Source organism: Xenorhabdus griffiniae (assembly GCF_037265215.1).
In the GTDB taxonomy this organism is placed as follows: domain Bacteria; phylum Pseudomonadota; class Gammaproteobacteria; order Enterobacterales; family Enterobacteriaceae; genus Xenorhabdus; species Xenorhabdus griffiniae.
Genome location: NZ_CP147737.1, coordinates 4326407 through 4384077 on the forward strand (window position 1 = coordinate 4326407; position 57671 = coordinate 4384077).

The window sequence follows — 57671 nt, forward strand, 5'->3', positions numbered from 1 at the left end:
GAAAGAATTAAGGAGGATATCGCCCAAGTTTCACCTCAGACAAAAGTGGTACTGAACGAAATCCACATTGGTGATCCGTGGGATTTTGAAGAAGTGTATACCGCGTTACTGGATTTTGCTGTCCGTTATCCTTTCGATATTGAAAACGAAGAGTATTTAGTACATATCACAACCGGCACTCACGTTGCACAGATCTGCTGGTTCCTGCTGACTGAAGCCCGTTATCTGCCCGCTCAACTGCTCCAAACCTCACCTAAAAATGGGAAAGATGAAAACCATCCCGAAGGCGTTTATACGATTATCGATTTAGATCTTAGTCGGTACACTGCCCTAACCAACCGTTTCCAACGTGAACAACAGGAGCAAGTCGCATTCTTGAAGTCAGGTATTGCTACACTCAACGCCAATTTCAACCACCTGATCGACCAAGTGGAACGCGTCGCCCTGCGCTCCACTGCACCGATTTTGCTGACTGGGCCAACGGGTGCCGGTAAATCCTTTCTCGCCCGCCGGATCTATCAGTTACGGCAAGCACGCCATTTAATCAAGGGGCGATTTGTGGAAGTAAATTGTGCCACCTTGCGCGGTGATAATGCGATGTCTACGCTGTTTGGTCACATCAAGGGCGCATTTACAGGAGCGATTCAGCCACGCACCGGACTTCTTCGTGAAGCCAATGGCGGCATTCTGTTTCTTGACGAAGTGGCAGAATTGGGGTTGGATGAGCAAGCAATGCTGTTAAAAGCGATTGAAGAAAAGAGCTTTCTGCCTTATGGATCGGATAAGGAAATACACAGCGATTTTCAATTAATTGCCGGTACACACCGTGATCTGCGAGATTGGGTGATTCAGGGAAAATTCCGCGAAGATCTCTATGCCCGTATCAATATGTGGACTTATCAACTGCCCGGTCTGGCACAACGTCACGAAGATATCGAGCCAAATATCGATTATGAGCTTGCCCGTTATGCTCAAATGCAACAAACGCAAGTTCGCTTTGATAAAGAAGCACGGCAAATTTACCTGCATTTCGCCTGTTCCGAGCAAGCACCGTGGCGGGGAAATTTTCGCGAACTCAGCGCTTCTGTCGCACGAATGGCGACCTTCGCTGAAAATGGCCGTATCAACCAACAGTTGGTTGAAGAGGAAATTACGCGGCTCAAGCAAAACTGGCGTACTGAAGTGCAATCTTCTTTGCTGCCAAATAACCTGCCGGAAATTGACCTGTTTGACCGCCAACAGTTGGAAACGGTGATCAAAGTCTGCCATGAATCCAGCAGCTTATCGGAAGCAGGTCGCAAACTATTTGCCGTTTCTCGCCAACAGAAAAAACAGCCTAATGATGCCGACAGGTTACGCAAATACCTTGCCCGCTTCGGTCTTGATTGGGAAAGCATTCGACATTAACAGGAAAGCAATAGATAGGAGAACAACAACATGGAACTGAAATTTCTAGGCACCAGCGCTGGCATACCTACAAAAGAGCGCAATGTCACCAGCCTGATCCTCGATTTACAGGGCACTCGCAACGCGCTGTGGATGTTTGATTGTGGTGAGGGAACCCAACACCAGATCCTTCATTCTTCCATCAAGGTATCTAAACTGGAGAAAATTTTTATCACTCATCTGCATGGTGATCATATTTTCGGCTTACCCGGATTATTGTGCAGCCGTTCAATGGGCGGTTCTAGCGCTCCCCTTACCTTATATGGGCCAACGGGGATACGTCAGTTTGTAGAAACCACATTGCAATTGAGCAGTTCTTTCTTGACCTATCCGTTGGAAATTATTGAAGTCCAGCCCGGACAGTTGTTTGATGATGGCGAACTGAAGGTCACGGCTTATGCCTTGAACCACCGCGTAGAATGCTATGGCTACCGTATTGAAGAACACGATAAACCCGGCGCACTTGATACGGAAAAATTAAATCAGGATAACATTCCCCGTGGCCCGTGGATGCAGGCTTTAAAGCAGGGCGGCACAATAACCCTGGAAGATGGCCGTACAATTTGCGGCAAAGATTATCTAGGTACACCGATTCGTGGCAAATCATTGGCTATTTTTGGGGATACTGAACCGACACCCGAAGCACTAAAACTGGCAGCCAATGTTGATGTGATGGTACATGAAATCACGCTGGAAGATGCATTTACCGCGAAAGCCAACGAGAGAGGACATTCCACCACCAAACAAGCTGCAACATTGGCGCGTGATGCCAAAGTCAAACACTTTATCGCTACGCATATTAGCGGACGTTATGGACTTGAGGATTGCCCTCGATTATTGGCGGAATGCCGGGAAATATTTCCAAATACTGATTTGGCCGCAGATTTCGCCGCATTTATTGTTAAATGAAAATGTTGCAAGGAAAATGTAATACCTATAGACCTATCGCCTTTCAAGATGCGTCTTATATCTCCCCACGTAGAGGGAGATATAAACAATCACATTGATTTGCAAGCTGCAACTTGGGATTGATCTATATCAGTCTGGCAGAAAATAGATTTATATACCAATCTAACTTCAAGATGCGTGTGATTTCTCCCCGCGAAGCGGGGGAGAAATCAGGTTTCATATCGTGTTGTAAATTGCAACTTGAAGCTTAATGCGTATATATCTGATTAATTCCCTGCAACACAAAAATAAAATATCTGAGAGATAAAAATGAATTACGCAAAAGTCTCACCCAAGATTATTAGTCCATTATATAAAAGCTATGAAGAAATCCATGCCTCTGAACTGGATCAAGCACTTATTCTGCTGGTGGAAACACGGGTATCTCAAATTAATGGTTGTGCCTATTGCTGCCATCTTCATGCCGAAGCAATCCGCAAAGATCATGGTATAGAACAAGTAAAATTGGATAAGTTACCTGCATGGTTCAATTCCAATATCTACAGCCCCAAAGAAAAACTGGCATTGGAGTGGTGCGAAGCCTTAACGACAAATCCCAAACAAAGTACCTTAGATAAGATTAAAGAGCGGCTGGATGCTGTTTTTACAGAAAAAGAGATTGTTGACCTGACAGCAACGATCTCCTTAATGAATGCCCTGAATAGAATGGCTATCAGTTTAGGTGATCGAAACGAATAATCAGATTATTATGCAGGCTATTTAACCTGGCCATGAATTGACACAAAAATTTCTTCCGGCAATCCTTGCGATGAATGCTATCGTGAGTATAATGCGCGACGATTTGCTGGGAGAAAACATGAAAAATTGCGCTGTAACACAACACCAAGCTAACGAAACACTGTCTGCTGGCAGCGTCATTGCGTTGTTTTTCCCATTGCTTAACCGAACATTTAAAAAGCCCCTCAATTGAGGGGCTTTTTTTTGCCTGACCAGTCCAAGGCTAGAAGTCATAAAAGAGGAACGTAAACATGGCTAATCCGTTATATCGCAAGCATATCATTTCAATTAATGATCTGAGCCGCGCAGATCTGGAACTGGTATTGCAGACGGCCGCTGCATTAAAAGCCAATCCACAGACTGATTTACTGAAACACAAGGTGATAGCGAGTTGCTTCTTTGAAGCCTCCACACGTACCCGTCTCTCTTTTGAGACCGCCATTCAGCGGCTCGGCGCTTCCGTTGTGGGCTTCGCTGACAGTAGTAATACTTCACTGGGTAAAAAGGGTGAAACGCTGGCTGATACCATTTCCATTATCAGCCAATACGCCGATGCAATCGTTATGCGTCACCCACAGGAAGGTGCGGCACGACTGGCTTCTGAGTTTTCCGGCCACATCCCTGTTATCAACGCCGGCGATGGCGCAAACCAGCATCCAACCCAAACGTTGCTCGACCTGTTCACCATCCAAGAAACGCAGGGCAGGCTGGAAAACCTGAAAATTGCGATGGTCGGTGATTTGAAATATGGTCGTACTGTTCATTCACTGACACAAGCATTGGCGAAGTTTAACGGCAACCATTTCTGTTTTATCGCTCCAGATGCACTTGCCATGCCAAGCTATATTCTGCATATGCTGGAAGAAAAACAGGTGAGTTACAGCCTCCACAATAACTTTGAAGATGTGTTGCCCGAACTGGATATTCTGTATATGACCCGTGTCCAGAAAGAGCGTCTTGACCCTTCAGAATATGCCAACATCAAGGCTCAGTTTGTCCTGCGCGCGGCGGATCTGATGAATGTTAAAGAGAACCTGAAAGTCCTACACCCGCTGCCACGTATTGATGAAATTACGGTAGATGTCGATAAAACACCATACGCTTACTACTTCCAGCAAGCAGGAAATGGCATTTTTGCCCGTCAGGCATTATTATCGCTGGTATTGAATGAAGATGTTGTTATAGACCGCTAAGAAAAATATATACGCATTAAACTTCAAGTCGCCATTTACAACACGATATGAAACCTGATTTCTCCCCCGCTTCGCGGGGAGAAATCACACGCATCTTGAAGTTAGATTGGTATATAGCCATTAATATTATGATTAAGGATATTACACCTTAGTCATAATATTGTTTTTTTAGAACACCTTTTATACCCAATAAATTTCAAGTTGCAGCTTACAAATCAATGTAATTGTTTATACCTCCCATTATTACCTAACGCAATTTTCTGTCACACCAATAAATATAACAAATAGTGACAATTTAAACTCCAATAATTAACTTCAAATACGAACATGTTTTAAAGCCCTTTTCTTATTTTAACCTGTTATGAAATTAGGTTATTATCGTACGTTTCGATAAATTCGTTTTGTATTTTCTCCGCCAGTTGCAAATATTAAAGGGATGTCCATTATTATGTGTCTATTACGACGAATCACTAACACGATGTATGAACTTAGAAACAATCACAGGTGCAAGGAAGTATGGGCTATAGCTGGTTATGAATATTGTTTTAAAAACGGGATATTAAGTTAAATAGCGTTTCAAAATGATAGGAGTATTCCTTATCCCGCGCGCTGCGCGGGATAAGGAACTCCAACATCTGATACTCTCAGTATTATTAAAACCTCTTTAACACAAAGAAATAAGATAAATGGAAAAATCGATATTAACGAACGCAAATGATGCGCTTGAGATTGCCGCGAAAAAAGTGGAAAAAACATTTGAAGAACTTGTCGATATGGCGAGGGAATATATACCCCATGATTTGGATATGGATACCGTTGTCAGGCCCTGTGACGTCAATATCCGGCCTGTTTATCCTGTCAGATATGCTTATATGAATTTTTTTGGCGACAAACAGATAAATGCACAATTACCGCCACCCATCAGCACCTTTCTTGATCCTTATGATAATTCATTAAATGCAAGCGTCTTGGGGGGTTATAGCATTCGCATGCCAAGAGCGGGTTGGATCTATGTCAAAGAAGAAGGACCGATTAAAACCAGAGGCTCCCAACACGAGGGAAAGTTATTAATTTTCAAATTCAGCCCTGAAATTGTCACATTAGAGGGCAAAAGAGGGATGGTCACAAAATACACCAAGTATGAGCAAAGAGCCGGAAGCTCATCATGGGAAGAAATCCAGCCTGCCAGTGGTACAGCGGGATTAGGCTATCCTTTTCTGGCTCTTAATAAAGACGTATCCAAAATAAGTATTGTTTATAGTGAGGTTCCTTTTTCCGAACGAATCCTAGACAAGATAGATAAGGATGAATCTTTTCGCAGAAATGCAATGCAATTTGTGGAGTTAGATCGTGAGGACTCAGAGTATACCATAGAAGCCAAACAAGAACATTTCGATGGCTTAGTGGAAGATTTCAAAGATCCTGAAAAACGATTTCAGGCATACAAAAATCAATTATCTGATCCACTTTTACAATCTGCTGATTTGGGAGATATTTCAACAGAAGGCAGTTTTTTCATGGATGCCGATATGGAAATGCGTTACATAGACAGTTTGCTATGCCCTTATTACAAAGATAAAGCGAATATTGTGGTATTGCATGATCCAGTGGGATATCAGCGTGATATTTTAATGGCTTATATGTTACTTAATCTTTGGGAGTTAAGCTATAGTGCGACCAATATGTATCCTCTTACTATAGGAAATTTTGTTGAAATATTAGCTGCATCAAAAAATGAAGAAGTCAAAAAATGTGTTAAGGAGTGTATTCACCAAGAAAATTGGAAAACCTGGTGGCCTAAATTAACTACGCCGATTAAGCGTGTAAAAGAAAAAAAGAAAGAGATTCTTGAATTATATAAAGCATTTTTTGAAAGTGAAATGATTGCAGGGAAATTAGGTGGACTTACACATTATTTTAAAAACTTTTTCTCTGTCTCTGATAAAAAGGATTTTTATACCGAAGATGATGCAAAAGAATTCGAAAGATTCTGTATTTTATACGCTGAATTAATGGAGCCGCTCAAACATTCAGAAGAAGGATTGTTGGCGATGGAAAGTATTATTGCTGGTCCATTGGCTATAGAAGGAAATAGCGCATGGGATGTTGCTCTTAATGGAATAGTGAATTCATTAGGTCATGATGGTGTTGATAAGGTTTCCATTGCAAGGATCCTCAATCGGGGAGTAGATATAATACTCAGTGTCGTTGGCAATTTACTGGCGAGACTTTATGTATTTACAACAGAATTATCATATAAAGGAATATTACACTTGCACGTGTTGAGTGTAAAACAGGTAACACATAAACTGATTCCTAAAATATTAGATTATTTAGGGCTTGAAATCAAACAAGGACAATATCTCGAATTAACCGAGAAAGAATATTATAAATTTCTAAAAAAAATTGAAGAATATGAAAATCAAGGTGTATCAGGAAAAATTAAGAAGGGCCTAGCTCAAGCTGAATCTGGTTTGAACAAATTTATAGGTAAAAAAGTATTTGATTGGTCCAACAGATTGGATAATTACAATAATAATATAAAGATAAAAATACCGTTGGTTAAATTAAAAAGACCTGAATTAAATCTTCAGTTTAAATTTTTCTATAATACAAATAAGTCTGCCGGCTACTTATTAAGTTCTGGCTTAAGTGGCTTGGATTTATTTATGAAGAGTTATGTATTATATAAATTGACATCAATGTCTCGTTTCGACAAAAGTGCCCCATTTAACGCAAATAGACTTCCTTATTATTATGTTTCAAGCTATGCGAATACTATATTAGGTGGGTTAATTTCTGCAAAAGGTGTTTCCGCTATTGGTGGAGATACTCTTAAATTTGCAGCGAGATTAGCAAATAAACTAAATAGCCCCGCAGCAAAAGCGTTATTGGATTCTGCATCACGCAGGCTTCTGTTAGAAAGTGCTGCCATAACAAAATGGGTAAATGGTGGACTCATTGCCACAGGTTTTGTGAGTGGCGCACTTTCTTATTATGATGCCTATAACTCTTTTAGTTTTGGAAATAATAAAGAAGCTTATTCTCATATTGCAATAGGTACAGGCTCAATAATAATGGCTGTAGGATGGTCTATCGCGGTAGCAACAGCGGAAGTGACTTTTGGCGTCAGTCTTCTGGTTGCACTAGGCGCTTCACTCATGCTTGGTGGAACATTCGCAGCGATATATTTTAATTGGGTAGATTTGGAAACATTGTTAAAGAACTGCTTTTGGGGCAATGGAGAGAAATATGCTTTTTGGAGTACGAGTGAAGATCGCCCGAGATTAAGCTCTCAATTTAAGACAATAATGCTCAATGAGAAAAACACCAGAGATGCATATTTGGTTGAGTTTCAAGAATTTTTAAATACTTTTATTAAACCAACTGTAAAAATTGGAAATAATAAACAAGGAAAGATAATCTATAAATTTATATTACCTAACTTCAAATGGGGAGAATCAGAGATATATCATGAAGTTATTCCATCTGGGTTATCAGATGGCTATAGCGATCCTGATTCATCAATAACTGAGCGTAGTTATGGTAGATATCTTTATTCTGTAGCAAAAGATAAGTTTGATAAAGCGATAAATATTACTCGTAAAAATCGTGCAAATCTCATTTTTGATGAAGAGAGCGGTTTAACTACACTAACCGTAGAAGTAGATGAGCAATATGCTGCGTATATGAAAGTATTTTGGTATTACAAACCAACAAGAGATACTATTTCTCCACTTCACTATAAATGGGGAAAAGAACCCACGTTAGAAAACGCAGTTTATGGATATGAAGATGAGGTACTACGTTAAATGAATAACTTAATAAAAAAATTGCTCAAAAAAGTTTTTCGAGTGAAAACGCCGCCAACAGAGCCATTATCGACATTTGGCGATCCTGTTCTGGCGGAAAAGTTAATTCTGCTAGATAATAAGACTGTAAAACGTGCAGGATTTTTGGATACCATCAATAGCAAAGAATGTCATTTTCGGCATAATCTTATCAGAGCAAGAAAAGAAGCTATAATCCCTGTGATGATAGGGTTTATGCTAGGTTTTGGTCTTTTTATTAACGATTTTGTTAAGGGATGGAAAGCAAACGAAAGAGCTCTTCTTAGATATGTTAATGATGCTAAAATACTTTATGGAGAACAAATTTTTTTAAGTCATGAGTTATCGGAAGATCTTGAATCATTAAAAATGATATCTGATGAAAAAAAAGTATCATTACCAAAATATCTATATATGCGCTATTCTAAAGATGGCTATTATGGTGAAGAAAGAGCCAGGCGATATCTGATTATAGATGCAAGTTTCGGATTGTTTTTCCTGAGCGCCAATATTCTTGCTATTACCATATTTTTAAGATTACGTAAGCCTGCTAATTTCATCATTGATCATGAAAGGCAACTTTTTTACACTTGGAAAAAAGGGAAAGTGTATGTAGCTCGCTATAAAGAGTTAAGTGTAGCATTTACTAATAATATTCTGCATTTTAAATGTTATGGCTTAAACGAAAATCATGAACTGACATACCAATTTTTTACCCCTTATCTTAGTCTTTTCAATTCAGAAGAGGATAAAGCTTATATCTTAGCCTTTATGTCAAAATATTTATTACAGGGAAAAGATGCTGTCAGCTCAGTGGATTTTAAACGTCGAGATCGATTACCGTGGCTTCGAAAGCAAGTAAAACCAACAGATTGGGAACAACAAATTTCAGCCATTTTAGCTGAATTAGATCGCTCAGGAGTACCTGATATTGCGTTATCTGAAAAAATAACCAAAAATATGCCATCATAAAAATGGCAGTAATAATGTCTTATTATTTACAACCAGAGCGTTTATTTCCGCTCTGGTAGAATAAATTAAACTTCAAGTTGCAATTTACAACACTCTATGAAACCTGATTTCTCCCTGCTTCGCGGGGAAAAATCACACGCATCTTGAAGTTAGATTGGTATATAACAATGAGTGACAATTGAAATTACAATAATTAATTTAAAATATGATAACGCCTCCTGGTTGGGGGGCGTCTTTCTTAAGATGATGGATACAAGTCCCAATGAATTTAAAAACCGAACCTGAATCGACATATTTGTAACAAAAGAACTATAAATGCCTTATACAATGCGCTGAGGTTCAAATTCATTCTGTTCAGTAAGAGATAATGTCACCGGTACAGATTTTGAAGTTGGCGTACCTGTGCCATCACCAACACTTTCCATTGGAACTAATGGGTTAGTTTCAGGGTAATAAGCAGCAAGATTCCCGCGCGGAATGGCATAAGGCACTAACTTAAAGCCGGAAACTTTACGCTCAATACCGTCATTCCATACTGTTTCAATATCGACCAAATCACCAGCCTGATATCCCAATTGCGCAATATCTTCTGGATTCATAAACAACACTTCCCGCTGACCATAAACTCCACGATAACGATCATCCAACCCATAAATCGTGGTGTTATATTGATCGTGTGAACGCAAGGTTTGCAAAGTGAAAGGAACATCAGCACCTTCAATTTGTGGGAACAGCGTTTTCGGCAGTGGTGCATGACTGAATTCGGCTTTTTTGCTCGGCGTCGCAAAACGTAATTCAGCCGCCGCATTGCCAAGATAGAAACCACCAGCGTGTTCACATTTTTTATTAAAATTATCAAACCCAGGAATGGTCGCTGCAATATGATCGCGGATTTTATTGTAATCTCCCGCTAATTCCAGCCAGTTAATAGTTGTGGTATTACCGACTGTCGCATTAGCAATACCGGCAATAATCGCTGTTTCAGAACGCTGGCTATCAAATAATGGCTTATTTACGCCCTCTGAGGCATGGACCATGCTGAAAGAGTCTTCTACGGTCACAAACTGTGCACCTGTGGCCTGAATATCTCGCTCGGTGCGTCCTAATGTCGGCAGAATCAATGCGCCTTTTTTACCGGTAATAAGATGACTCCGGTTTAATTTTGTGCTGATGTGTACCGTCAAATCACAGTGCCTAAGCGCTTCTTCTGTTCGCGGACTATCTGGTGCCGCTGCCGCAAGGTTTCCACCCAGCGCGATCAAAACCTTAACTTCATCACGCAACATGGCACTCAACGCTTCCACGACATGATGACCATGAGCACGAGGTGGTTCGAAACCAAAATGAGCAGCCATGCTATCCAAAAAAAGTTTGGCCGGTTTTTCATTAATTCCCATCGTCCGGTTACCCTGTACATTACTGTGTCCACGTACCGGACAAAGTCCTGCCCCCGATTTACCCAATTGTCCAAAAAGCAATTGAAGGTTAACGATTTCACGCACCGTAACCAAAGAGTGTTTGTGTTGAGTTATCCCCATTGCCCAAGTACAAATGACGCGTTCGGCATTCTGATAAATAGCAGCCGCTTCACGCAATTGTGCTTCAGTCAATCCCGATTGATCTTCAATCAATGACCACTCAGTTGCTGCAACACGTTGCAAATAAGCATCCACTCCGTTGGTGTAAGTTGCGATAAATGCCAGATCAAAAATACCTGATTTGCCTTCACTCAACAGGGCATTATGGGTCTCTAAAAGTGCTTTGACTATCCCTCGCACCGCAGCCATATCGCCACCCAATTTGGGCTGATAGTAACGGTGGCTAATTTCCCCAGCCATTGGGGTAATCACTTCAAGCGGTTTTTGTGGATCAGCGAAACGTTCCAATCCGCGCTCACACAAGGTATTAAAAGTGACGATGCGTGCTCCACGTTCAGCAGCCTGTCGTAAGCTATGCAGCATTCGTGGGTGATTTGTTCCTGGGTTTTGACCAAATATAAAAATGGCATCGGCGTGATCAAAATCTTGCAGCCGGATGGTGCCTTTCCCAACACCTAAGCTTGCCAACATACCGGAACCGCTGGCTTCATGGCACATATTAGAGCAATCCGGGAAGTTGTTGGTTCCCACTACACGACCAAACAACTGGTACAACCATGAAGCCTCATTACTGGCGCGCCCTGAAGTGTATAGCTCAAGCTGATTAGGGTTATCCATCGCCTTAATGTGGTTGGCAATCAGGGTAAAAGCATCATCCCAACTGATCGGCTCATAATGATCCGTCTGCGGGTTATAGCTCATCGGTTCAATCACTCTTCCCTGGTATTCAAGGAAATAATCACTTTGTTGGTAAAGTTGACTAACGCTATGGGTTGCGAAGAATTTTCGATCAACATACCGACGAGTTGCTTCCCAAGTAACTGCCTTGGCACCGTTTTCACAAAAACTAAACAAGCTTTTGTTGTCATCTCCCCATGCGCATCCGGGGCAATCAAACCCCTTGGGTTTATTCATGCGCATCAGGTTAACCATATTTTTCAGTGCTTGTTTACTATCAAAGACAAAACGGGTTGTTGCCTCCAGTGAACCCCAACCACCAGCTGCCGCATGGTAAGGTTTTATTTTTGACTTGAATTTCATAAAAATCTCTATTTTTTATGTCGTGACCAACACGATCAGGCCACATATTTACAGGTGAACCAATAACATCGATTTCATTCATTGGCGGCTTACCACCGATGTGATCATACTCCTATCTGCCCATTGTGATAATTATTTCCGTGGTTATATCACGAAAAAACCGAACTATTTGCCAAGTATACAGGCACTATTGCTAGTGCCCTTGATGCCATTAAGATCAAAAATTAGTGCTGAACGTATCAAAGTTATCGGCTTTAACAAATTTGGCAGCGTTAAGCATCTCTTTACCATCTTTGTCTTCACTTAGTTCATTGTTATTGAAAGTAATTTTCATCACATCCTGAATCTTACCTTTACCATCAATATAACCTTGAGACAGAAGATACTGGAAAATCTCTTCTGATTTATTCGCTCCACTGATGCCGTGAATCCTCCTACATAATAGATTCACTAAAACAGGGCAATAGCTTGATAAACAAGGGATTAGGAAAGTATCGAGTGGAATGAAGATTGCACACTATCTCACTTTTTAAGCTGGGTATTTGGTGAGAATCAGGCACAAAAAAATAGTAATGAAATTGGCTTAACAATTACCACCAACTATTGAAATGTCATATGCATCACAACACATAACAAAAATAAATGAAATACTCTATTATGTGATATTTATTTAACGTGTAGAATTAATATAAAATCCATTTACGACAAACAACTAAACATTAACATGAAAATTGCCATTATTAAATTAAACAAATAAATTACTATATTCACTCCCATTCTCCCTACAATGAACATTTAAAAACAACCAACAATGCATCCAATAGATAAGAATAAATCGCTATACAAAACTTGTAACACAGGTATTATTATTATTTATATAGAAGTTCACAGTTATAGCTAATGATATTTTTTCCAGCTTTAACATGAATAAACTACAAATTAGGAGAAAATAAAATGCCATTCCATGAGCCTTTTACAAAAAAATAAAAATTGGAGATCTAATTTACGGATTGCATCCAGAAAGAATAAAATATTTAAAACACTACGAACCATTTAAAAGTATCATCCCAGCTAAAAGCACTAATGGCTTTGAATGTGTTGATAAAGTTAATTACTTTCACTTTCGACCAATATTCATAGATAATTACGTTCTCCCACAGGAAAAACCTCGACGAAAGGGAGAATCACCAAAGGAGATAGAAGAATATGAAGACCGCTATTCCATCTGGAAACGCGATTCGGACAACATGAAATCGTCGAAACACTACCCCTACCAAAAAAGCTTTACCTCATATGGTAATAACCATAAAAAATATAATACTGCATTTAGCGAAACACTAACAAAAGAAGGGATTGGTAAATTATTTTCACGAAAATGTAAGGCAGGATTATCTTGGATAACCATGAGCAATAGTAATAATGATATAGTTAAAAATAATACGATACATTTTATTCTTGATAATATAGATATGTGGTATGTAACAACGAAATCAAACTATCGTCAAGATAGACCTGATGTAACTGCAACAGAATTGAGGTGGATCTATAGAAACAGGGAAAATCCTAACGTGCAAGAAAAAATACAGTTTTGGCTGAATGGTCACCCCACTCTACCACCTTGGGAAAATGAAAAAGGAAAAGAAATATGGAAACTATATACACCAAAGTCTGAAATTGAAGAGGCTTTTAACGCTAACTTACAGCTATAGATTGATATTTCTAATGCATATAGAAAAAATTTATTTGGGTGAATAATTTTGTTAACCTCAGCTTCGTTTAAAAATAGCGATATCATTATCCCGTAGATTCAAGCTCGGTTTTTTAGGCTGGAAGGTATAGGCAATAAGGCCTGCGGCGATTTCCATTTCCAGCAGAAAACCGAGCTGACTACGACGTCTGATCATGTATTCAAATCGTTGATCGTCCTCAAACATAATATTCACGTTCAATGAAAGTGCCGATGATTTTGTCATGCATTTCAGGTGATTTTGAATAACCGAGTGTTTTACGGTTCAGGCGCTTTATTCGGTTACGTAAAGCTAAGTTTTCGCGTTCGATACGTTGAGTAAAATATTGTCCAACCAGATGGTTGGCGGAAGGCAGTCAATTATAGGCTCGGTAATTATCAGTACACCAAAAGGCTATCTTGAATTTAGACAGTTTTTTCAATAACTTTTTCAACGTTTTCTTGTTTCGTCTACCAAAAGCATGCGCGAGTTAAATCGTCTTTTATATTCAAAAAGTAATCAGGTGAAATGCCAAATCGTCTATGACAAAATAAGCCGACCCTAATATCTGGAGGAGGAATACCGAGACGGTATTCATGACACAACATGACGCAAGACCATCAACTACAAGTAGAAGCCATTAAATGTGGCACAGTTATCGATCACATCCCAGCTCATGTCGGCTTTAAGTTATTGTCACTGTTCAAACTCACCGAAACAGACCAGCGCATTACGATTGGCCTGAATCTACCTTCCAACCATTTGGGTAAAAAGGATCTGATCAAGATTGAAAACACCTTTCTGACAGAACAACAGGCAAACCAACTCGCCATGTATGCACCCAATGCCACAATCAATAACATTGAAAATTACGTTGTCGTCAAAAAAATGCCAATCAACTTGCCAGACCAGATCGACAGTGTTCTTGTCTGCCCAAACAGTAATTGCATCAGCCATAACGAACCTGTCGACAGCAGCTTCTATGTTATGTCAGAAAAAGACGATGTGGTGTTACGCTGTAAGTACTGTGAGAAAGAATTTGATCGTCAAGCCGTTATCGATAACGATTAACCGCCGATTCAAATAATCTATCTGCTGCCAGTTCAGGTAATCTGTAAGAATGTCCTGTATCAATTGATGCGGGACAAAGGATCACTATAATGGCAATCCAGAAAATTTTTCCATTTAGATGTCAAACAGGAGTTTCTAATGTCACGTTCTATCCATACCGAAAATGCTCCAGCAGCCATCGGCCCTTATGTTCAAGGCGTTGATCTGGGCAGCATGGTTATCACTTCCGGCCAGATCCCTGTTGATCCAAAAACCGGTGCTATCCCTGAAGAAGTCACTGCTCAAGCCCGCCAATCTTTGGAAAACGTTAAAGCGATTATTGAACAATCTGGCTTAAAAGTGGCTGATATCGTAAAAACCACGGTGTTTGTTAAAGATCTGAATGACTTTGCTGCCGTGAACGCAACTTACGAAGCGTTCTTCGCTGAACACAATGCGCCATTCCCTGCCCGTTCATGTGTTGAAGTTGCCCGTCTGCCAAAAGACGTGAAAATCGAAATCGAAGCTATCGCTGTTCGTCGCTAATTTGCCGTTTTTCCAGCCCTGATCACTTCGGTATCAGGGTTGATATTCCCATCTGGTTTTCCTCTTTTTCTTTGTCTTAGATCAACTTCTTCGGTTGTATATTGACGCATAAAATCTACATATTGTGCTTTAATATAATAAACACACTATATATAGTATTTATACACAAAATTATCCACATCAATAACAGAAAGTGAGACGTCCTCTCATTTTTGCTGTGGATAACATATTGAGGTGCCATATTGTGAAAATGGTTGTGACGCAACAGGGTGACATGAGTAAGGGCAATACCTGTGAACAGGCATCCCATACATGGCATGATCGGTTAGATCAAGAAATTCGGGGCCTGATCGAGCAAAGCAATTTCTCTCTTCTCAATGAAAATGCCAATAAAGACAGTAAGGTTATTCCAACCCAGCGTGACTTATTGGCGGGAATTGTCGCCCGACAATATGCGAAGCAGCATATGCTACCGCATGATGTTGTACAGGCACACGATAGAGGAGAAATTCACTATCATGATCTGGATTACGCCCCGTTTTTTCCTATGTTCAACTGTATGCTGATCGATTTGCAGGGTATGTTGACTAACGGTTTTAAAATGGGCAATGCGGAAATTGAACCGCCCAAATCCATATCTACCGCCACTGCGGTCACTGCCCAGATTATCGCGCAAGTTGCCAGCCACATTTATGGCGGTACAACCATTAATCGCATCGATGAAGTCCTCGCCCCTTTTGTGAAAGCCAGTTATGACAAGCATCTGGCGATTGCCAAAGAGTGGAATATTGCCGATCAAGTTGCCTATGCAGAAGCCCGCACAGAAAAAGAGTGTTATGACGCTTTCCAGTCCCTGGAATATGAAGTCAATACACTGCATACCGCCAATGGACAAACGCCGTTTGTTACTTTCGGCTTCGGCTTGGGAACAACCAAAGAAGCCCGTTTGATCCAAATCTCAATTTTGCGCAACCGCATTGCGGGTTTGGGAAAAAACCGCAAGACCGCCGTTTTCCCCAAGCTGGTTTTTGCCATTCGTGATGGATTGAATCACCGGTTTGGTGATCCCCACTATGACATTAAATTGCTGGCCCTGGAATGTGCCAGTAAACGCATGTATCCCGATATTCTCAATTATGATCAAGTGATTAAAGTAACGGGATCATTTAAAACCCCAATGGGTTGCCGCAGTTTTCTCAGCGTTTATGAGGAAAACGGTCAGCAAATTCATGAAGGGCGTAATAATTTGGGTGTCATCAGCCTGAACCTTCCCCGCATTGCGCTCGAAGCCAAGGGTAATGAAGCTGATTTTTGGCAAATTTTAGATCAACGCTTGTTACTCGCTAAAAAAGCACTGATGACCCGAATTGCTCGCCTCGAAAAGACCAAGGCTCGCGTTGCCCCGATCCTCTATATGGAAGGGGCTTGTGGTGTACGCCTGAAAGCAGATGACAATATTGCCGATATTTTCAAGCAAGGCCGTGCTTCTATCTCATTGGGCTATATCGGTATTCATGAAACGATAAATGCGTTATATGGCAATCACATTCATCTGTTTGATGATAAGCAGCGCCAGCAGAAAGCCATTGCGATGGTTAAACACTTACGTAAGGCCGTCGATCTGTGGAGGCAGCAGACGGGTTATGGGTTTAGTTTGTACAGTACACCAAGCGAGAATTTATGTGACCGCTTTTGCCGTTTGGATACCACTGAGTTTGGCGTAATCCAAGGTGTCACCGATAAGGGCTATTACACCAACAGCTTCCATCTGGATGTGGAAAAGAAGGTCAATCCCTACGATAAGCTGGACTTTGAAGCACCCTATCCACCATTGGCAAACGGTGGTTTTATTTGCTATGGCGAGTATCCCAACCTGCAACATAATTTGAAAGCATTAGAAGATGTCTGGGATTACAGTTATTCACGTGTGCCTTACTATGGCACCAATACGCCCATTGATGAGTGTTACCGATGCGGCTTTACCGGAGAATTTTCCTGTACCAGCAAAGGATTCACCTGCCCCCAATGCAAAAACCATGATCCAGCTCAGGTTTCAGTTACTCGCCGTGTTTGTGGCTACCTTGGCAGCCCGGATGCTCGTCCATTCAATGCAGGTAAACAGGAAGAAGTGAAACGCCGTGTGAAACATCTCAGCAATGGACAGATAGGTTGATAGCATGAATTATCATCAATATTATCCAGTTGATGTGGTAAATGGTCCCGGAACCCGCTGTACGCTGTTCGTGTCAGGTTGTTTGCATCAATGCCGTGGCTGCTACAATCAAAATACATGGCGAGTCGATTCAGGGCTGCCTTTTACGCAAGCAACCGAAGATCAGATCATCGCCGACCTAAAAGATCACCGCATTAAACGGCAAGGTCTGTCACTGTCTGGCGGCGATCCGCTGCATCCTCATAATGTTCGCCGCATACTGCAACTGGTTAAACGTGTACGGGAAGAATGCCCAGATAAGGATATCTGGCTATGGACAGGTTATGTCCTCAATGAATTAAGTGGAATTCAACAAGAAGTGATCAGTTACGTTCATGCGGTTGTGGATGGGAAGTTTGAACAAGCGCTGTATGATCCCACGTTAATTTGGCGAGGCAGCCATAACCAGGTCATCCACTATTTTTAACGCTGCCAATGCAATTTTTTGCCAAACCCGAGGGTGTTATTCACCATTTTGATTTCATTGATATTGAGCTGCCAAATTGGGGATTTGGCCGTCAAAGCGATAGGAAAACGGCGGCAATAACGTGCTCTGGCGATGGTTTCTGCTTCACCTGTCAATGAAATCACTTCACCCCGAAATTGAACACCTTTAATTTGGGCGATATTGCGGGTTTGGCCGGCAACAGTGCCTGCAACGATGGGATTATTTTGCATCATCTGACCGTGGCGTGTATCGGATTCCGTCATAAACCAGAATGCCATGCTAGCCGCATCAAAGACATAAAAGCAGCTCGCACACCATAAATCCTGAGCTGAATACGTGCAAAGAGTGAATACATGTTGTTTGGCAAGATATTGACGAATTATTAAAATTTCTTTATTTAAATCCATATATTTCCACGCCGTTATTTTATTCAAGTCATAACAGAACACGACTGGCACCTTATCCAGTGACGTGTTCTGAATTTGACTCAATAAACCCTGAGATTTGTATAGGAACTCTATAAATTATTTATAAATTTCGGCAATTCCAGTGAGTTGATTCTGGCCATTTGCAGACACAATACGGAAATAGGTTGCGCCAGATTCATCAGCTTTTTTGGATAACTCTGCGGTCAGGCTATCTAGTGTCGCTGCACCACTCGCAGAAACAACGCCAATTTTTTCTCCCTTAGCAACCTGAACTTCTGTAGCAGCAAAAGTACCGAAAGAGACCGCACTTAATGCTAAGATAGCGATAATGTTTTTTACATTTTTCATGTTTTGCTCCTCTACTCATTTTTGACATGGGATTAATTTCTTGTAATTGTGAGCATGTTATACGCTTGTTCAAAATATTATAATTAGCAATTATTGCTATATTTTTTCAATTTTTTTGAACAAAAAACACTGGCATGGGTTAACAAATAGCATATATTTTAATAAATTCATTTGGTTATATTTAGAAATCATCAAAAATCTGGCTTATAATCATGTTCATCACTGAAATGTGAATTAATTTCCCACATAAATTAACTTATTAAAATAATTAAATATAAATAATGAATATTAACGTATCTAACTGGTCTATCTATCTGATCAAAACACGGAATGGCAGCCTGTATACCGGAATAACGACCAATGTATCTCGGCGATTTATGCAACATGCAGCCGGAAAAGGGGCAAAGTGCCTCAGAGGGAAAGGTCCCTTAATGTTGGTCTATCAAAGTCAGATAGGGGAGCAAAGTGTGGCATTGAAAATGGAATATCGCGTGAAAAAACTGAGTAAACAGCAAAAAGAAAGGCTAGTTATTGACCAGCCTCTCTGCATAATGACTTATTTAACCAAAATCGGTTCATCTGAGAAATTTTTCACTCAGGTTATGCCCACAGGTGATCAAAATGGGCAGGATAAGTAACCAGACCGTGACAGTCTTCCTGCGAAATGTCAGCCAGAGGATAGATCAAGAAGTAACTCTCGCAATCAGGCCATTGGCAATACACTTGATACTCATTAGCAAGCTTAAAACCCAAACGGTGGTAGTATTCAGGCTCCCCCAACACAACAACCGCGCCATAGCCAAACTCGTTTAGACTATCCAGTCCTTCATAAACCAACTTTTCACCAAGTCCATGACTACGATATTGTTCCGCCACCGCCAATGGCGCCAAACCTACCCATTGATGATCTTCACCATTGATATCAACCGGCGCGAAACCGGCATAACCTATCACATGACCTTCATCGTCGGTCGCAACAATACCTAATGTCAATAAACCATCTTCTCTTAGTTGATGAATTAACTCAGCTTCTGCCGATGTTTCAAAAGACTGACGCAACAAACGATCAATCCCCATAGCATCGACAGGAATTTCGACCCTGATTAACATGACGATAACACGCGATCGTTCTGATCTGCGCCCTCATTCTGTCCCGCTTTGATTAATCCAGCCAAACGCAATAGACCAAAGCGAAGGATGGATGGCATAGATCCCGCTCTAATGGAATCCATCTGATTTTTCACATATAGTCCCAATTTGGTATTCCCTTCAACCCGCAAACGATGCAGAAAAACAATGTATCAGGAAAAAGATTAAAGAGAAAAGGCGTTGCTTACAATGGGAAATTCGATGATAAATCCCCTATTAAAAAACGTCTACAGAACGGATCGCAACAGCCCTGCAACAATGTAATATTTGAATGATCAAATATCCCTGTTTGCTTCTTTATGGCTGTGATTTTATGAGTATTATGATGAAAAAAATTGTTTAATGCGCTGGATGATACAGCGAAATTCTTTATTACGCAGCATACCAACCAAAATACCCAGCACCATATACATCACGCCAAGCAACAGCATCATGCCAATATCTTTGTACACGCTGTGCAACGGTAATTCCATCTGGTTAACCCCTGCTATCGCTTTTGTTGCCCAGGTCGATGGCAGGGCTGATGAAATTATTCTGACCCACTCAGGCATCGCCTGAAGTGGCCAAATTGTGCCTGATATATAGAAGATTGGTGTGGTAATAAAAGCCAGCGTTAAATAAATCATTTCCACGCTACGCAGACATTCTGTCACCAATTTTCCCAATCCCAATACCGCCAACAGGAACGGGAATGTCAGTAAAAGTACGAGGTAAATCGGTGCATCTTGCCGATATCCCAATATCCACGGCCACAGAATAAAAAAGATCACTGACAGAAATAGCCAGATTGGGATCAAAGCAGACAATGTTCCTAAATAGACGGGCAGCGGTGGGTTACCTTTAGGGGTTTCCCGTAGGGTAATACTGACGCGAACACAAGCCACTAACAAGGAGTGTTGCAACAGCATGACCAATAAACCAGGAAATATGATTGCAGCATAGCTGACACCCGGATTAAATAGCCCAATAGTTTCACTGCGAATCGGTTGTAGCAAGGTTTTCACCTGTTCAATGCTAAAACCCGATTGTAAAAGTAATTTACCATTGTATTCTGCCAAAAGTTGTTGATAAGCCAGCGCTAAATCGTGCTGAATCTGTCCATTGGCGAGACGATTTGTCGCATCACCATAAACCGGCACGGTGACATTCTGTCCATTTAGTAGACGTTTTTCAAAATCCACCGGCACAATGATAATGGCAAAGATGGTGCGCTCTAGCATGTCACGACGGGCATTATCGAGATTATTGTAGATTTTAGGGGCTACTTTTGGCATGGCGTTAATATTACGGATTAACATGCGGCTCGCATGGCTGTGATCATTATCGATCACTGCGATCGGTAAATCCCACACAGAAGGGCGAATGTAAACCAGGCTCATGACACATAACGAAACCATCAATAGCAACCACATGGGTTTTTCCAGCATCCCCAAAAATACATCGCGCAGTGTTTGCCAATACAACGTCCAATTTGTTTGCCCATTATTTACCATTAACGGTTTCCTCTGATTGATTAAGTCGCTTCCACAAGCGATTGCGAATCAAAAGGCCGCAAACCACAGGATAGATCATCAATATCAGGCAAACAGACACAATAACTTGTAGTGATACTTCCCGCAGGAAGATGTCAAACATAGCCTGCAAAGCATAGGTTAATGGTTCAAGCGTAGCGATAACTCTTGCGGGCCATACCATAGAAAGTACGGGTACGAGCATACCAGAAAATGTCATCGCAATACTGACCAACATGCCAATCAAGGTGTAGGCCGTTATGACACTGTTGGTAAAGGAAAACAGCAATAGGCCAATGCTTTGCGCGGCAATCACATAAAAAAATCCTACGATCGGCATATACACTGGATTACCCGCGACTTTTGCTCCCGAGGAAATAACCAATATCGTAATTTCTACCATCAATAGCAGTGTGAACATCAAGGTATAAGGCGCCAATTTTCCCAACAATGCGCCGGCGAAATCTTTGGCTTCCAAGAGCTGGCTTCCTCTGGCCATGGTGTAAATAGTACATGTGACGACAAAAAGTTGTAATAGATGAATGGTTGCCGCAAATTGCTGGTAATAAATATAACTGCCGCTGGCGTTAAACAAGCTGTCATAGGACATGGTTGCTTTCGCTAATGGAGGTAACTGCCGACCTATTTCAGAAGCAATAATGGCACGATATTTTGCATTCGTTTCTGCCACCAATCCGCTGAAATCCTGGATCGAATAGCGACCAGCACCATAAAACAAGGCATTGTAATACATACTTACCATCGGACGTTTTCCACTTAGCGCATCTTTTTCAAAATCTTCTGGAATATAAAGTAGGGAGTAATCCTGCGCTCTGCGCAAACGTTCTATAGATTCTGGCAAGCTATTGTCATAAGACTTGATATTTGCATGAGGGGCGGCATTCAGGTTACGGATAAAGGTGCGTGACAGCACACTGTGGTCATTATCCACGACCGAGACAGGCAAATTAAACAGTGTTCCTTCTGAAAAATTAGCACTAATTAAGATAAACAGTAGCAAAGGGAACAGCCATCCTAACCAGTGAAAAACCGGGCTGTGCAACGCAATACTAAATTCTCGCGTAAATTCCTGTTCAAAACTGCTCCACGCAGCTTTTCTCTTCATCTGGCGCCCTTATTTATACGCATTAAACTTCAAGTTGCAATTTACAGCACGATATGAAACCCGATTTCTCCCCACTGCACTGGAGAGAAATCACACGCATTTTGAAGTTAGATTGGTATATTCCTTACTTATTCCAAAGCCATAAGGCACTCATGCCCGGACGTAAGCCATCAACGGGTTGCAATGGATATAGCCGAACCTCAAACGTTCTCAGGTCAAAATCTCCTGTCGCTCGGGTTGCTCGTTTCGTCGCATAGTCCCCCATTGGGGCGATATAACGAATTTCAGCTTCTATCTCTTTGTTACCCAGTGCAGGTACACGTAATTTAATTTTGTCTCCCTTGCGAACGTGCGCCAAAATATCTTCACGCAGGTTATAAACAAAATAAGCCTGTGAAATACGTACCAATGTCGCCAACGGGCTATTAGCATTAAAAAGTTGTCCAACTTCTGCTGGCAATGGCCCAATTTCACCATCAACAGGCGCTTTGACTTGCAGATCATCACGCTGTATTTTCAGTTCACGCAGTTTTTCTTCTGCTTCATCCAATGCTGCCTGGAACTGCTGTCTCAACTCTATGCGGTCGCCATTTTTTCCTGCATCCAGATCGGCTTTAGCTCCCAGCATTTTTTGATAGGCAATATCCCGTGCGTTGCGCGCATTATCCAGCTCACTGGCAGAGACATAGCCGTTGATTGACATATTTTTGAGACGATTAAATTCACGCTGTGCATTGGCGTATCCTGATTGAGTCTGAGCAAGAATAGCTTCTAAATTTCGAATGTTCTCCTCACGAGTCCCGTGCAGGGATAATTCAAGTTTTGCTTTAGCTTGATCACGTACGGCTTGCGCTGCGGCAACTTTAGCCGTCAGTTCAGGGCTATCAAGACTCACCATCAGTTGCCCGACTTTGACACTTTCTCCTCGTTCAACATGAACTTTAGCTACTCGTCCCATAGCCTTGGACGCAATCATAACTTCCGGCGCATCAACCTCTCCTTGCAGCAAGAGTTCCTGGCTGTGGGAACGAAAAAGCACTGCCATTGCGATTAGAAAAATAATCAGTAAGATTGTGAAAAGTGTTCTTTTCTTCATTATGTTCTGCAAGCCCTAAACGTACCACCAGGTAAAATTCTTAATAAAATCAAAATCCTAATTCAATACCCGTTAGCGTGTCAGTAAAAGTTGAGCAGAGGTTTTAAGCCAACTTAAACACGCTCCACTGCCTAAATCTTAGCACCTCTAGGAAAAATGCCTTGTCAGTTATAAATCTTGCCATAAACCAATTAATGCCAATAAACACAGGCTATATCGTTATAAATCCTTATGATAATAGTATGATGTTTTTTAACAAATACAAAACATTTAGCACATATACGCATTAAACTTCAAGTTGCAATTTACAACACGATATGAAACCTGATTTATCCCCGCTTCGCGGGGAGAAATTACATACATCTTGAAGTTGGATTGGTATATACGTATTAAACTTCAAGTTGCAATTTACAACACGATATGAAACCTGATTTATCCCCGCTTCGCGGGGATAAATTACATACATCTTGAAGTTGGATTGGTATATACGTATTAAACTTCAAATTGCAATTTACAACACGCTATGAAACCTGATTTATCCCCGCTTCGCGGGGATAAATTACATACATCTTGAAGTTGGATTGGTATATACGCATTAAACTTCAAATTGCAATTTACAACACGCTATGAAATCCGATTTCTCCCCGCTTCGCGGGGAGAAATCACACGCATCTTAAAATGAGATGGGTATAATCATATAAAACTGAATAGTAATCACAAAAATAATTAATTAAATGATTTTTATATTAATTTAAGTTAATAAAAAGAATAAAGTTAGTCTCTATAATCCTTTTTTATCCAAGATAATAAAAAAGGAATAAAAGAACTGTGAAAAACAGGGATCAATTATGCAATAAAATTGCATACAATAATGACCGCTATAAATTCTCATATATTAATAAAGTAAAAAATAAATACTATTTCCCCGTTTCAAATACTCTCGAAATATATTCATTTTAATAATGAACTATTAATTTGAATCTATAAAAAATAAACAGCCATTCATCATATTACCTTATACTTCATCCTGTCTTTATTCTAAATCTGAAAAAGCATCAATATAATGCAAAACAAAATGATAACTATTTATTTTTACTTAATTATTTAAATAAAATAGGGTGTTAATATCAACCTAACTCAGAATGTATTGATAACGAAAGTTATATTGATCAAAAAATGATTTTATGCTGGAATAAAAAACCATACAAAAACAAAATAGCAGTTCAATAATCTGATTGTTAACTAACAAGTAAAATTTTTTAACTATTTTGTGATATCCCAAATCAGGTAATGCCATGTTATCACCCCTTTATTGTGTACTTATATGGTATTTCACCCCCTGATTAGATGACTTATGGCAAGCAGTAAACGGGAAATAATATCCTGAAATGGATAGGTTTACTGTTGGCTATCGCATGGTATTTTTTATTGTTACAGGTCTATAGATATGAACAAAAAATCCGATCAGCCGCAATTGTTACATAAACAGCAAAGTGTGGTGAAACGTGTAGCCTGGGTGAACATTATGGCTCAACTCGCGTTCCCAATTGCTGGCGCATTCACCCCCGTGATCGTTGCGGCCAAAACGCCCTCAACTTTTCAAAATGAAAAATGGGTTTTACCAACAGAGCCTTATGTCCTGAAATCAGGGGAAACAGTCAAGAACATCGCCAAACGTTATGGTTTAACTGTCTCCGATTTAAAAAAAATCAATCAATTGCGTACCTTTGATAAGCCTTTTACCGCACTCGGAGTGGGTAATGAGATTGATGTTCCAAAACCTCGTAACAATAAATTTCTGCCTTTTAACTATTCCTCATTAGAAATATCTTCATCAAAACAGCCTTTATTAAAACAATCTTCATTAAAGCTCCCCTCATTAGAGCAACTTTCATTCAACAAAACCGCGAGAGAAGACAAGACGTCTATTACAGATAATACAACCCAAGATGCTAACCATCTGGCTGAGATTTCCTCTCGCATTGGTCAGTTGCTGGCCAGTGACGACATTAAGAATAATGTTGCAAGTCAATTAAGCAGTCTGGCAGTGGGAGAAGCCAATCAGAAAATTCAAAATTGGCTGGGGCGCTACGGCACAACGCGTGTACAACTCAATATGGATAGTCATGGCCATTTAAATGACAGCCAATTTGATATGTTATTGCCGTTGTATGATACCCATCATCAGATGTTTTTTACCCAGTTCGGCCTGCGCCATATTGATAAACGCAATACCGCTAATATTGGATTTGGACAACGCCATTTTTTTGATGACTGGATGCTGGGCTACAATGCTTTCTTTGACCACGATATCACCGGCGATAATAGCCGACTCGGCCTTGGCGCAGAATATGCCCGCAATTACCTGAAATTGGCGGCTAATGGCTATATTCGCTTAAGTAATTGGCAAGAGTCCCGCCTTCTGACTGATTATGATGAACGCCCTGCCAATGGCTTCGACCTGAAAGTACAAGGTTATTTGCCTTCGTTACCACAACTCGGTGGCAAGTTGATGTATGAGCAATACTTCGGGGATGAGGTCGGTCTTATCAGTAAAGATCACCGCAAGAAAGATCCTGCTGCCTTCACTTTTGGGATTAATTATACACCTATTCCATTACTGACTTTCGGTATTGACCGCAAACAAGATATGTCTGGTGATGGGGAAACCCAGTTCAATATCGAACTGAGTTATGAAATTGGTACACCGTGGGCCAAACAGATTGATCCAGATGCCGTAACGTTTAAGCGTTCTTTGCAAGGCAGCCGCTATGATTTAGTCGATCGCAACAACCAGATCGTTTTGGAATACCGCAAACGTGAAGTGATTTCTCTGGCAATAGATAACCTGATTATAGGCTATGCAAGAGATACCAAACCTCTCCATATCAGTGTCAATAGCAAATATGGGTTTAAAGATATTGAGTGGGATGCAGCAGACTTTTTTGCCAATGGCGGTAAGATCCAACATCAAGGTGGTACGCACTATCTGTTGACCTTGCCAAAATATCAAACCCAGGGCAACAATACCTACGCGGTGGGAGCCATTGCTTACGATGAGCACGGTAATGCTTCCAAACGAGCCGAAATGAAAGTACAAGTGCTTCCTGCGGAAATTAATGCGAATAAATCCACCTTCTCAGCAAAAGATAAAGAGCTGCTGGCTGATGATCATTCAACCACCCTTCTGACATTAATCCTGAAAGATAAGGATGACAAACCTATCGTTGGCGTTGCCTCAAACATCAAATTGGTTTCAACTGGATTAAGTGGAAGTGGCAGCGATCCAAAGATCGATCAAATGAAAGAAGTCCAGCCGGGTGTCTATGAATCCCAGCTCACTGCTGGCAAAAAGACTGGGGTATTGAAAATTACCCCAGAAGTGGAGGGTATTACCATCAAGCCTGTCGAAATCACGTTCGTACACCCTGATGCCCCCATCGTCAAAAACTTAACTATCGTTGGCAAGTTAGAAATGGGCCAGAAATTAAGGGCAACCTATACCTTTATTCCTAATCACGGTGACCTAACGGATAAATCGATCTATGTATGGGGCAATAAGGGCGATATTGACCTGACTAAAGGCCATACAGTAACAGAATCGGGCAAAATTCCTGACTATACATTAACACTGTCAGATGCCGGTAAGGTGAAAGAGATTGCCGTCCAGGCAAAAAATGCGATGAATCTGATCGGTAATACACAGCGGGTTGATACCAGCATGAGTGCCGATCAAGGGAACCACACTCATGATGGTGGAAAAGGCGGCACTGTCAGAGGGCTAGCCGATGACATGGTGATCACGGTCAGTGCTGATAAGGTTAAAAAACAAGAACCGATCATACTGACAATCAAAACGCTAAATCACGAACAGCCAGCCAGAAATGTAGCCGTCAGAGTTAACGCCATTAAGGCACTGAATCGCCAGAATACCAGTCAGAAAATCACAGCCTTACTGAGCGGCAAATCAGGTGTATATCAGGGGGTCACAGATTCTCAAGGTGTCTTGTCTATTGCCGTCGCCGATCCGAACGGATCTGGCGTGAAGACGACGTTGTCTATCTCGGCAGACGGTACTGCTGCCCCACAAACTAAAGACGTTATTTTCACGGTAGTGACTAGCCCAGACGTTCCCGTCGCTAATTTCTGGGGGCATATGCCTGATACCGTAGTAGCTGAAAATGGCGTTGTCTTTAAGCGCCCTCGGTTGCAAGCAGAGCTAATGGCTAATCATTTATATGCAAATGACACTTATTCCGAAAGTGGTGAAATATGGCCGCGACGTCGCGAAGGGGGAGCCACATGGTATTGTGAGAAAACACATAGCAAGTTACCAACAAAAGATGATTTGTTGGCTTTGTACCGTGCCCATCCAAACAATGCAATGCACGATCTACTGGGTTGGCCCGAACATCGTTCCTACCGTTCAGCCACAGTAGGAAAAGACGAAAAAGGAAGAGATGAACATTACGCCGTGAATATAGACGAAGGATTTGAACATGTTATCAATGATAAAATCTATGATTACGTCATCTGTGAGGAATAACGTTATTTGTCAGTCATTTTCATTGCTTAGTTAAACAATCCGCCCCACAGGGGCGGATTATTCTTTCCCATTCCCGTCAATACATTATCCTGTTAACACCTCTTGACGATATTAAATTCCACCTTTGATAATAACGTCTTATACCAATCTAACTTCAAGATACGTGTGATTTCTCCCCGCAAAGCAGGAAGAAATCAAGTTTCATATCGTGTTGTAAATTGCAACTTGAAGTTTAATGCGTATAAATGCTTATTGTTATTAGGGGCTGTTGACGTTTTGAGTTCACCATTTACTCAACCTACATCGGTAACCATATAATGACAAACGCCAGTGCCAACATACTGGCGTAATTTCGCGCCAATTTATCGTATCTTGTCGCAATAGCTCGAAAATGTTTTATTCTGGCAAACGCATTTTCGACCAAATGCCGATAACAGTATAAAACTTCATCAATACTTTTATCGGGTTTTCGGCTATTTTTTCGATAGGGAATGACCGTTTTTGAACCTTGTTTTTCAACGAAATCTCTGAAAGTACCGCTATCGTAACCTTTATCCGCGATCACAAAATCGGATGCGGGTGAATGGGTGACCAAACTTTCTGCATGTACAATGTCGTGCGTTTGACCCCCTGACAGCTCAAAATGGACAGGCAAACCATAACTGTCTACGGCCAAATGAATTTTAGTCGAACGTCCACCTCGACTTTTACCGATGGCTTCATCTTCTGTTGAAGCTGCCCCTGAGCTATGTTGATGAGCGCGGATAATACTCCCATCAATGAATAACCATTCGGTGTCTGTATTTTCAGATAACAATTTGAATAATAATTCAAAAACACCTTTCTTTGACCAGGCGTTAAAGCGCTTAAAAAGCGTATTCCATTTGCCAAATTCATCGGGTAAATCCCGCCACGGACATCCCGTTCTCATTCGATAAAGGATCCCTTCGAAAGTCAGGTAATGCGCGTCTTTGTGGTAAATACATCCATGTTGTTGCATTAATACAGCTAGCGTATTCCATAAAGATTTTGATAACATTGTTCTTGGCATGATGAGCTGGGGTAATGGTTTTTTCGCGAAGACAATGATACCAGATCATCATGCTGTTCAAACTTCCCTCCACGAAACGTCAACACGCCCTAATTACAAAATGAAAAGATATGTACGAGTTTAACCTTGTGTTGTTATTACTCCAGCAGATGTGTGTCTATCTGGTAATCGCTTGGCTCCTGAGTAAAACTCCCCTGTTTATTCCCCTGTTGCAAGTGACCGTCCGCTTACCTCATAAGCTGATGTGTTACGTGATTTTTTCCATCTTTTGCATTATGGGAACGTATTTTGGGCTGCATGTTAACGATTCGATTGCCAATACCCGCGCGATTGGTGCTGTTCTGGGAGGTTTTCTCGGCGGGCCAACAGTAGGGGCGATGGTCGGATTCACTGGGGGCTTACACCGCTATTCTCTCGGCGGAATGACCGCATTTAGCTGTATGGTATCCACTATTGTAGAAGGTGTATTGGGCGGCCTTGTCCATATTTATCTGATGAAAAAAGGACAAATCAATAAATTATTGAACCCGTGGACAGCGGCCATTATCACTTTCCTTGCTGAATGTACCCAAATGGGCATTATCCTGCTACTTACCAATCCCTTCAGTGAAGCGCTGAGTTTGGTGAAAGATATCGCGGCCCCTATGATCATCGCCAATAGTATTGGTGCGGCCATGTTTATCCGCATTTTATTGGACAGACGCGCTATTTTTGAAAAATATACCAGTGCTTTTTCTGCCCAAGCGCTAAAAATTGCTGTCTGTACAGAGGGAATTTTACGTAAGGGGTTCAATGAAGATAACAGTATGCGCGTGGCAAAAGTCATTTATCAGGAGTTAGAAATCGGGGCTGTCGCAATTACGGATCGGGAAAAATTACTGGCATTTATTGGTATCGGTTCAGATCACCATCTGCCTGGTACGCCAATTGCTTCCAAACAGTCTCATCGTGCTATTGAGAATAATGAGGTTGTGTATGCCGATGGCAATGAAACACCTTATTGCTGTTCCCTTAACCCAACCTGCAAACTTGGCTCGGCGCTGGTGATCCCTTTACGGGGAGAAAACCAACAGGTCATTGGTACAATCAAACTCTACGAAGCCAAGAATCGCCTATTCAGTTCCATCAATCGCACATTAGGAGAGGGAATTGCCAGTCTGCTCTCAGCCCAAATTCTTGCCGGACAATATGAACGGAATAAACAATCTCTGCTGCAATCAGAAGTAAAGCTCCTTCACGCGCAAGTGAATCCTCACTTTTTATTTAACGCCTTAAATACGCTGCAAGCTGTTATCCGTCGGGATAGCCAACAGGCAGGCCAGCTGGTGCAATATCTTTCAACATTCTTCCGTAAGAATTTAAAGCGACCTAAAGATATTGCCACACTGGAAAATGAGATAGAGCATGTAAACGCTTACTTACAAATTGAGAAGGCCCGTTTCCGTGAACGCCTCCAAATTGCCATCGAGATACCTGAATCTCTGCGCGATGCGCACTTACCCGCTTTTTCCCTTCAACCAATGGTAGAAAATGCGATTAAACATGGCACATCACAGTTACTGGATACAGGAAAAATTACGATTAGAGCCTATCAAAAAGACCAATTGCTATTGGTAGCGATTGAAGATAATGCAGGACTATATTGCCCCAAAAAAGTGGGAGATGATGGCCTTGGGATGAGTTTGGTAGATAAACGTCTGCGGCTTCGTTATGGTAAACAATATGGGGTAAGCGTTGAGTGTCAGCCAGAAGAATTTACCCGTGTCATTTTGTGTTTACCATTAGAAAAAAAACAGGCTAAAAAAGCGGCGTAAATATGAATATATTGATTGTTGATGATGAGCCATTGGCTCGTGAGAATCTACGTTGTTTGCTGGAAGAGGAAATTGATATTCAAATCATTGGAGAATGTGCCAACGCAGTAGAAGCGATTGGTGCTATCCATCGCCTGAAACCCGATGTTGTTTTCCTCGATATTCAAATGCCCCGCATTACCGGACTGGAAATGGTTGGTATGCTCGATCCAGAGCATCGCCCTTATATTGTTTTTCTGACTGCATTTGATGAATATGCGGTGCAAGCCTTTGAAGAACATGCATTCGATTATTTATTAAAGCCACTGGAAAAAGAGCGTCTGAGTAAGACACTGCAACGCCTGCGTTCTGGCTATCAAAAGCAAAATCTGACCGATCTTCAACGTGAAGATGAACAGCTGAAATATATTCCCTGTACCGGACATAGCCGAATCTGGCTGATGCCATTGGATGATGTCCTGTATGTCACTTCCCGCCTGAGTGGTGTCTATGTCATAAGTGCTAACGGACAGGAAGGCTTTACCGAGTTGACCCTGCGGACGCTGGAAACTCGCACTTCACTCACTCGCTGCCATCGCCAGTATTTAGTCAACATGACTCAATTACGGGAAATTGTTTTTGGCGAAAATGGGCAGGCAGAGCTGGTACTTAGCAATGATGAGCGTATTCCTGTAAGTCGTCGCTATTTGAAACCGCTTAAAGAAGAGTTGGGGTTAACTTGATCGCCGCTTAAGGCATAATGATCCTGAAAAACCTCAGAAATCAACAAGAGCGGGAGATTGCGGGAAATTTCAACGTTTGCTGATGGGTGACTTTTATAACGCGATGTTTCAATTAAATGCTCTTCCCAATCAGCATGGCCTCCTGCAAGGAATTAAACAGTTTTTTCATTCAATGAATTTGGATATACGCATTAAACGTCAAGTTGCAAGTTGCAATTTACAACACGATATGAAACCTAATGTCTCCCCGCTTTGCGGGGGATATGCATTAATCTCAACTAGATTGCCAAGAAAGAAGATTTAATAAAATTAGCAAGATAAATAGCAAAAGCCCTTTCTCCGTTAAGAGAAAGGGCTTTATTTAATTGACCATTGCGATATTTTTAGCGCAACGATGAATCAAGCCATTCAATGAAGATTAGTGCTTATACATTACCACTGCTTTGACGGCGACGTGGTGCTTCATCGTTGCCGCGACCGCGGAAAGAACCACGCTCACCACCACCACGACGTTCGTTGTTAAAACGACGACCACCGTTATTACCGAAACCATCACGGTCACGACGTGGACCATTGCCACCATTACCGCCATTACCATTGCGGCCACCACGACGCTCACGGCGCTCAAAGGGTTGCGCGTCTCCCATCAACTGCATATTCATTGGTTTGTTCAGAATACGAGTACGGGTAAAGTGAGACAGCAACTCCCCTGGCATACCTTTTGGCAGCTCAATCGTAGAGTGGGTAGCAAACAGTTTGATATTACCGATATAACGGCTGCTGATATCGCCTTCATTTGCAATCGCACCCACAATATGGCGAACTTCAACACCATCATCACGGCCAACTTCAATGCGATACAGTTCCATATCACCCACGTCACGACGCTCACGACGAGGACGATCACCTCTGTCACGCTCACCAAAGCCATTGCCATTGCCATTGCGACGACGATCATCACGCTCGTTGAATTCACGGCGAGGACGACGCACTGGATCAGGTGGCAGAATAAGTGGGCGCTCACCTTGTGCCATTTTCAGCAGGGCTGCTGCCAGTGTTTCCATATCCAGCTCATCGCCAGTACCCAGCTTAGACAGCAAGGCGCGGTATTGATCCAGATCGCTGCTTTCCAGTTGATTCTGAACATTAGCCGCAAATTTCTCCAGACGACGCTGGCTCAGAAGCTCTGCGTTTGGCAGTTCAACTTCTGGGATGGTCAGTTTCATGGTGCGTTCAACGTTACGCAGCAAACGACGTTCGCGGTTTTCAACAAACAACAGCGCACGACCCGCACGACCCGCACGACCAGTACGACCGATACGGTGTACATAAGATTCAGCATCCATTGGAATATCGTAGTTAACCACCAGGCTAATACGATCAACATCCAAACCACGAGCAGCAACATCAGTCGCAATCAAAATGTCCAAACGGCCATCTTTCAAGCGCTCAAGTGTCTGTTCACGCAGAGCCTGGTTCATGTCACCATTCAGTGCCGCGGAGTTGTAGCCGTTACGCTCCAGTGTTTCTGCAACTTCCAACGTTGCATTCTTGGTACGCACGAAAATAATCGCAGCATCAAAATCTTCTGCTTCCAGGAAACGCACCAACGCTTCATTTTTGCGCATTCCGTAAACAGACCAGTAGCTCTGGCTAATGTCAGGACGGTTTGTCACACTGCTCTGAATGCGAACTTCCTGCGGATCATTCATGAAACGACGGGTGATACGGCGGATCGCTTCTGGCATTGTCGCAGAGAACAGCGCGGTTTGATGTTCAGCAGGGATCTGGCTCATGATGTTTTCAACATCTTCGATAAAGCCCATACGCAACATTTCGTCAGCTTCATCTAATACCAAACCTTTCAGGTTGGACAGATCCAATGTTCCACGCTTCAGATGGTCAAGCAAACGTCCTGGTGTACCCACCACAACTTGTGGCCCCTGACGCAAAGCACGTAACTGAACGTCATAACGCTGTCCACCGTAAAGTGCAACAACATTCACATTGCGCATATGTTTGGAAAAATCTGAACACGCTTCAGCAACCTGCACCGCCAGTTCACGGGTTGGCGCTAACACAAGAATTTGTGGCGCTTTAAGTTCAGCGTCAATGTTATTCAATAAAGGCAAGCTGAAAGCAGCTGTCTTACCGCTGCCCGTCTGTGCCATACCCAGCACATCACGGCCACTCAGCAGGTGAGGAATACATTGTTGTTGGATAGGAGAAGGCTTCTCATAGCCCAAGTCTCCCAACGCAGAAAGGATAGGTGCCGATAAACCTAAATCAGCAAAAGAGATTTCAGTCTCAGTGGTCATGTAATGGTGCCTCATTGATCATGGCGGCCAGTCTACATAACACAGTGAAAAGAATTTCTGTCATTTTCATTTAAAATGTGAACTGGCTCAAATTATGTTATTAAACGAACAAACAAGCCCCCATCATCCAGAGATGTGGACTTTAAAATCTGTCGTGAAAATGTTCGTCAGCTATTGTTGGTTCGATTCCGATAAATCATCTTGTTTTTGGCCCAATAGTGCCAATTCCAACAATGCGTAGCGGTGCTCAACAAAGTTATGCACATTGTTAGCCACCGTCAGCTTGAATAACGCAGTTGCGCTATCCTCATCCCCCAGACTTAGGTAATGTTTACCTAAATAGAAGTCAGTTTCACTGAGATGCTCAGCGAGCGAAGTGTTATCTGTTGAACCCTGCTTTAAGCGTTCCATCAATGTTTTTTCACCGATTTTGCCTAAATAGAATTCAACAATATTCCAGCCCCATCTCCCTCGATTCGCTTTGTCAAAATGGTGCGACAAATTAGTCATTGCAGCCTTAGGATCAATTTTATCTTCCACAAGGTACAACCACAACGAACGGAAGGGATCATTTGGATCGTCTTGATAAAACGCCTGCAGATCATCCTGCGCCAATCGATAGCGGCCACCGTAATACAGTGAAATGCCGCGATTCATTCGCGCGTAGTTGTAAGTTGGATCAAGCTCTAAAACAGAATCAAACGCTTCATAGGCAGAATCAAAATTGCCTGCCTGCGTAAAATAAATTCCTAAATAATTAAAAATTTCAGGAATATCAGGACGGATAGACAAAGCCACTGAAAAATCATTCTGTGCCAATGCCCTCAGCCCGAGGCTATCATACAGCACACCTCGTTCATATAAAAGCTGTGCATATTCATCTTCCGTCAGTGACCGACTCGCAAGTATTTGCTCCATACGAGCCAGAATAACCTCTTGTTGCAATGTCGGTTGTAATGGAATAGCAATAACTTCATTTTTACGCCACCCAGTGCCGCTACATCCCACAAGGAGAAAAATAGCCGCAACATAACACCAGCGCAGAAAAGAATTCATTTCCCACTCCCGAAGCCAGACATCAATCAGAATGCCCTATGACTCCACCCACATTGTATATTTCAGGCTTCCTGCCCAAAATTAACTTCTTCTCATCTTTCGAACTATTACTAAGAACAATAATTCAAAATTTATTGAGATAAACGGCGCCCTTTTTACAGGACGCCGCTCTTTACGTCAAATTTATTCTACTGATGATGCCGGTGATTGCACTTCCGCATCAGTGGTAATCACAGCTTCTTTCATGCTCAGGCGGATACGTCCCTGACGGTCAATTTCCAGCACTTTCACCGGAACTTCTTGCCCGATTTGCAGATAATCAGTGACTTTCTCAACACGTTTTTCAGCGATCTGAGAAATGTGTACCAGCCCTTCTTTACCACCACCGATAGCAACAAATGCACCAAAATCAACAATGCGAGTTACTTTACCAGCATAAATACGGCCCACTTCAACTTCCGCAGTGATTTCTTCGATACGTCTGATAGCATGACGTGCTTTGTCACCGTCAGTCGCTGCAATCTTCACTGTGCCATCGTCTTCAATTTCAATGGTTGTTCCGGTTTCTTCCGTCAATGCGCGGATCACAGAACCGCCTTTACCAATCACATCTTTGATCTTGTCTGGATTGATCTTGATAGTGTGGATACGTGGTGCAAATTCAGAAATATCATTGCGTGGGCTATGAATTGCCTGCTCCATTACACTCAGAATATGCAAGCGAGCACCTTTAGCCTGATTCAGCGCAATCTGCATGATTTCACGGGTGATACCCTCGATTTTGATGTCCATTTGCAATGCGCTGATACCATCACGGCTACCCGCAACTTTAAAGTCCATGTCACCCAGATGATCTTCGTCACCCAAAATGTCAGACAGAACAACAAAGTTTTCGCCTTCTTTCACCAATCCCATCGCGATACCTGCAACGGCTGCCTTAATCGGTACACCAGCATCCATCAACGCCAGTGATGCACCACAGACAGAAGCCATAGAGGAAGAACCGTTGGATTCAGTAATTTCAGATACCACACGAACGGTATATGGGAATTCGTTGATGCCTGGCATCACAGCCAATACACCACGTTTCGCCAGACGACCGTGACCAATTTCACGACGTTTTGGTGAACCGACCATACCCGTTTCACCGACAGAATATGGAGGGAAGTTATAGTGGAACAGGAAGCGATCAGTACGCTCACCCATCAGCTCATCGATAACTTGAGCATCACGCTCTGTGCCTAATGTTGCGGTTACCAGTGCCTGAGTTTCACCGCGGGTAAACAGGGATGAACCATGAGTACGTGGCAGTACACCTGTGCGAACGTCAAGAGCACGAACCATGTCTTTTTCACGGCCATCAATACGCGGTTCACCACGCAGGACACGGCTACGAACAACATTTTTCTCCAGAGTAGCGAGAACTTCAAGCACCTCGGTTTCTTCCAGTTCAACGCCTTTTTCTGCAAATTCTGCCAGGATAACCGCAGTGACTTCTTCTTTGATATTATCAACCTGAGCGTAACGTTCCTGCTTCTCAGTAATGCGATAAGCATCACCCAGACGACTTTCAGCCAGTTCTGCAATACGATCGTGCAGAGGTTGATTAACAGGCTCTGGCGCCCAATCCCATTTCTCTTTACCTGCTTCAGCAGCCAGCGCATTGATGTTATCAATCACAATCTGTTGCTGCTCGTGACCAAACACAACCGCACCCAACATTTGCTCTTCAGTCAGCAGTTCCGCTTCGGACTCAACCATCAGCACCGCGTTGTTTGTACCTGCAACGACCAGATCCAAACGGCTGTGTTTCAGTTCATCACTGGTTGGGTTCAGTACGTACTGATCGTTAATGTAACCCACGCGTGCAGCACCAATTGGGCCATTGAATGGGATACCAGATAATGCCAGCGCAGCAGAAGATCCGATCATGGCAACGATATCAGGGTTGACTTGTGGGTTAACAGAAACAACGGTCGCGATGATTTGAACTTCATTCAGGAAACCTTCTGGAAACAGAGGGCGTAGAGGGCGGTCGATAAGACGGGCAACTAATGTTTCACCTTCACCCGGACGGCCTTCGCGACGGAAAAAACTGCCCGGAATACGGCCAGCAGCGTAAGTACGCTCCTGATAGTTAACGGTCAGAGGGAAGAAATCCTGACCTGCTTTGACTTTCTTTTGACCGACAACGGTGACAAATACCGCTGTGTCATCCATATTTACCATAACAGCGGCTGTCGCCTGACGAGCCATCATGCCAGTTTCGATGGTCACAGTGTGCTGACCATACTGGAATTTACGAACAATCGGATTAAGCAAAATAATTTTCCTTTGTTAGTGTTGCCAATTTAAGAAACCAGCAACAATGGATTTTCTCTTCTTGCTACACCCTCACGACTAATGACAGTGCTCACTGCTTTGAGGACTCTCATTAGCCGCGCGAGTCACTGTAGCGGAAGAGGTTCAAATTTTAGAAACGGTATAAAAACAGTGGATTAAATTTTCTGTTACCTATCAATTCCGTTTCCTAGAAGAAAAGGGGCCCGATTAGGCCCCTTTCCACTGAAACTCATCAATTAGCGACGCAGTCCCAGACGCTCAATCAGAGCAGTATAGCGTGCAACATCTTTACGCTTCAGGTAGTCCAGCTGCTTACGACGCTGTGCAACCTTTCTCAGCAGACCACGACGGCTGTGGTGATCTTTTTTGTGCTCTGCAAAGTGGCCTTGCAGGTGGTTGATGTCAGCAGTCAGCAATGCGATCTGAACTTCGCTGGAACCACTGTCGTTAGCGCCACGGCCAAATTCAGCAATAATTTGCGCTTTTGCAGCAGTACTTAGAGACATAGTATAACTCCAAATAAGTAATTTAAAATGACGAGTGCCGATCTCTAATTCAGCCACTCATGTACAGACGCGGTATTCTACGCTGCAAATAGATGAAGCGCAAGACAGCACAATCACCGTCATTCTGCGCCCCAATTCAATTTACCTGCTGTAATTCCTTGTCTATTGCTATCATTATTCCGTTTCAACAACCAGACGACGTGGAGCCACGAGTCCATCATCATCGATCATGGCAATGCCGATGAATTTATTTTCATCTCCTTCGGTCACCCTCACCCATTCATCTGAAGCCAAATTATGTTTGCTGCGAACCGGCTGGCCTTGTTTGAAATACGACGCAACGACAGATGTTAAGTGAATGACAGGAAAATGAACCACGGCGGTATCCATAGGTAACAATAATGGATCAAGCAATTCCCACGCCTCAATTTCTTGATCTTCAGCCTGTTGTTTTAACTCATATAACTGTTCCAACGTTACCATTCTTTGATTGGGATAGTTGGCAACCTGCAAGCGACGCAGATAAATGACATGCGCGCCACAGCCCAAAAGCTCCCCTAAATCATCAATGATGGTACGAATGTAAGTTCCCTTGGAACAGTGTATTTCCAATTCCAACTCATTCCCTTCCCAGCGAATGAATTGCAATTCATAAACAGTGATAGGACGCGCTTCCCGCTCCACTTCAATTCCCTGACGGGCATATTCGTATAGCGGTTTTCCTTGATGTTTCAATGCAGAGTACATGGAAGGAACCTGCATGGTATCACCACGGAATTGCTCCAATGCAGCATTAAGCTGAGATTCGGTGATTTTTACGTCACGCTCACTGATGATTGTTCCATGTGAATCCGACGTATCCGTGCGCTGCCCTAAACGGGCAATCACACGATAGCGTTTGTCAGAATCCAGCAAGAATTGGGAAAACTTAGTCGCTTCCCCCAGACAAATCGGCAACATGCCTGTCGCCAATGGATCCAACGCACCAGTATGGCCCGCCTTACTGGCATTGAAAATACGTCTGACTTTCTGTAACGCATCATTGGAGGAAATATCCTGCGGCTTATCCAGCAACAGTACACCGTGTATAGCACGGCCTCTACGACGGCGCCCCATCATTTTTCCTCATTGTGATCCGCAGATGCGCGACGCTTCTCATCGTTTTTAACGACGTTACTAACCAAATTCGACATCCGCATCCCTTCCACCAAAGAACTGTCATAAGAGAATGTCAGTTCAGGAATGATACGCAGGCGCATCGCTTTACCCAACAGGGAACGAATAAAACCAGAGGCTTCGTTCAATGCCTTGATACCCTCTTTAACCATCTCTGAATCATGCCCATCCACCAGCACATTCAGAAAGGTGACAAATACTTTGGCATAAGCCAGATCGCGGGAAACCTCAACACCAGAGACTGTCGCCATTCCAATACGGGGATCTTTGATTTCACGCTGTAAAATGATGGCAATTTCTTTTTGCATTTCCTGTGCAACGCGCTGAGTACGACTAAATTCTCTTGCCATTGTTATATCTCCTGACATTTTGGGGGGCATGAAGCCCCCCAAGAATGGAATGAATCTATTGATAAATAATGGTATTAATCGATGGAGCGTTTAACTTCAATCACTTCAAAGACTTCAATCATGTCACCAACGCGAACATCATTGTAGTTCTTCACACCGATACCACATTCCATACCATTACGGACTTCGTTAACGTCATCCTTAAAGCGACGTAAGGATTCCAATTCACCTTCGTAAATAACAACGTTATCACGCAGTACGCGGATCGGATTATTACGCTTGATGGAACCTTCTGTCACCATACAACCCGCAATCGCACCAAATTTCGGTGACTTAAATACATCACGAACTTCGGCAAGACCCATGATCTGCTGTTTGTATTCTGGTGCCAGCATACCGCTCATCGCCTGTTTGATCTCATCAATCAGGTTATAGATAACGGAATAGTAACGCAGATCCAGATTTTCGTTTTCAATGATACGGCGTGCAGAAGCATCAGCACGGACGTTAAAGCCCAGAATGATTGCTTCAGATGCCGCTGCCAGTGTCGCATCAGTTTCGGTGATACCACCCACACCAGAACCGATGATTTTCACTTTAACTTCATCAGTAGACAATTTCAGCAGTGAATCACTGATTGCTTCACATGTACCTTGAACATCCGTTTTCAGAACAATGTTCAGTTCAGATACCTTGCCTTCTTCTAAGTTAGCGAAGATGTTTTCCAACTTAGCTTTATGCTGACGAGCCAATTTCACTTCGCGGAATTTACCTTGACGATACAAGGCCACTTCACGCGCTTTTTTCTCATCACGAACAACAGTTGCTTCATCACCCGCAGATGGCACATTGGACAGCCCCAAAATTTCCACTGGGATAGATGGGCCAGCCGAGGTCACTTCACGGCCAAGTTCGTTGCGCATCGCACGGATACGGCCATATTCGAAGCCACACAGAACGATATCGCCTTTGTTCAGCGTACCGGATTGAACCAGAATGGTTGCAACTGGGCCGCGGCCTTTATCCAGGAAGGATTCAATGACCACACCATTCGCCATACCAGTGCGTACCGCTTTCAGTTCAAGCACTTCAGATTGAAGCAAAATGGCTTCCAGCAACTCATCGATACCAATACCAGCTTTAGCAGATACATTGATGAACTGGTTTTCACCGCCCCACTCTTCTGAAATGATGCCGTATTGCGACAATTCATTCTTCACGCGATCCGGATCAGCTTCTGGTTTATCAATCTTGTTCACAGCAACAACAACAGGTACGTTGGCCGCTTTAGCATGCTGGATAGCTTCTACGGTCTGTGGCATCACACCATCATCCGCTGCGACAACCAGAACAACGATATCTGTTGCTTTTGCACCACGTGCACGCATGGAGGTAAACGCAGCATGGCCTGGGGTATCCAGGAAAGTGATCATGCCTTTTTCAGTTTTCACATGATACGCACCAATGTGCTGGGTAATACCACCCGCCTCGCCAGAAGCCACTTTAGTGGAACGGATATAGTCCAGCAGAGAAGTTTTACCGTGGTCAACGTGCCCCATGATGGTCACAACTGGCGCACGAGGTTCCGCCTGTGTTTCACCCGTATCACGATCGCTCATCAGCGCTTCTTCCAGTTCGTTTTCACGACGCAGGATAACTTTGTGCCCCATTTCTTCGGCAACCAGTTGCGCGGTTTCTTGGTCGATCACTTGGTTGATGGTGACCATTGCGCCCATGTTCATCATGGTCTTAATGACCTGAGCACCTTTAACGGCCATTTTGTTAGCCAGTTCGGCAACAGTAATTGTCTCACCAATCACAACGTCGCGGTTAACCGCAGCAACAGGTTTCGTGAAACTCTGTTGTAAAGCACTAGGCTTACGTTGCTTACCTTTGGTACGACCCACAGCACGAGCTTCTTCGCGATCAGCTTTTGATTCAGAATGTTTATTATTCTTCTTCTGGCGGGATTTACCGCCGCGGGAGCGGGAACGACGATCGCCTTCTACTTTGGCGTCATTTTCATCTTCCGCATCACGGGCATAGCGGGAAGTGGTTATGTGGTAGTCACTATTGTCACTGTTATCAGAGTCATAAGACCATTTGTCTTGGTTTTCCTCTGCCATTCGACGCGCTTCTTCTGCAACACGTTTCGCTTCCTCTTCCACCTTACGGCGCATTTCTTCTTCAGCTTTACGTTTTAAAGTTGCAGCTTCAGCCTCACGACGCGCTTTTTCATTTAGCGCGGCAGAATGATTCTGAACTGATTTTTGATTGTTTTCGGTATGTTGCTTAGTCACTTTTTCTTTTTCCGCCGCCTCACGCTGAGACAGTTTAGCCTCTTCACGTTTGGCTTTTTCTTCTGCTTCACGTCGAGCGCTCTCTTCCGCTTCACGTTTTGCCTTTTCTTCAGCTTCACGTTTAGCTTGCTCTTCCGCGAGTTTTTTCGCTTCAGCTTCAAGCCGCGCCTTCTCTTCTGCCTCGCGCCGAGCCTGCTCTTCCGCTTCACGCTTTGCCTGCTCTTCCGCTTTAGCCTGTTCAATGGCATCGCGGTTTACATATGTGCGTTTTTTGCGGACTTCAATCGCTACCGATTTACTTTTGCCACCGGTGCCAGGAACGTTCAGTGTACTGCGCGTTTTACGCTGTAGTGTCAATTTACCTGGCTGACCGCCAGAACCGCCTTGTTCGCGGTTCAGGTGGGCCAGCAAAGCTTCTTTTTCTTTCTGGGAAACAGAGTCAGTTGCGGTTTTCTGAATGCCAGCATCAGCAAATTGCTGGATTAGACGTTCCACCGATGTCTGGATCTCTTCTGCCAGTATTTTTACGGTTACCTCTGTCATTCTGTTCCTTCCTGCTACAGTTTATTTATGCATCATCGCCAAACCAACAGATATTTCGGGCCGCCATAATGAGTTCTCCTGCTTTCTCATCATTCAGTCCTTCGATATCAGATAAGTCGTCGATACCCTGCTCGGCAAGATCTTCCAGAGTGCAGATGCCACGGGCAGCCAGGTTAAACGCCAAAGTACGCTCCATGCCAGGCAGATTCAATAGATCTTCGGCAGGTTGCTGATCACCAAGACTCTCTTTCTGAGCCAGTTCCAGCGTCGTCAAGGCCGCTTTAGCACGTTCACGAAGAACTTCAACGGATCCTTCATCAAGGCCCTCTACTGCCAGAAGTTCATTAATTGGCACATAAGCCAGTTCTTCCAGTGTAGAGAAACCTTCCTCGACCAATACAGTGGCGAAATCTTCATCAATGTCGAGATGCTTAGTAAATGTATCAATAGAAGCGTGTGCTTCTGCCTGATGTTTTGCTTGTAGCTCTTCCGCAGTCATGACATTGAGTTCCCATTTGTCATCACCACGATGTTTTTTCAACAGTTGCGCCGCCAGGCGAACGTTCTGACCATTACGTCCAATCGCCTGAGCAAGATTACTGTTTTCTACGGCAACATCCATAGTACAGCTGTCTTCGTCAACCACAATAGATGCAACATCTGCCGGAGCCATTGCATTAATGACAAACTGCGCAGGGTTATCGTCCCACAACACAATGTCAATTCTTTCACCGCCCAATTCACTGGAAACGGCTTGTACCCTCGCACCACGCATACCAACACAGGCGCCAACAGGATCAATACGCTTGTCGTTGGTTTTCACTGCGATCTTTGCACGGGAACCCGGATCACGAGCAGCCGCTTTAATCTCAATGATCTCTTCACCGATCTCAGGCACTTCGATGCGGAACAACTCAACCAACATCTCAGGACGAGAACGAGTAATGAAAAGCTGTGCCCCACGCGCTTCAGGACGAACATCATACAGAACACCACGCACGCGGTCACCTGGGCGGAAGTTTTCCCGTGGCAACATATCTTCACGTAAAATGACCGCTTCAGCATTATTACCTAAATCCAAGGTAATATTTTCGCGGTTCACTTTTTTGACCTGACCGGTCACGATTTCGCCTTGCTGCTCACGGAATTGATCAACAACCATCGCACGCTCAGCTTCACGTACTTTCTGTACGATAACCTGTTTTGCCGTTTGAGTCGTAATGCGGTCAAAGGTCACTGATTCAATTTGATCTTCAATATAACCACCCAGTTCAATCTCTGGGTTGTCAAATTTTGCCGCTTCCAGTGTAATTTCACGCGTTGGCTGAGTCACTTCGTCAACAACTAACCAGCGACGGAAGGTATCAAAATCACCTGATTTACGATCAATACAAACGCGGACGTCAATTTCCTGCTCATACTTTTTCTTGGTGGCTGTCGCCAGTGCAATCTCTAATGCTTCGAAGATTTTTTCGCGAGGGAGTGATTTTTCATTAGAAACCGCTTCCACAACAGCCAGAATTTCTTTATTCATCCTAGTTGCCTCATCCGAACTTTAAAAGTGGGGTACCAGGTTCGCTTTCTGGATGTTGCTCAGTGCGAACACTTCGTCTTTTCCATCCACCGTAACCGTAATCATTTCACCATCAACTGACTTGATGATACCTTGCCATTTGCGACGGTTCTGCATTGCCATGCGTAAAACCAAACTGACATCTTCACCAATAAAGCGCTGGTAATGTTCAGCCTTAAACAGTGGACGTTCAAGCCCTGGTGAAGATATTTCCAGGTTATAAAGCCCTGGAATAGGATCTTCAACATCAAGCACTGCACTGACCTGGTGGCTAACATCAGCACAATTATCAACAGTGATACCCTCCTCACTATCGATATAGACCCGCAGCGTTGATACACGAGCGCGAATAAACTCCAGGCCAACTAATTCAAAACCCAAAGCTTCAACTGGTGCTGAAATTATCTCTGTTAATTTTTGCTCTAATGTGGACAAGCCCACCCCCAAGACATAAAAAAAGGGCTATATTAGCCCAGTAGTTCTGCTGTCAAATAACAAAAAACCCCGATACTCGGGGCTTTATGCAACTGGACCCTATTTACTGCCAGCGGTCTCAACCTACTTCTTTATCTATACCTTTCAAAGCAACCTGTCAAATCAGGGATCGATATCTCAATGGTTGCTGAATTATTTCTGTTGAAAAGATACAGGTTGTTAAGAAGTGGTTGCGGGAGCCGGATTTGAACCGACGACCTTCGGGTTATGAGCCCGACGAGCTACCATGCTGCTCCATCCCGCGTTCGAAAACGTGGCAAATCTTACGCTGATAATACTAAAAACGCAAGTTTCTAGATTAATGGTGCCGAGGACGGGACTTGAACCCGTACGCCCGTTGTTTAGGCACTACCACCTCAAGGTAGCGTGTATACCAATTTCACCACCTCGGCACTGATTTTATAGGCTTGTTATTTTAATGGTTATCTAAACTCATTATTAAAACCAACAACCCTATTTCAATTCTGTTACTGAATGTTACTGTGGGATATCACTATTTGGTTTTGCTGGCGTTACCGGAACTTCTGCCTGTTTTTCAACTTTCACAGGATCAGCAAGGTTATCCCATTTGCTGCCAGAACCCGTTTTGTTACTGGTCATGTTACCGAGAATCAGGCTGATAACAATGAACAACGTAGCAAAAACTGCCGTCATGCGGGTCATAAAATTACCGGAACCCGATGAACCAAATAGCGTGTTAGATGCACCCGCGCCGAAAGAAGCACCCATATCAGCACCTTTACCCTGCTGTAGCAGAACCAGAGCGATTAGCCCGATACCAACCAGCAAGAATATACCTAAAAGAGCTTCATACATATGTTGTACCCGTTTCCTCGTGGTATTTACCACAATTTCATAGCGACCTTATGTTGCATCACCCGCTCACAAAATTAGAAAAATTAACTTATTGAGCGGGTGTGAATACTAACCAAAGCGTATCAGACACGCAAGATTAATTTTAAATCCTGGCGCTGTTCGAGTAAAAAATCAACAAATCAACCGATTTTTTTCACAGCATCAGCAATACGATGCGCCAATGCCGTGACTTGCTCTTCATCTTCACCTTCCACCATGACACGAATCAATGGTTCTGTACCTGATTTACGCAGCAGAACACGACCACGGCCATTTAATTCAGTCTCAACTGATTTTACGGTTTCAAGCACTGATTCTGATTGCAGAGGATCAGAATTACCTGCAAAGCGAACGTTAACCAAAATTTGTGGCAGAAGTTTCATGCCACTGCACAAATCATACAAGCTCATATTATTGCGTACCATTGCACTCAAGACTTGCAATCCAGCCACAATGCCATCTCCTGTTGTGGTTTTGTCTAGCAAAATCACATGGCCTGAATTTTCTGCGCCCAAACGCCAGCCTTTTTCCTGCAATTTTTCCAGCACATAACGGTCGCCAACTTTCGCACGTTCAAATGGAATACCAAGCTGTTTCAATGCCAACTCCAGCCCCATATTGCTCATCAACGTACCCACTGCACCACCACGTAGCTGACCTTGTCTCAATGCTTCACGTGCAATGATATAAAGGATCTGATCGCCATCAACTTTTTGCCCCAGATGATCAACCATGATGATACGGTCACCATCGCCATCAAATGCCAGCCCAACGTGCGCCTGTTCTTCCAGTACACGCTGTTGCAATAAACGAACATCTGTTGCACCACATTCTTCATTGATGTTGATGCCATTAGGCTCACAACCAATGGTAATAACCTCCGCTCCCAGCTCTCTGAGCACATTCGGAGCAATATGGTAGGTCGCACCATTGGCGCAATCCAAAACAATTTTCAACCCATTTAAACTTTGTTCACTAGGGAATGTCCCTTTGCAAAATTCAATGTAACGACCCGCTGCATCGACTATCCGATTTGCCCGACCTAACTCAGCAGATTCCACACAAGTCAGGGGTTTTTCCATTTCGGCTTCAATCGCTTCTTCAACATCATCCGGTAATTTAGTCCCGTCAATGGAGAAAAATTTAATGCCGTTATCATAGTAAGGGTTGTGGGAAGCAGAAATAACAATGCCAGCTTCTGCACGAAAAGTACGTGTCAGATATGCCACCGCAGGAGTGGGCATTGGGCCAGTAAAGGATGCCGATAATCCCGCAGCAGCCAATCCAGCTTCGAGGGCAGATTCCAACATATAACCTGAGATTCGGGTATCTTTACCAATGATGATTTTTCGAGAACCATGACGCGCCAGCACTTTTCCCGCAGCCCAACCAAGTTTCAGTACAAAGTCAGGAGTAATTGGGGTATTTCCCACTCTGCCACGGATACCGTCAGTACCAAAATATTTACGGTTACTCATAAATTTCTTTTTCCTTTGCTGAACGAATCTTTTGCTCTCAGCGTTTTTTGCTGACACCATGTTCTTTACAAACGATGTATTCTACAAACTCTGTATCCTATGAACATGTATTCTTTTCAGATACCGTATGCCGTACAGGTATTATTGGCAGACAGTGTTGCGTGAACGACTTGCATTGCCTGAACGGTTTCTTTTACATCGTGCACACGGATAATCTGGGCACCTTTCATCGCTGCAATCACAGCACAGGCAACACTTCCTGTCACACGCTCCTGTGGTGGTACATCAAGTAGTTGGCCAATCATGGATTTACGTGACATCCCTGCCAGAATAGGTAATCCCAAATGATGGAATTCTTGCAAGTGAGCCAATAACTGGTAATTATGCGATAAGTTCTTACCGAAACCGAAGCCAGGATCAAGGATCAGGTTGTTTTTTGCGATACCCGCCGCAACACAGCGTTCAATTTGCTGTATCAGGAAGGTTTTTACTTCCGAAACAACATCTTCATAGTGAGGTTCTGTTTGCATTGTGCGAGGTTGCCCCTGCATATGCATCAGACAAATCGGCAAGCCACTTTGGGCTGCCGCATCAAGTGCTCCAGGTTCCTGCAATGCACGGACGTCATTGATAATATGCGCTCCCGCCTTGGCTGATTCTCGCATAACAACAGCTTTTGAAGTGTCAACAGAAATCCAGGTATCAAATCGTTGTACCAGCGTCTCAATCACTGGAATAACACGATCCAATTCTTCCTGCTCACTTACCTCATTTGCTCCGGGACGAGTCGATTCTCCTCCCACATCAATAATAGTTGCCCCTTCTTTGATCATCCTGGCGGCATGCTCTAATGCTGCATTAAAAGTATTATGGGTTCCACCGTCAGAGAAGGAATCAGGGGTAACGTTTAAAATTCCCATCACTTGTGGGCAGGAAAGATCGAGGACGCTGCCTCTGGCTGTGAGTTTCATCGCTAAGTGCCTTAATGTCAAAACCCCAGGACAAGCCTGGGGTTTAATACAAGATTGTTAGCCACGTTATGCGGTTGGATTACCATCCGCAGGCTTTGAAGTTTGCTGCGGAGATGGCGTGTTATGACGGTTATTGCTATTACCGCCATTTTTATCACCTTCCCAGCCTGCTGGTGGACGTACTGTTGTACGATTCATCAGATCATCAATCTGTGGAGCATCAATAGTTTCATACTTCATCAATGCATCTTTCATTGAATGAAGAATGTCCAGATTATCCATCAGAATCTGACGAGCACGTACATAGTTACGATCGATGATAGCCTTCACTTCCTGATCGATTAAACGTGCGGTGTCTTCAGACATATGTTTTGCCTTAGCAACCGAACGACCGAGGAAAACTTCGCCCTCTTCTTCCGCATACAGCAACGGCCCCAGTTTTTCTGAAAAGCCCCACTGTGTCACCATGTTACGCGCAATAGAGGTCGCCACTTTAATATCGTTGGACGCACCAGTAGAAACATTATCTACTCCATAGATAATTTCTTCCGCTAATCGGCCACCGTATAGGGTTGAAATTTGGCTTTCCAACTTCTGGCGGCTTGCACTGATCTGATCGCCTTCAGGTAAGAAGAACGTCACACCCAACGCACGGCCACGCGGAATAATCGTCACTTTATGCACAGGATCGTGTTCTGGAACTAAGCGGCCAATAATAGCATGCCCTGCTTCATGGTATGCTGTGGCTTCTTTCTGTTCCTCCGTCATAACCATTGAACGACGCTCTGCACCCATCATGATCTTATCTTTGGCTTTTTCGAACTCAACCATAGAAACAACACGCTTGTTACCACGAGCGGCAAACAAGGCAGCTTCATTCACAAGGTTTGCCAAATCTGCGCCAGAGAAACCGGGTGTACCACGCGCAATGACCGATGCATCAATATCAGTATCCAGCGGAATGCGGCGCATATGAACTTTCAGGATTTGCTCACGGCCACGAACATCCGGCAGACCAACAACGACCTGACGGTCAAAACGGCCAGGGCGTAACAAAGCTGGATCGAGAACATCAGGACGGTTAGTCGCTGCGATAACAATAATGCCTTCGTTACCTTCAAAACCATCCATCTCAACCAACATTTGGTTCAGTGTCTGTTCACGTTCATCATGTCCACCACCCAAACCAGCACCACGCTGACGACCTACTGCATCAATTTCGTCAATAAAGATAATGCATGGCGCAGCTTTTTTCGCCTGTTCAAACATATCACGAACACGGGAAGCACCAACACCAACGAACATTTCAACAAAATCAGAACCAGAGATGGTGAAGAAAGGGACTTTCGCTTCACCAGCAATAGCTTTCGCCAGCAATGTCTTACCCGTACCTGGAGGACCAACCATCAGGATGCCTTTCGGGATCTTACCACCCAGTTTTTGGAAACGGCCTGGTTCACGCAGATACTCAACCAATTCGCCCACTTCTTCTTTTGCTTCATCACAACCCGCAACGTCGGCAAACGTGGTTTTGATCTGATCTTCCGTCAACATACGGGCTTTGCTTTTACCAAAAGACATCGCCCCTTTACCGCCACCGCCTTGCATTTGGCGCATAAAGAAGATCCAGACGCCAATGAGCAGTAACATTGGGAACCATGAAATAAAGAGGGTCGCCAACAGGCCTTGCTGTTCTGGTGGTTCACCAACAACTTTTACCTGCTTATTGAGTAGGGTATCCAGCAACTTTTCATCCTGAATTGGCATATAAGTGCTGTATTTTCCACTGTTGTCTTTCTTAGTGAAATCAATGTCACGACCCGAAATACGTACTTCGCTTACTTGATTCTGCGATATCTCATTGATGAAATTAGAGTAATCAACCCTACGACCACTGGAATCGCCGGGACCAAAACTCTGGAACAATAACATCAAGACAACTGCGATGACTAACCAGAGAATCAGGTTTTTCGCCATGTCACTCAAGGGATTAACCTCATATTACAACTGTGTTAACAAATAGTAGTCAGGGTACTACACTTTCCGCCCTGTCGCTACAATGTATACTTCACGTGATCGTGCCCGCGAAGATTCTGGTTTACGAACTTTTACCTTCGCAAAAAGGGAGCGTATTTCCCTCAGGTATTCATCAAAGCCCTCTCCCTGAAATACTTTGACAATAAAACTACCCCCAGGGGCCAGCACATCACGACACATATCCAACGCTAACTCAACCAGATACATGGATCGGGGAATATCGACCGCGGGGGTTCCACTCATATTAGGAGCCATATCCGACATGACGACCTGGACTTTATTATCACCAACTCTCTCAAGTAATGTTTTCAATACCAGCTCATCACGAAAATCTCCTTGCAGGAAATCGACTCCAACTATCGGATCCATTGGCAAGAGATCGCAAGCGATGACTCGCCCGCTATGACCAATCTGACTCACTACATACTGAGACCAACCACCTGGAGCAGCACCTAAATCAACAACGGTCATGCCCGGTTTAAAGATTTTGTCGCTTTGCTGTATCTCATCAAGTTTAAACCAAGCGCGAGAGCGAAGCCCTTTTTTCTGCGCCTGGAGAACATATTTATCACTAAAATGTTCCTGTAACCAGCGACTTGAGCTTGCTGAGCGTTTTTTATTGGCCATTGTTCTTTCCAACTCTACTAATAAAGGCACCCTATTTTTTTGCGCTCTCTTATCAAACCACACCACACTTTTATGGTGATAGATAAGAGATGGCGGTAGAATATATCGTTTTCAATCCCAACTAAGCAAAAAAACGATGACTCTTAACAAGAAACAAGTCCAATACCTGAAAAGTCTCGCTCATTCATTAAAGCCTGTCGTTATGATCGGCAACAATGGGTTAACCGAAGGTGTGTTGGCTGAAATCGAACAAACTCTTTCACATCACGAGCTTATCAAAGTCAAAGTTGCAGGCGAAGACCGTGAAATAAAAACTTTGATCGCTGAAGCGATTGTTCGTGAAACTGGTGCACATAACGTGCAGATCATTGGCAAAATGTTAGTTCTCTACCGTCCATCGGAAGAACGCAAGATTAGTCTACCTAAATAATCACGGCATATTTATACAAAAGTGCCATATTAATTTATACCCAATGAATTTCAAGTTGCGGCTTGCAAATCAATGTGATTGTTTATATCTCCCCGCTGCGCGGGGAGATAGTAAGACGCATCTTGAAAGATGATTGGTATATTTACCTTGATAAAAAAGGCCAAAAACTGGCCTTTTTCTTTGCTCATGGTGTATCAGATATAATCCACGTTCAAAACTTCGAATTCCACTTGACCGCCAGGCGTGGAGATGACAACAGCATCATCCACTTCTTTACCAATCAAACCACGGGCAATCGGTGAATTCACTGACAGAAGATTTTCTTTAATATTGGCTTCATCATCACCGACGATACGGTAGGTCTGCTCTTCATCGGAATCCAAGTTCAGTACCGTGACCGTTGCCCCAAAAATCACTCGGCCATTGTTGGTCATCTTCGTGACATCAATCACCTGTGCATTGGAAAGCTTAGCCTCAATTTCCTGAATACGGCCTTCGCAGAATCCCTGCTGCTCACGAGCGGCATGATATTCCGCGTTTTCTTTCAAATCACCGTGCTCACGCGCCTCAGCGATTGCGGCAATAATTTGAGGCCGACGTACATTTTTCAAATGTTCTAATTCTTCGCGCAATTTATCCGCGCCACGTACCGTCATCGGAATTTGTTTCATTTATTAAACCTCTAAATTAATCCTAAGCCCAAACAACATCTTCCTGATTCTTGTAATAACAGCACATTTTTTTAATAACAGCACAATGAGCACACCTTATCAGGCGGGCTTACAGATACTTGATAAAAAGAAGTGTAATTCAGCACAATCTGAAGTCCACAGGCATACTTACCTGCCAATCTATCATTCTAACGTAGAGTTGATGATGGATCATCGTTTACTTTTCCTTTGAATTATACCTTAGTATGATTAATACAAATATTCCTGGAATACATCACCTTCATATGCGGGATCTATGGCTCTTTTAAAAATGACCAGCAGAATAGCTTGTATGCTCAGCTTGAGTCTGAGTATTTTCAGTGCAAATGCCTCTTCTGATATTTCTTATATTGAGAAAAGTGCCCAGTATTTGCCTACGGGGACTCATTTTTCATTTATTGCCCAAACCGTTGGCGCAAAAAATCCCTTAGTTGATTATCACGGGCAACAAATGGCTTTACCTGCCAGTACGCAGAAAATTGTGACGGCATTAGCAGCGCTATTGCAGCTTGGTAAGGATTACCGTTTTACCACAACATTGGAAAGTAATGCTGATGTTTCAGAGGGTGTATTAAAAGGTAATCTAACGGCTCGCTTTGTCGGTGATCCCGTGCTGACACGTTCACAACTGCGCAATATGGTGGAATCCTTAAAACAATCTGGTATAAAACAGATTAATGGAGATCTTGTCATAGATATTTCGATTTTCTCCAGCCACGATAAAGCCCCAGGCTGGATATGGAACGATATGACCCAATGTTTCAGCGCCCCTCCATCAGCAGCCATCGTGGATAAGAACTGTTTTTCTGTTTCACTCTACAGCTCAGAACAACCTGGCGAACTGGCATCTGTCCGTGTCCCCTCTTTTTATCCTGTTAATGTACTGAGTGAAGTCAAAACCTTGGCTAAGGGTTCACCAGAAACGAAGTATTGTGAATTTGATGTTACATCGGGTGATTTGAATCGATATACCCTTACAGGTTGCCTGACACAACGTGACGAACCACTGCCATTGGCATTTGCTATCCAGAATGGGCCTAGCTATGCCGGTAAGATACTCAAGAATGAACTAAAAATTGCCGGTATTGAGTTAAAAGGCCATATCCGGCTCCAGTCAACGCCTAAGCAACCAGAAAAGATCCTCGCTGTAAATCAATCTGCACCACTAAATAAGATGCTCGAAATCATGTTGAAAAAATCAGATAACATGATTGCGGATACCCTCTTTCGTACCCTCGGCCACCGCTATTTTAACGTTCCAGGAACATGGCGGGCAGGTTCCGACGCAGTCCGCCAGATTCTGAAACAGAAAGCGGGTATTGATTTAGGCAATACTATCATGGTGGATGGTTCTGGCCTTTCACGCCACAATTTAATCGCTGCCACAACCATGATGGAAGTATTGCAATTTATTGCTCAGCACAATGATAAGTTGGACTTCATCTCTATGTTGCCCAAAGCGGGATATGATGGCACGCTGGCCTACCGTCCTGGTCTGCATGAATCGGGGCTTGATGGTAAAGTCTTTGCCAAAACGGGATCACTACAAGGAGTCTATAACCTTGCAGGGTTTATGACTGCCGCCAGTGGACAGCAAATTGCTTTTGTCCAGTTTGTCTCTGCATACTCCGTTCCTCCAGAAGATCAGCGAACCCGCCGTGTTCCATTATCGCGTTTTGAACACAATTTATATAAATCGTTATATCAAAGTCACTAAGTTGGCTCAGTTTTGGTAAGAAGAACTTGATCAAAAAAAGGGCGCCAAATATAGCGCCCTTTTTTATATTCAAATGGTTACGGAAGATTAACGTTTATAAATAAACTCAACGCCTTCGTCATCTTCTTCGTCCCAGTCATCATCCCAATCTTCGTCGTCAGATGCTTGCTGTAACTGCTCTTTATGGTAGTCATCCCACATAAACTCAACTTTTTCAGGTTGGGACTCTTCCGACGCTTCCATACTGCGAGGCTGCGCCTTCATGAACTCCATAATGTCCCAGCAAAGCTCTTTCACTCCCTGACGATTCACGGCTGAAATCATATAATAATCGCCTTCCCAACCCAGCTCATCAGCGATAGCTTTTGCCCGCTGCTTGGCTTCTTCTGGATCTGCAAGATCGACTTTGTTAAAAACCAACCAGCGTGGTTTTCCTGCCAGTTTTTCACTGTAATTATGCAGCTCTTTGATGATGATACGGGCGTTTTCAACCGGATCGGATTCATCGATCGGGAAGAGATCAATCAAATGCAGCAATACGCGGCAACGTTCCAAATGCTTCAAGAAACGAATACCCAATCCAGCGCCTTCTGATGCACCTTCAATCAGCCCAGGGATATCGGCAACGACAAAACTTTGCTCGTTATCCATACGCACAACGCCAAGGCTTGGCACCAAGGTTGTAAATGGATAATCAGCGACTTTCGGTTTTGCGGCCGATACAGCACGAATAAAGGTAGATTTGCCTGCATTTGGCATCCCCAGCATTCCCACATCAGCCAACAGCATCAGTTCCAACATCAGCTCACGGCTTTCTCCGGGCGTTCCCATCGTTCTTTGACGTGGGGCACGATTTACCGAAGATTTAAAACGGGTATTGCCAAGGCCGTGGAAACCCCCTTTGGCTACCATAAAACGCTGTTCATGGCGCAGCATATCCCCAAGCACTTCGCCCGTGGCAACATCACGTACACGAGTTCCGACCGGAACCTTAATCGTAATGTCCTGACCACGTTTACCCGTACAATCGCGGCTTTGTCCATTCTGGCCACGTTCAGCACGGAAGGATTTTTCAAAACGGTAATCAATCAGCGTATTGAGGTTTTCATCTGCCAGCAGGTAGACATCACCACCATCACCACCATCACCGCCGTCCGGCCCACCTTTTGGAATATATTTCTCACGACGGAAGCTGACGCAACCATTGCCACCATCTCCCGCTACAACCAGAATCCTGGCTTCATCTACAAATTTCATCACTTTTCTCCGTAGGATAGCCACTGTAAAGCTGGATGGCAGCTAGTACCCAGAGATGGCGTAATCCAAAATAATAAAAAGCCCCGCAACACACATTGCAGGGCTTCTGATTCGATCAAGATGCAAAAAACTTATTCAGCTTCGATGCTGATAAATTTACGGTTTTTTGGACCTTTAACTTCGAACTTAACTTTCCCGTCAGCTAATGCGAACAGGGTGTGGTCACGGCCACAACCTACGTTGTTGCCTGCGTGGAATTTAGTACCACGTTGACGAACGATGATGCTACCTGCCAAAACAGACTCACCACCAAAACGTTTTACACCCAGACGTTTGCTTTCAGAATCGCGACCGTTACGAGTCGAGCCGCCAGCCTTTTTGTGTGCCATTAATCTGCTCTCCTAAAATCTTAAGCGATGCCAGTGATTTTAACATCGGTGAACCACTGACGGTGGCCCTGCTGCTTACGGCTGTGTTTACGACGGCGAAACTTAACAATTTTAACTTTCTCGCCGCGACCGTGAGCTACAACTTCAGCTTTAACTTTAACGCCTTCAACTACTGGAGCGCCGATTTTGATATCTTCGCCGTTAGCGACCATCAGCACCTGGTCAAACTCAACAGTTTCACCTGTTGCGATGTCCAGCTTTTCCAAGCGAATTGTTTGGCCTTCGCTTACTCGGTGTTGTTTACCACCACTTTGGAAAACTGCGTACATATAAACTCCGCTTTCCGCGCACCCCCTAAAAATGCTTTCCAGAGCGCGCTATAAAATATTCACAATAGGGCGCGAATTCTACGCAAAAACCACCTGGAAGACAAGTGCAGAATTAGAACAGATGAGAAAAAAACAGAGTTTTTCAATTGTCATTTATTTGAACGGTTTTTCAAGTACAATCGATATATCTTGATATCTATTGATATGCTAATTAATGAGCACAGCTCTGAATCAGAGTCCAAAGCCAAAACATGAATTTAGAATCGATACTTAAACTCACCGCTGATGATATGGCAGCGGTTAATGAAACCATTCTTAACCAATTAAATTCTGACGTTGCGTTGATCAACCAACTTGGATATTACATCATCAGCGGCGGTGGCAAACGCATTCGACCAATGATTGCCATACTGGCAGGTAAAGCCCTTCATTGCCAAGACGAAAAATATATCAAAGTTGCTGCTTTGATTGAATTTATCCACACGGCAACGCTGTTGCATGATGATGTCGTTGATGAGTCTGACATGCGCCGTGGTAAGGCGACAGCCAATTCCATTTATGGCAACGCAGCCAGTGTCTTGGTGGGTGATTTTATCTATACGCGCTCATTTCAAATGATGACCGATCTCGACTCCATGCGCGTATTAAAATTGATGTCTGATGCCACTAATGTCATCGCTGAAGGTGAAGTCATGCAGTTGATGAATTGCAATGATCCTAATATTTCAGAAGATGACTATATGAGGGTCATTTACAGTAAAACCGCCCGCCTGTTTGAAGTTGCTGCGCATTCAGCCGCCATTCTCGCCAATGCTACTCCTGAACAAGAAATAGCACTACGTGATTATGGCCGTTATCTCGGCACTGCATTTCAATTAATTGATGATCTGCTGGATTATGACTCAGACAACAGTACGCTTGGTAAGAATACCGGAGATGACTTAAACGAAGGCAAACCTACATTGCCTCTTTTGCACGCCATGAATCACGGAACACCGGAACAATCCGCGTTGATCCGAAGTGCCATTGAACAAGGTAATGGCCGCCATTTGCTGGATACCGTTCTGGCAACGATGAAACAGTGTGGTTCACTTAAATACACCCGCCAACGGGCAGAAGAAGAAGCAGATAAGGCCATTTCAGCATTGCAGTCACTGGAAGACTCTCCATACAAGGCGGCCCTTGAGGGGTTGGCCCATGTCGCTGTACAGCGACTTTCCTAAAACTGAATCAGTGCCCCAGATCATTCAATCTAGGGCGCTATCTTTATTATCAAGATCATGAATACCGACATATTGGACAAGGCTGGCTAGTCCTTTTCTCAAAATAAATTTAACCATTCGTTCTCTTTCGGATTTGCTCAACTGGTAATAAGCCTCTACCCAGATCATAAATGGGTCTTGTCGCTTATTGCGGTAGTATTCGACTGAATTTTCACTGACTGTCAGTACATTCACGACTTCTTCGGGCAAGCTGTTAACATTATATTCGAGCGCTTTCCCCTGGACGCCACGCTTACGGCGTTGTTCCCAGCCCTCGCGTCTTGCCATCAGATTGACTCCTTGGGGAGACGATGGCAGCCCTGCGAGGCCGATGAGTTCTTTTGCAGAATACCACTCTTTTTTCATCTCTTTCTCCTCGCTTGATACTGGAGCAGTGACGAGAAAGCCAAATTTTAAGCACCTGGCTTTTCAAAAGCTGTCTCAAGTAGCTATGATTTTTTCCAAAAAACTTCTTATGCCATCTCGTAATATCACTTCGGTAATCACCTCCTTCTCTTCCTCGGTGAGTAAATTAAATGCACTTACCCAAATGGATAAAGGATCTTGTTTCTGAACCTGATATTCCGCCGGTGTTTCATGAAGCTCTAAAGCTTCTAACGTTGATTTGGGAAAACAAGAGTAATGGTATTCGATTGCTCTTCCCTGGACACCTGACCGTTTTTGCCTCAACCACTCTTCACGTTTTGCCCTGGCATTAACTCCTTGTGGTGATCTAGGTAACTCACCTACACCGGTCAACTCCATTGCCGTATACCACTCTTTTTTCATAATGTTTCTCTATTTTTGTAACCAAGTTCAAAAAAAAAGTTATTAAGAAAAAATTAGAAACATTTTTAGAAAAAATAATGTTATTTTATTTTCTTAATAACAGGTTCGTGTTCGTTATTAATTTCACATTAACGCTTTAGTTATACCACTAATGTGGCTTCTAATTTAATAGAAAAGGATTAAAAAAATGATTTCTATGAAATCGGATTGGCATCCTGCTGATATTATTGCCGCTTTACGCAAACGCGGAACGACGTTAGCTGCCGTTTCTCGTGCGGCGGGACTGAGTTCATCAACTTTGGCGAATACACTTTCTCGCCCGTGGCCCAAGGGAGAATGGATAATAGCGAATTACTTAGAACTACATCCGTCTGAAATATGGCCAAGCCGCTATTTCGATCCCCACACAGGAGAACTATTGGAAAGAAAAGTTAGAGAGAAAAAGAATAATTAGCTATCAATATAACTATTGAAAGAAAAACCGCTAGTTATTTCTAACTAGCGGTTTTAGTTATTTAATATATTTAACTTAATTCGTATATTAATAAATCATTAATAAATAAATTAGCCATTAATAAACTTTTCGCCTAATTCGATATCTTTCTTCAAAACATCCAGCA

General features: G+C 43.2%; 52 protein-coding genes, 2 tRNA genes and 3 pseudogenes (2 of these 57 running past the window's edge). 20 read left to right on the forward strand and 37 right to left on the reverse strand.

The window, feature by feature from the left end; genetic code table 11:
* From rtcR to WDV75_RS19750, 7 genes are all read left to right on the forward strand, one after another.
* On the forward strand, positions 1–1407 hold the 3' portion of the coding sequence (rtcR, locus tag WDV75_RS19720) for an RNA repair transcriptional activator RtcR (RefSeq protein WP_273570944.1). It extends 168 nt beyond the left edge of the window; only the last 1407 of its 1575 coding nucleotides appear in the window; its start codon lies off the left edge, out of view; its stop codon occupies positions 1405–1407.
* 30 nt (positions 1408–1437) lie between these two features.
* Positions 1438–2355, forward strand: coding sequence for a ribonuclease Z (gene rnz, locus WDV75_RS19725; RefSeq protein WP_273570946.1), 918 nt, complete (start codon positions 1438–1440; stop codon positions 2353–2355).
* A 309-nt stretch (positions 2356–2664) separates the two neighbouring features.
* A complete protein-coding gene (locus WDV75_RS19730; RefSeq protein ID WP_273570948.1) occupies positions 2665–3093 on the forward strand; it encodes a carboxymuconolactone decarboxylase family protein in 429 nt (142 codons plus the stop codon).
* An 82-nt stretch (positions 3094–3175) separates the two neighbouring features.
* Complete coding sequence (locus tag WDV75_RS19735; protein ID WP_273570973.1) at positions 3176–3325, forward strand: hypothetical protein; 150 nt, start codon at positions 3176–3178, stop codon at positions 3323–3325.
* A 58-nt stretch (positions 3326–3383) separates the two neighbouring features.
* Positions 3384–4325 (forward strand): aspartate carbamoyltransferase, encoded by a 942-nt coding sequence (pyrB, locus tag WDV75_RS19740; protein ID WP_273570950.1) that lies wholly within the window; start codon positions 3384–3386, stop codon positions 4323–4325.
* Positions 4326–5011: 686 nt separating this feature from the next.
* Positions 5012–8137 (forward strand): toxin VasX, encoded by a 3126-nt coding sequence (locus WDV75_RS19745; protein ID WP_273570952.1) that lies wholly within the window; start codon positions 5012–5014, stop codon positions 8135–8137.
* Positions 8138–9127 carry a hypothetical protein gene (locus WDV75_RS19750; protein ID WP_273570954.1) on the forward strand — a complete coding sequence of 330 codons (990 nt, stop codon included), beginning with the start codon at positions 8138–8140 and terminating at the stop codon, positions 9125–9127.
* Positions 9128–9447: 320 nt separating this feature from the next.
* Here the strand turns inward: WDV75_RS19750 and WDV75_RS19755 are convergent, their stop codons facing one another.
* Both WDV75_RS19755 and WDV75_RS19760 read right to left on the reverse strand, forming a co-directional pair.
* Positions 9448–11766, reverse strand: coding sequence for an FdhF/YdeP family oxidoreductase (locus WDV75_RS19755; RefSeq protein WP_273570956.1), 2319 nt, complete (start codon positions 11764–11766; stop codon positions 9448–9450).
* Between the two features lie 217 nt (positions 11767–11983).
* Positions 11984–12217, reverse strand: a complete 234-nt coding sequence (locus WDV75_RS19760) for a hypothetical protein (protein WP_273570957.1) — start codon at positions 12215–12217, stop codon at positions 11984–11986.
* Positions 12218–12776: 559 nt separating this feature from the next.
* Between WDV75_RS19760 and WDV75_RS19765 the strand changes: the two genes are divergently transcribed.
* Positions 12777–13475, forward strand: coding sequence for a hypothetical protein (locus tag WDV75_RS19765; RefSeq protein WP_338860359.1), 699 nt, complete (start codon positions 12777–12779; stop codon positions 13473–13475).
* A 57-nt stretch (positions 13476–13532) separates the two neighbouring features.
* On the opposite strand, the pseudogene WDV75_RS22245 reads toward WDV75_RS19765, so the two are convergent.
* Together WDV75_RS22245 and WDV75_RS19775 are read right to left on the reverse strand one after the other, a co-directional pair.
* Positions 13533–13664 (reverse strand): annotated as a pseudogene (locus WDV75_RS22245) (IS982 family transposase); the annotation flags it as partial.
* 28 nt (positions 13665–13692) lie between these two features.
* Positions 13693–13983 (reverse strand): annotated as a pseudogene (locus tag WDV75_RS19775) (IS1 family transposase); the annotation flags it as partial.
* Between the two features lie 116 nt (positions 13984–14099).
* On the opposite strand from WDV75_RS19775, the gene pyrI reads away from it, so the two are divergent.
* The 4 genes from pyrI (at position 14100) to nrdG (ending at position 17728) form a co-directional block, all read left to right on the forward strand.
* Positions 14100–14564, forward strand: a complete 465-nt coding sequence (gene pyrI / locus WDV75_RS19780; protein ID WP_273570961.1) for an aspartate carbamoyltransferase regulatory subunit — start codon at positions 14100–14102, stop codon at positions 14562–14564.
* 138 nt (positions 14565–14702) lie between these two features.
* Positions 14703–15089 carry a 2-iminobutanoate/2-iminopropanoate deaminase gene (ridA, locus tag WDV75_RS19785; RefSeq protein ID WP_189760521.1) on the forward strand — a complete coding sequence of 129 codons (387 nt, stop codon included), beginning with the start codon at positions 14703–14705 and terminating at the stop codon, positions 15087–15089.
* A gap of 274 nt (positions 15090–15363) precedes the next feature.
* Positions 15364–17262 (forward strand): anaerobic ribonucleoside-triphosphate reductase, encoded by a 1899-nt coding sequence (gene nrdD / locus WDV75_RS19790; RefSeq protein ID WP_273570970.1) that lies wholly within the window; start codon positions 15364–15366, stop codon positions 17260–17262.
* A 4-nt stretch (positions 17263–17266) separates the two neighbouring features.
* Complete coding sequence (gene nrdG / locus WDV75_RS19795) at positions 17267–17728, forward strand: anaerobic ribonucleoside-triphosphate reductase-activating protein (protein ID WP_273570962.1); 462 nt, start codon at positions 17267–17269, stop codon at positions 17726–17728.
* Here nrdG and WDV75_RS19800 read toward each other — a convergent pair.
* Together WDV75_RS19800 and bhsA are read right to left on the reverse strand one after the other, a co-directional pair.
* The gene (locus WDV75_RS19800) at positions 17725–18156 is read right to left on the reverse strand and encodes a YhbP family protein (protein WP_273570971.1); all 432 of its coding nucleotides are present in this window, start codon (positions 18154–18156) and stop codon (positions 17725–17727) included. The genes nrdG and WDV75_RS19800 overlap by 4 nt on opposite strands.
* 117 nt (positions 18157–18273) lie before the next feature.
* Positions 18274–18525, reverse strand: a complete 252-nt coding sequence (gene bhsA, locus WDV75_RS19805; protein ID WP_273570963.1) for a multiple stress resistance protein BhsA — start codon at positions 18523–18525, stop codon at positions 18274–18276.
* Positions 18526–18812: 287 nt separating this feature from the next.
* Here bhsA and WDV75_RS19810 point away from each other — a divergent pair, with 287 nt between their 5' ends.
* Complete coding sequence (locus WDV75_RS19810) at positions 18813–19163, forward strand: GIY-YIG nuclease family protein (protein WP_273570972.1); 351 nt, start codon at positions 18813–18815, stop codon at positions 19161–19163.
* Here the strand turns inward: WDV75_RS19810 and WDV75_RS19815 are convergent.
* The 5 genes and pseudogenes from WDV75_RS19815 to WDV75_RS19835 form a co-directional block, all read right to left on the reverse strand.
* Complete coding sequence (locus WDV75_RS19815) at positions 19126–19635, reverse strand: GNAT family N-acetyltransferase (RefSeq protein WP_189760517.1); 510 nt, start codon at positions 19633–19635, stop codon at positions 19126–19128. The genes WDV75_RS19810 and WDV75_RS19815 overlap by 38 nt on opposite strands.
* Positions 19629–19831, reverse strand: a pseudogene (locus WDV75_RS19820) (SCP2 domain-containing protein); the annotation flags it as partial. The pseudogene WDV75_RS19820 and the gene WDV75_RS19815, both read right to left, overlap by 7 nt.
* 163 nt (positions 19832–19994) lie before the next feature.
* Positions 19995–21167: an ABC transporter permease gene (locus WDV75_RS19825; protein ID WP_273570964.1), complete on the reverse strand. Its 1173-nt coding sequence runs from the start codon at positions 21165–21167 to the stop codon at positions 19995–19997.
* Complete coding sequence (locus WDV75_RS19830) at positions 21157–22311, reverse strand: ABC transporter permease (protein WP_273570965.1); 1155 nt, start codon at positions 22309–22311, stop codon at positions 21157–21159. The genes WDV75_RS19825 and WDV75_RS19830 overlap by 11 nt, the downstream gene beginning before the upstream one ends.
* 124 nt (positions 22312–22435) lie before the next feature.
* Positions 22436–23407: an HlyD family secretion protein gene (locus tag WDV75_RS19835; RefSeq protein ID WP_273570966.1), complete on the reverse strand. Its 972-nt coding sequence runs from the start codon at positions 23405–23407 to the stop codon at positions 22436–22438.
* 1447 nt (positions 23408–24854) lie between these two features.
* On the opposite strand from WDV75_RS19835, the gene WDV75_RS19840 reads away from it, so the two are divergent.
* A complete protein-coding gene (locus WDV75_RS19840; RefSeq protein WP_273572266.1) occupies positions 24855–27953 on the forward strand; it encodes an inverse autotransporter beta domain-containing protein in 3099 nt (1032 codons plus the stop codon).
* Positions 27954–28251: 298 nt separating this feature from the next.
* Here WDV75_RS19840 and WDV75_RS19845 read toward each other — a convergent pair whose 3' ends face one another.
* Complete coding sequence (locus WDV75_RS19845; RefSeq protein WP_338860363.1) at positions 28252–29004, reverse strand: IS5 family transposase; 753 nt, start codon at positions 29002–29004, stop codon at positions 28252–28254.
* A gap of 110 nt (positions 29005–29114) precedes the next feature.
* Here WDV75_RS19845 and WDV75_RS19850 point away from each other — a divergent pair, with 110 nt between their 5' ends.
* Together WDV75_RS19850 and btsR are read left to right on the forward strand one after the other, a co-directional pair.
* Positions 29115–30818, forward strand: a complete 1704-nt coding sequence (locus WDV75_RS19850; RefSeq protein ID WP_273559200.1) for a sensor histidine kinase — start codon at positions 29115–29117, stop codon at positions 30816–30818.
* 2 nt (positions 30819–30820) lie between these two features.
* Positions 30821–31540: a two-component system response regulator BtsR gene (btsR, locus tag WDV75_RS19855; RefSeq protein WP_273559202.1), complete on the forward strand. Its 720-nt coding sequence runs from the start codon at positions 30821–30823 to the stop codon at positions 31538–31540.
* A gap of 425 nt (positions 31541–31965) precedes the next feature.
* Here the strand turns inward: btsR and WDV75_RS19860 are convergent, their stop codons facing one another.
* The 17 genes from WDV75_RS19860 to rlmE all read right to left on the reverse strand — a co-directional run bounded on the left by WDV75_RS19860 (position 31966) and on the right by rlmE (position 50168).
* Positions 31966–33858: a DEAD/DEAH family ATP-dependent RNA helicase gene (locus WDV75_RS19860; protein WP_273559204.1), complete on the reverse strand. Its 1893-nt coding sequence runs from the start codon at positions 33856–33858 to the stop codon at positions 31966–31968.
* Entirely contained in the window at positions 33848–33928 is an 81-nt protein-coding gene (gene yrbN / locus WDV75_RS22250) for a protein YrbN (protein WP_120211369.1), read from the reverse strand. Before yrbN ends, WDV75_RS19860 begins: the two co-directional genes overlap by 11 nt.
* Before the next feature lie 101 nt (positions 33929–34029).
* Entirely contained in the window at positions 34030–34914 is an 885-nt protein-coding gene (gene nlpI, locus WDV75_RS19865; protein WP_189758684.1) for a lipoprotein NlpI, read from the reverse strand.
* A gap of 183 nt (positions 34915–35097) precedes the next feature.
* On the reverse strand, positions 35098–37236 hold the full coding sequence (gene pnp / locus WDV75_RS19870) for a polyribonucleotide nucleotidyltransferase (RefSeq protein WP_273559207.1): 2139 nt from the start codon (positions 37234–37236) through the stop codon (positions 35098–35100).
* Between the two features lie 257 nt (positions 37237–37493).
* Positions 37494–37763: a 30S ribosomal protein S15 gene (gene rpsO, locus WDV75_RS19875; RefSeq protein ID WP_189758682.1), complete on the reverse strand. Its 270-nt coding sequence runs from the start codon at positions 37761–37763 to the stop codon at positions 37494–37496.
* A gap of 174 nt (positions 37764–37937) precedes the next feature.
* Complete coding sequence (gene truB / locus WDV75_RS19880; protein WP_189758692.1) at positions 37938–38879, reverse strand: tRNA pseudouridine(55) synthase TruB; 942 nt, start codon at positions 38877–38879, stop codon at positions 37938–37940.
* On the reverse strand, positions 38879–39289 hold the full coding sequence (gene rbfA / locus WDV75_RS19885; protein ID WP_189758681.1) for a 30S ribosome-binding factor RbfA: 411 nt from the start codon (positions 39287–39289) through the stop codon (positions 38879–38881). Before rbfA ends, truB begins: the two co-directional genes overlap by 1 nt.
* A 74-nt stretch (positions 39290–39363) precedes the next feature.
* Entirely contained in the window at positions 39364–42132 is a 2769-nt protein-coding gene (gene infB / locus WDV75_RS19890) for a translation initiation factor IF-2 (protein ID WP_273559211.1), read from the reverse strand.
* A 25-nt stretch (positions 42133–42157) separates the two neighbouring features.
* On the reverse strand, positions 42158–43666 hold the full coding sequence (gene nusA, locus WDV75_RS19895; RefSeq protein WP_189758679.1) for a transcription termination factor NusA: 1509 nt from the start codon (positions 43664–43666) through the stop codon (positions 42158–42160).
* Between the two features lie 21 nt (positions 43667–43687).
* On the reverse strand, positions 43688–44140 hold the full coding sequence (gene rimP / locus WDV75_RS19900) for a ribosome maturation factor RimP (RefSeq protein WP_189758678.1): 453 nt from the start codon (positions 44138–44140) through the stop codon (positions 43688–43690).
* A gap of 227 nt (positions 44141–44367) precedes the next feature.
* A tRNA-Met gene (locus tag WDV75_RS19905) sits at positions 44368–44444 on the reverse strand.
* Positions 44445–44502: 58 nt separating this feature from the next.
* Positions 44503–44592: transfer RNA gene (locus WDV75_RS19910), tRNA-Leu, on the reverse strand.
* A gap of 85 nt (positions 44593–44677) precedes the next feature.
* Complete coding sequence (gene secG / locus WDV75_RS19915; RefSeq protein WP_273559214.1) at positions 44678–45016, reverse strand: preprotein translocase subunit SecG; 339 nt, start codon at positions 45014–45016, stop codon at positions 44678–44680.
* Between the two features lie 179 nt (positions 45017–45195).
* A complete protein-coding gene (glmM, locus tag WDV75_RS19920) occupies positions 45196–46533 on the reverse strand; it encodes a phosphoglucosamine mutase (protein WP_273559216.1) in 1338 nt (445 codons plus the stop codon).
* 116 nt (positions 46534–46649) lie between these two features.
* Positions 46650–47504 (reverse strand): dihydropteroate synthase, encoded by an 855-nt coding sequence (gene folP / locus WDV75_RS19925; protein ID WP_273559218.1) that lies wholly within the window; start codon positions 47502–47504, stop codon positions 46650–46652.
* A gap of 66 nt (positions 47505–47570) precedes the next feature.
* The gene (ftsH, locus tag WDV75_RS19930; protein ID WP_189758674.1) at positions 47571–49490 is read right to left on the reverse strand and encodes an ATP-dependent zinc metalloprotease FtsH; all 1920 of its coding nucleotides are present in this window, start codon (positions 49488–49490) and stop codon (positions 47571–47573) included.
* Between the two features lie 48 nt (positions 49491–49538).
* Entirely contained in the window at positions 49539–50168 is a 630-nt protein-coding gene (gene rlmE / locus WDV75_RS19935; protein WP_273559221.1) for a 23S rRNA (uridine(2552)-2'-O)-methyltransferase RlmE, read from the reverse strand.
* A gap of 136 nt (positions 50169–50304) precedes the next feature.
* Between rlmE and yhbY the strand changes: the two genes are divergently transcribed.
* A complete protein-coding gene (gene yhbY, locus WDV75_RS19940; protein WP_038218890.1) occupies positions 50305–50598 on the forward strand; it encodes a ribosome assembly RNA-binding protein YhbY in 294 nt (97 codons plus the stop codon).
* Positions 50599–50648: 50 nt separating this feature from the next.
* Here yhbY and WDV75_RS19945 read toward each other — a convergent pair whose 3' ends face one another.
* Positions 50649–50786 carry a hypothetical protein gene (locus WDV75_RS19945; RefSeq protein WP_338860371.1) on the reverse strand — a complete coding sequence of 46 codons (138 nt, stop codon included), beginning with the start codon at positions 50784–50786 and terminating at the stop codon, positions 50649–50651.
* Between the two features lie 6 nt (positions 50787–50792).
* Positions 50793–51269, reverse strand: coding sequence for a transcription elongation factor GreA (greA, locus tag WDV75_RS19950; protein WP_189758672.1), 477 nt, complete (start codon positions 51267–51269; stop codon positions 50793–50795).
* A gap of 295 nt (positions 51270–51564) precedes the next feature.
* On the opposite strand from greA, the gene dacB reads away from it, so the two are divergent.
* Positions 51565–53025 (forward strand): serine-type D-Ala-D-Ala carboxypeptidase, encoded by a 1461-nt coding sequence (gene dacB, locus WDV75_RS19955; RefSeq protein WP_273559225.1) that lies wholly within the window; start codon positions 51565–51567, stop codon positions 53023–53025.
* A gap of 87 nt (positions 53026–53112) precedes the next feature.
* On the opposite strand, the gene cgtA is transcribed toward dacB, so the two are convergent.
* The 3 genes from cgtA to rplU all read right to left on the reverse strand — a co-directional run bounded on the left by cgtA (position 53113) and on the right by rplU (position 55000).
* Positions 53113–54282 (reverse strand): Obg family GTPase CgtA, encoded by a 1170-nt coding sequence (gene cgtA, locus WDV75_RS19960; RefSeq protein WP_189758670.1) that lies wholly within the window; start codon positions 54280–54282, stop codon positions 53113–53115.
* A 131-nt stretch (positions 54283–54413) separates the two neighbouring features.
* Complete coding sequence (rpmA, locus tag WDV75_RS19965; RefSeq protein ID WP_011148617.1) at positions 54414–54671, reverse strand: 50S ribosomal protein L27; 258 nt, start codon at positions 54669–54671, stop codon at positions 54414–54416.
* A 20-nt stretch (positions 54672–54691) separates the two neighbouring features.
* A complete protein-coding gene (gene rplU / locus WDV75_RS19970; RefSeq protein WP_045968299.1) occupies positions 54692–55000 on the reverse strand; it encodes a 50S ribosomal protein L21 in 309 nt (102 codons plus the stop codon).
* A 251-nt stretch (positions 55001–55251) separates the two neighbouring features.
* Between rplU and ispB the strand changes: the two genes are divergently transcribed.
* Positions 55252–56223, forward strand: coding sequence for an octaprenyl diphosphate synthase (gene ispB / locus WDV75_RS19975; protein WP_273559232.1), 972 nt, complete (start codon positions 55252–55254; stop codon positions 56221–56223).
* Between the two features lie 24 nt (positions 56224–56247).
* Here ispB and WDV75_RS19980 read toward each other — a convergent pair whose 3' ends face one another.
* Together WDV75_RS19980 and WDV75_RS19985 are read right to left on the reverse strand one after the other, a co-directional pair.
* Complete coding sequence (locus WDV75_RS19980) at positions 56248–56628, reverse strand: DNA-binding protein (RefSeq protein WP_189758668.1); 381 nt, start codon at positions 56626–56628, stop codon at positions 56248–56250.
* Between the two features lie 75 nt (positions 56629–56703).
* On the reverse strand, positions 56704–57051 hold the full coding sequence (locus WDV75_RS19985) for a DNA-binding protein (protein WP_189758667.1): 348 nt from the start codon (positions 57049–57051) through the stop codon (positions 56704–56706).
* Between the two features lie 187 nt (positions 57052–57238).
* Here WDV75_RS19985 and WDV75_RS19990 point away from each other — a divergent pair, with 187 nt between their 5' ends.
* Positions 57239–57505, forward strand: a complete 267-nt coding sequence (locus WDV75_RS19990; RefSeq protein ID WP_099132640.1) for a helix-turn-helix domain-containing protein — start codon at positions 57239–57241, stop codon at positions 57503–57505.
* Positions 57506–57615: 110 nt separating this feature from the next.
* On the opposite strand, the gene mdh is transcribed toward WDV75_RS19990, so the two are convergent.
* On the reverse strand, positions 57616–57671 hold the 3' portion of the coding sequence (gene mdh, locus WDV75_RS19995; protein ID WP_273559237.1) for a malate dehydrogenase. It continues 883 nt past the right edge of the window; 56 of the gene's 939 nt are visible here — the last part of the coding sequence; the start codon falls outside the window, past its right edge; it ends in the stop codon at positions 57616–57618.

Bases quoted from the DNA above. Each gene is read 5' to 3' on its own strand.
- greA (WP_189758672.1), bottom strand. From the start codon at position 51,269: ATGAAACAAATTCCGATGACGGTACGTGGCGCGGATAAATTGCGCGAA.
- WDV75_RS19845 (WP_338860363.1), bottom strand. From the start codon at position 29,004: ATGCCAAGAACAATGTTATCAAAATCTTTATGGAATACGCTAGCTGTA.
- rnz (WP_273570946.1), top strand. From the start codon at position 1,438: ATGGAACTGAAATTTCTAGGCACCAGCGCTGGCATACCTACAAAAGAG.
- btsR (WP_273559202.1), top strand. From the start codon at position 30,821: ATGAATATATTGATTGTTGATGATGAGCCATTGGCTCGTGAGAATCTA.
- nrdG (WP_273570962.1), top strand. From the start codon at position 17,267: ATGAATTATCATCAATATTATCCAGTTGATGTGGTAAATGGTCCCGGA.
- rpmA (WP_011148617.1), bottom strand. From the start codon at position 54,671: ATGGCACACAAAAAGGCTGGCGGCTCGACTCGTAACGGTCGCGATTCT.
- pyrI (WP_273570961.1), top strand. From the start codon at position 14,100: ATGACGCAAGACCATCAACTACAAGTAGAAGCCATTAAATGTGGCACA.
- rbfA (WP_189758681.1), bottom strand. From the start codon at position 39,289: ATGGCAAGAGAATTTAGTCGTACTCAGCGCGTTGCACAGGAAATGCAA.
- glmM (WP_273559216.1), bottom strand. From the start codon at position 46,533: ATGAGTAACCGTAAATATTTTGGTACTGACGGTATCCGTGGCAGAGTG.
- yrbN (WP_120211369.1), bottom strand. From the start codon at position 33,928: ATGAAAATGACAGAAATTCTTTTCACTGTGTTATGTAGACTGGCCGCC.
- WDV75_RS19985 (WP_189758667.1), bottom strand. From the start codon at position 57,051: ATGAAAAAAGAGTGGTATACGGCAATGGAGTTGACCGGTGTAGGTGAG.
- truB (WP_189758692.1), bottom strand. From the start codon at position 38,879: ATGGGGCGCCGTCGTAGAGGCCGTGCTATACACGGTGTACTGTTGCTG.
- WDV75_RS19850 (WP_273559200.1), top strand. From the start codon at position 29,115: ATGTACGAGTTTAACCTTGTGTTGTTATTACTCCAGCAGATGTGTGTC.
- rlmE (WP_273559221.1), bottom strand. From the start codon at position 50,168: ATGGCCAATAAAAAACGCTCAGCAAGCTCAAGTCGCTGGTTACAGGAA.
- infB (WP_273559211.1), bottom strand. From the start codon at position 42,132: ATGACAGAGGTAACCGTAAAAATACTGGCAGAAGAGATCCAGACATCG.
- WDV75_RS19825 (WP_273570964.1), bottom strand. From the start codon at position 21,167: ATGGTAAATAATGGGCAAACAAATTGGACGTTGTATTGGCAAACACTG.
- WDV75_RS19750 (WP_273570954.1), top strand. From the start codon at position 8,138: ATGAATAACTTAATAAAAAAATTGCTCAAAAAAGTTTTTCGAGTGAAA.
- ispB (WP_273559232.1), top strand. From the start codon at position 55,252: ATGAATTTAGAATCGATACTTAAACTCACCGCTGATGATATGGCAGCG.
- WDV75_RS19745 (WP_273570952.1), top strand. From the start codon at position 5,012: ATGGAAAAATCGATATTAACGAACGCAAATGATGCGCTTGAGATTGCC.
- WDV75_RS19980 (WP_189758668.1), bottom strand. From the start codon at position 56,628: ATGAAAAAAGAGTGGTATTCTGCAAAAGAACTCATCGGCCTCGCAGGG.
- yhbY (WP_038218890.1), top strand. From the start codon at position 50,305: ATGACTCTTAACAAGAAACAAGTCCAATACCTGAAAAGTCTCGCTCAT.
- nusA (WP_189758679.1), bottom strand. From the start codon at position 43,666: ATGAATAAAGAAATTCTGGCTGTTGTGGAAGCGGTTTCTAATGAAAAA.
- WDV75_RS19860 (WP_273559204.1), bottom strand. From the start codon at position 33,858: ATGACCACTGAGACTGAAATCTCTTTTGCTGATTTAGGTTTATCGGCA.
- folP (WP_273559218.1), bottom strand. From the start codon at position 47,504: ATGAAACTCACAGCCAGAGGCAGCGTCCTCGATCTTTCCTGCCCACAA.
- WDV75_RS19990 (WP_099132640.1), top strand. From the start codon at position 57,239: ATGATTTCTATGAAATCGGATTGGCATCCTGCTGATATTATTGCCGCT.
- pyrB (WP_273570950.1), top strand. From the start codon at position 3,384: ATGGCTAATCCGTTATATCGCAAGCATATCATTTCAATTAATGATCTG.
- secG (WP_273559214.1), bottom strand. From the start codon at position 45,016: ATGTATGAAGCTCTTTTAGGTATATTCTTGCTGGTTGGTATCGGGCTA.
- cgtA (WP_189758670.1), bottom strand. From the start codon at position 54,282: ATGAAATTTGTAGATGAAGCCAGGATTCTGGTTGTAGCGGGAGATGGT.
- WDV75_RS19830 (WP_273570965.1), bottom strand. From the start codon at position 22,311: ATGAAGAGAAAAGCTGCGTGGAGCAGTTTTGAACAGGAATTTACGCGA.
- WDV75_RS19840 (WP_273572266.1), top strand. From the start codon at position 24,855: ATGAACAAAAAATCCGATCAGCCGCAATTGTTACATAAACAGCAAAGT.
- nlpI (WP_189758684.1), bottom strand. From the start codon at position 34,914: ATGAATTCTTTTCTGCGCTGGTGTTATGTTGCGGCTATTTTTCTCCTT.
- dacB (WP_273559225.1), top strand. From the start codon at position 51,565: ATGGCTCTTTTAAAAATGACCAGCAGAATAGCTTGTATGCTCAGCTTG.
- WDV75_RS19730 (WP_273570948.1), top strand. From the start codon at position 2,665: ATGAATTACGCAAAAGTCTCACCCAAGATTATTAGTCCATTATATAAA.
- WDV75_RS19755 (WP_273570956.1), bottom strand. From the start codon at position 11,766: ATGAAATTCAAGTCAAAAATAAAACCTTACCATGCGGCAGCTGGTGGT.
- nrdD (WP_273570970.1), top strand. From the start codon at position 15,364: ATGAGTAAGGGCAATACCTGTGAACAGGCATCCCATACATGGCATGAT.
- WDV75_RS19835 (WP_273570966.1), bottom strand. From the start codon at position 23,407: ATGAAGAAAAGAACACTTTTCACAATCTTACTGATTATTTTTCTAATC.
- WDV75_RS19815 (WP_189760517.1), bottom strand. From the start codon at position 19,635: ATGTTAATCAGGGTCGAAATTCCTGTCGATGCTATGGGGATTGATCGT.
- ridA (WP_189760521.1), top strand. From the start codon at position 14,703: ATGTCACGTTCTATCCATACCGAAAATGCTCCAGCAGCCATCGGCCCT.
- rplU (WP_045968299.1), bottom strand. From the start codon at position 55,000: ATGTACGCAGTTTTCCAAAGTGGTGGTAAACAACACCGAGTAAGCGAA.
- bhsA (WP_273570963.1), bottom strand. From the start codon at position 18,525: ATGAAAAATGTAAAAAACATTATCGCTATCTTAGCATTAAGTGCGGTC.
- rpsO (WP_189758682.1), bottom strand. From the start codon at position 37,763: ATGTCTCTAAGTACTGCTGCAAAAGCGCAAATTATTGCTGAATTTGGC.
- WDV75_RS19800 (WP_273570971.1), bottom strand. From the start codon at position 18,156: ATGGATTTAAATAAAGAAATTTTAATAATTCGTCAATATCTTGCCAAA.
- WDV75_RS19945 (WP_338860371.1), bottom strand. From the start codon at position 50,786: ATGAGCAAAGAAAAAGGCCAGTTTTTGGCCTTTTTTATCAAGGTAAAT.